General features: G+C 65.3%; 57 protein-coding genes, 2 tRNA genes and 1 pseudogene (1 of these 60 running past the window's edge). 30 read left to right on the top strand and 30 right to left on the bottom strand.

What is annotated here, in order from left to right; all coding sequences use genetic code 11:
• Window positions 1–354, bottom strand: the beginning of a protein-coding gene (locus tag M529_RS45310) for a LysR family transcriptional regulator (protein ID WP_021319870.1). Its footprint begins 573 nt before the window's first position; only the first 354 of its 927 coding nucleotides appear in the window; the start codon lies at window positions 352–354; its stop codon lies off the left edge, out of view.
• A 194-nt stretch (window positions 355–548) separates the two neighbouring features.
• Between M529_RS45310 and M529_RS45305 the strand changes: the two genes are divergently transcribed.
• The 3 genes and pseudogenes from M529_RS45305 to M529_RS45300 all read left to right on the top strand — a co-directional run.
• Entirely contained in the window at window positions 549–1,433 is an 885-nt protein-coding gene (locus M529_RS45305) for an SDR family NAD(P)-dependent oxidoreductase (RefSeq protein WP_040601277.1), read from the top strand.
• A 78-nt stretch (window positions 1,434–1,511) separates the two neighbouring features.
• A complete protein-coding gene (locus M529_RS0125185) occupies window positions 1,512–1,829 on the top strand; it encodes a 2Fe-2S iron-sulfur cluster-binding protein (RefSeq protein WP_031295618.1) in 318 nt (105 codons plus the stop codon).
• A gap of 3 nt (window positions 1,830–1,832) precedes the next feature.
• Window positions 1,833–2,961 (top strand): annotated as a pseudogene (locus tag M529_RS45300) (NAD(P)/FAD-dependent oxidoreductase); the annotation flags it as partial.
• 30 nt (window positions 2,962–2,991) lie between these two features.
• On the opposite strand, the gene M529_RS45295 reads toward M529_RS45300, so the two are convergent.
• Window positions 2,992–4,163, bottom strand: a protein-coding gene (locus M529_RS45295) for an IS3 family transposase (protein ID WP_152522521.1) whose coding sequence is annotated in 2 segments (ribosomal slippage) — window positions 2,992–3,911 and window positions 3,911–4,163 — 1,173 coding nt in all. Because the reading frame shifts where the segments join, the coding sequence is not laid out codon by codon here.
• Between the two features lie 79 nt (window positions 4,164–4,242).
• Between M529_RS45295 and M529_RS49495 the strand changes: the two genes are divergently transcribed.
• Window positions 4,243–4,512, top strand: a complete 270-nt coding sequence (locus M529_RS49495) for a DUF6119 family protein (protein ID WP_152522671.1) — start codon at window positions 4,243–4,245, stop codon at window positions 4,510–4,512.
• A 24-nt stretch (window positions 4,513–4,536) separates the two neighbouring features.
• On the opposite strand, the gene M529_RS49490 is transcribed toward M529_RS49495, so the two are convergent.
• Both M529_RS49490 and M529_RS45280 read right to left on the bottom strand, forming a co-directional pair.
• The gene (locus tag M529_RS49490) at window positions 4,537–5,043 is read right to left on the bottom strand and encodes a hypothetical protein (RefSeq protein WP_152522670.1); all 507 of its coding nucleotides are present in this window, start codon (window positions 5,041–5,043) and stop codon (window positions 4,537–4,539) included.
• Window positions 5,044–5,070: 27 nt separating this feature from the next.
• Window positions 5,071–5,886 carry a ParA family protein gene (locus M529_RS45280; RefSeq protein WP_201766363.1) on the bottom strand — a complete coding sequence of 272 codons (816 nt, stop codon included), beginning with the start codon at window positions 5,884–5,886 and terminating at the stop codon, window positions 5,071–5,073.
• A gap of 452 nt (window positions 5,887–6,338) precedes the next feature.
• Here M529_RS45280 and M529_RS0125180 point away from each other — a divergent pair, with 452 nt between their 5' ends.
• The 15 genes from M529_RS0125180 to M529_RS45220 all read left to right on the top strand — a co-directional run bounded on the left by M529_RS0125180 (window position 6,339) and on the right by M529_RS45220 (window position 18,574).
• On the top strand, window positions 6,339–7,682 hold the full coding sequence (locus tag M529_RS0125180) for a tyrosine-type recombinase/integrase (RefSeq protein ID WP_021319863.1): 1,344 nt from the start codon (window positions 6,339–6,341) through the stop codon (window positions 7,680–7,682).
• On the top strand, window positions 7,679–7,993 hold the full coding sequence (locus M529_RS45275) for a hypothetical protein (RefSeq protein WP_152522669.1): 315 nt from the start codon (window positions 7,679–7,681) through the stop codon (window positions 7,991–7,993). The genes M529_RS0125180 and M529_RS45275 overlap by 4 nt, the downstream gene beginning before the upstream one ends.
• Window positions 7,994–8,066: 73 nt before the next feature.
• On the top strand, window positions 8,067–8,264 hold the full coding sequence (locus tag M529_RS45270) for a helix-turn-helix domain-containing protein (RefSeq protein WP_021319861.1): 198 nt from the start codon (window positions 8,067–8,069) through the stop codon (window positions 8,262–8,264).
• 73 nt (window positions 8,265–8,337) lie between these two features.
• Window positions 8,338–8,682: a hypothetical protein gene (locus M529_RS45265; protein WP_021319860.1), complete on the top strand. Its 345-nt coding sequence runs from the start codon at window positions 8,338–8,340 to the stop codon at window positions 8,680–8,682.
• Window positions 8,679–8,933 (top strand): hypothetical protein, encoded by a 255-nt coding sequence (locus M529_RS45260; RefSeq protein WP_021319859.1) that lies wholly within the window; start codon window positions 8,679–8,681, stop codon window positions 8,931–8,933. The genes M529_RS45265 and M529_RS45260 overlap by 4 nt, the downstream gene beginning before the upstream one ends.
• 81 nt (window positions 8,934–9,014) lie before the next feature.
• On the top strand, window positions 9,015–11,000 hold the full coding sequence (locus tag M529_RS45255; protein ID WP_021319858.1) for an AAA family ATPase: 1,986 nt from the start codon (window positions 9,015–9,017) through the stop codon (window positions 10,998–11,000).
• Window positions 11,001–11,551: 551 nt separating this feature from the next.
• Window positions 11,552–11,992, top strand: a complete 441-nt coding sequence (locus tag M529_RS47900) for a hypothetical protein (RefSeq protein WP_021319857.1) — start codon at window positions 11,552–11,554, stop codon at window positions 11,990–11,992.
• Window positions 11,992–12,177, top strand: coding sequence for a hypothetical protein (locus M529_RS45250; protein ID WP_021319856.1), 186 nt, complete (start codon window positions 11,992–11,994; stop codon window positions 12,175–12,177). The genes M529_RS47900 and M529_RS45250 overlap by 1 nt, the downstream gene beginning before the upstream one ends.
• 413 nt (window positions 12,178–12,590) lie before the next feature.
• Window positions 12,591–12,767, top strand: coding sequence for a hypothetical protein (locus M529_RS50035; protein WP_021319855.1), 177 nt, complete (start codon window positions 12,591–12,593; stop codon window positions 12,765–12,767).
• Window positions 12,760–12,957, top strand: a complete 198-nt coding sequence (locus tag M529_RS45245; protein WP_021319854.1) for a hypothetical protein — start codon at window positions 12,760–12,762, stop codon at window positions 12,955–12,957. Before M529_RS50035 ends, M529_RS45245 begins: the two co-directional genes overlap by 8 nt.
• Window positions 12,941–13,561 carry a hypothetical protein gene (locus tag M529_RS45240; RefSeq protein WP_021319853.1) on the top strand — a complete coding sequence of 207 codons (621 nt, stop codon included), beginning with the start codon at window positions 12,941–12,943 and terminating at the stop codon, window positions 13,559–13,561. The genes M529_RS45245 and M529_RS45240 overlap by 17 nt, the downstream gene beginning before the upstream one ends.
• Entirely contained in the window at window positions 13,561–14,184 is a 624-nt protein-coding gene (locus M529_RS45235; protein ID WP_021319852.1) for a hypothetical protein, read from the top strand. Before M529_RS45240 ends, M529_RS45235 begins: the two co-directional genes overlap by 1 nt.
• A 17-nt stretch (window positions 14,185–14,201) precedes the next feature.
• Window positions 14,202–14,396 (top strand): hypothetical protein, encoded by a 195-nt coding sequence (locus tag M529_RS45230; RefSeq protein ID WP_021319851.1) that lies wholly within the window; start codon window positions 14,202–14,204, stop codon window positions 14,394–14,396.
• The gene (locus tag M529_RS45225) at window positions 14,393–14,689 is read left to right on the top strand and encodes a hypothetical protein (protein ID WP_152522668.1); all 297 of its coding nucleotides are present in this window, start codon (window positions 14,393–14,395) and stop codon (window positions 14,687–14,689) included. Before M529_RS45230 ends, M529_RS45225 begins: the two co-directional genes overlap by 4 nt.
• Window positions 14,690–14,698: 9 nt before the next feature.
• A complete protein-coding gene (locus M529_RS45220) occupies window positions 14,699–18,574 on the top strand; it encodes a hypothetical protein (RefSeq protein ID WP_021319849.1) in 3,876 nt (1,291 codons plus the stop codon).
• 2 nt (window positions 18,575–18,576) lie between these two features.
• Here M529_RS45220 and M529_RS45215 read toward each other — a convergent pair whose 3' ends face one another.
• The 8 genes from M529_RS45215 to M529_RS45180 form a co-directional block, all read right to left on the bottom strand.
• Window positions 18,577–18,846: a hypothetical protein gene (locus tag M529_RS45215; RefSeq protein WP_021319848.1), complete on the bottom strand. Its 270-nt coding sequence runs from the start codon at window positions 18,844–18,846 to the stop codon at window positions 18,577–18,579.
• The gene (locus M529_RS45210; protein ID WP_021319847.1) at window positions 18,843–19,898 is read right to left on the bottom strand and encodes a hypothetical protein; all 1,056 of its coding nucleotides are present in this window, start codon (window positions 19,896–19,898) and stop codon (window positions 18,843–18,845) included. The genes M529_RS45215 and M529_RS45210 overlap by 4 nt, the downstream gene beginning before the upstream one ends.
• A gap of 262 nt (window positions 19,899–20,160) precedes the next feature.
• Window positions 20,161–20,236: transfer RNA gene (locus M529_RS45205), tRNA-Lys, on the bottom strand.
• A gap of 122 nt (window positions 20,237–20,358) precedes the next feature.
• Window positions 20,359–21,474, bottom strand: coding sequence for a rod shape-determining protein RodA (gene rodA / locus M529_RS45200; RefSeq protein ID WP_021319846.1), 1,116 nt, complete (start codon window positions 21,472–21,474; stop codon window positions 20,359–20,361).
• Window positions 21,471–23,555: a penicillin-binding protein 2 gene (mrdA, locus tag M529_RS45195; RefSeq protein ID WP_031295613.1), complete on the bottom strand. Its 2,085-nt coding sequence runs from the start codon at window positions 23,553–23,555 to the stop codon at window positions 21,471–21,473. Before mrdA ends, rodA begins: the two co-directional genes overlap by 4 nt.
• Entirely contained in the window at window positions 23,552–24,079 is a 528-nt protein-coding gene (mreD, locus tag M529_RS45190; RefSeq protein WP_021319844.1) for a rod shape-determining protein MreD, read from the bottom strand. Before mreD ends, mrdA begins: the two co-directional genes overlap by 4 nt.
• Complete coding sequence (gene mreC / locus M529_RS45185) at window positions 24,076–24,981, bottom strand: rod shape-determining protein MreC (RefSeq protein ID WP_021319843.1); 906 nt, start codon at window positions 24,979–24,981, stop codon at window positions 24,076–24,078. Before mreC ends, mreD begins: the two co-directional genes overlap by 4 nt.
• Window positions 24,982–24,999: 18 nt before the next feature.
• Window positions 25,000–26,046, bottom strand: coding sequence for a rod shape-determining protein (locus tag M529_RS45180; RefSeq protein ID WP_021319842.1), 1,047 nt, complete (start codon window positions 26,044–26,046; stop codon window positions 25,000–25,002).
• A 150-nt stretch (window positions 26,047–26,196) separates the two neighbouring features.
• Between M529_RS45180 and mutL the strand changes: the two genes are divergently transcribed.
• Window positions 26,197–27,978, top strand: a complete 1,782-nt coding sequence (mutL, locus tag M529_RS45175; RefSeq protein ID WP_021319841.1) for a DNA mismatch repair endonuclease MutL — start codon at window positions 26,197–26,199, stop codon at window positions 27,976–27,978.
• 9 nt (window positions 27,979–27,987) lie between these two features.
• Here mutL and M529_RS45170 read toward each other — a convergent pair whose 3' ends face one another.
• The 5 genes from M529_RS45170 to M529_RS45150 all read right to left on the bottom strand — a co-directional run bounded on the left by M529_RS45170 (window position 27,988) and on the right by M529_RS45150 (window position 32,799).
• Complete coding sequence (locus M529_RS45170) at window positions 27,988–28,614, bottom strand: LysE family translocator (protein WP_021319840.1); 627 nt, start codon at window positions 28,612–28,614, stop codon at window positions 27,988–27,990.
• A gap of 81 nt (window positions 28,615–28,695) precedes the next feature.
• Entirely contained in the window at window positions 28,696–29,166 is a 471-nt protein-coding gene (locus M529_RS45165) for a MaoC family dehydratase (protein ID WP_021319839.1), read from the bottom strand.
• 58 nt (window positions 29,167–29,224) lie between these two features.
• A complete protein-coding gene (locus tag M529_RS45160) occupies window positions 29,225–30,775 on the bottom strand; it encodes an alkaline phosphatase D family protein (RefSeq protein ID WP_021319838.1) in 1,551 nt (516 codons plus the stop codon).
• 93 nt (window positions 30,776–30,868) lie between these two features.
• The gene (locus M529_RS45155) at window positions 30,869–32,011 is read right to left on the bottom strand and encodes a GGDEF domain-containing protein (RefSeq protein ID WP_021319837.1); all 1,143 of its coding nucleotides are present in this window, start codon (window positions 32,009–32,011) and stop codon (window positions 30,869–30,871) included.
• A 119-nt stretch (window positions 32,012–32,130) separates the two neighbouring features.
• Window positions 32,131–32,799, bottom strand: a complete 669-nt coding sequence (locus M529_RS45150) for an HAD family hydrolase (RefSeq protein ID WP_021319836.1) — start codon at window positions 32,797–32,799, stop codon at window positions 32,131–32,133.
• Window positions 32,800–32,946: 147 nt separating this feature from the next.
• Here M529_RS45150 and glmU point away from each other — a divergent pair, with 147 nt between their 5' ends.
• The 3 genes from glmU to glmS all read left to right on the top strand — a co-directional run bounded on the left by glmU (window position 32,947) and on the right by glmS (window position 37,105).
• Window positions 32,947–34,239: a bifunctional UDP-N-acetylglucosamine diphosphorylase/glucosamine-1-phosphate N-acetyltransferase GlmU gene (glmU, locus tag M529_RS45145; RefSeq protein ID WP_408021327.1), complete on the top strand. Its 1,293-nt coding sequence runs from the start codon at window positions 32,947–32,949 to the stop codon at window positions 34,237–34,239.
• Between the two features lie 31 nt (window positions 34,240–34,270).
• Entirely contained in the window at window positions 34,271–35,128 is an 858-nt protein-coding gene (locus tag M529_RS45140) for a metallophosphoesterase (RefSeq protein WP_021319834.1), read from the top strand.
• Between the two features lie 153 nt (window positions 35,129–35,281).
• Window positions 35,282–37,105, top strand: coding sequence for a glutamine--fructose-6-phosphate transaminase (isomerizing) (gene glmS, locus M529_RS45135; protein ID WP_031295612.1), 1,824 nt, complete (start codon window positions 35,282–35,284; stop codon window positions 37,103–37,105).
• A gap of 12 nt (window positions 37,106–37,117) precedes the next feature.
• Here glmS and M529_RS49850 read toward each other — a convergent pair whose 3' ends face one another.
• Together M529_RS49850 and M529_RS45130 are read right to left on the bottom strand one after the other, a co-directional pair.
• Window positions 37,118–37,294: a hypothetical protein gene (locus tag M529_RS49850; RefSeq protein ID WP_021319832.1), complete on the bottom strand. Its 177-nt coding sequence runs from the start codon at window positions 37,292–37,294 to the stop codon at window positions 37,118–37,120.
• 303 nt (window positions 37,295–37,597) lie between these two features.
• Window positions 37,598–37,671 (bottom strand) — tRNA-Cys (locus tag M529_RS45130).
• 185 nt (window positions 37,672–37,856) lie between these two features.
• Here M529_RS45130 and M529_RS45125 point away from each other — a divergent pair.
• From M529_RS45125 to M529_RS45115, 3 genes are read left to right on the top strand one after another with little or no spacing between them, the layout of a single operon-like run.
• A complete protein-coding gene (locus M529_RS45125; protein WP_021319831.1) occupies window positions 37,857–38,489 on the top strand; it encodes a protein-L-isoaspartate O-methyltransferase family protein in 633 nt (210 codons plus the stop codon).
• Between the two features lie 24 nt (window positions 38,490–38,513).
• Window positions 38,514–40,007 (top strand): TolC family outer membrane protein, encoded by a 1,494-nt coding sequence (locus tag M529_RS45120; RefSeq protein ID WP_031295611.1) that lies wholly within the window; start codon window positions 38,514–38,516, stop codon window positions 40,005–40,007.
• A 34-nt stretch (window positions 40,008–40,041) separates the two neighbouring features.
• A complete protein-coding gene (locus tag M529_RS45115; protein WP_021319829.1) occupies window positions 40,042–40,512 on the top strand; it encodes a DUF2497 domain-containing protein in 471 nt (156 codons plus the stop codon).
• A 25-nt stretch (window positions 40,513–40,537) separates the two neighbouring features.
• Here M529_RS45115 and M529_RS45110 read toward each other — a convergent pair whose 3' ends face one another.
• From M529_RS45110 to ychF, 3 genes are all read right to left on the bottom strand, one after another.
• Window positions 40,538–41,818 carry an alkaline phosphatase family protein gene (locus M529_RS45110; protein ID WP_021319828.1) on the bottom strand — a complete coding sequence of 427 codons (1,281 nt, stop codon included), beginning with the start codon at window positions 41,816–41,818 and terminating at the stop codon, window positions 40,538–40,540.
• 70 nt (window positions 41,819–41,888) lie between these two features.
• Window positions 41,889–42,386 (bottom strand): DNA-deoxyinosine glycosylase, encoded by a 498-nt coding sequence (locus tag M529_RS45105; protein ID WP_021319827.1) that lies wholly within the window; start codon window positions 42,384–42,386, stop codon window positions 41,889–41,891.
• Between the two features lie 44 nt (window positions 42,387–42,430).
• Entirely contained in the window at window positions 42,431–43,531 is a 1,101-nt protein-coding gene (gene ychF / locus M529_RS45100; protein ID WP_021319826.1) for a redox-regulated ATPase YchF, read from the bottom strand.
• 174 nt (window positions 43,532–43,705) lie between these two features.
• Between ychF and M529_RS45095 the strand changes: the two genes are divergently transcribed.
• On the top strand, window positions 43,706–44,125 hold the full coding sequence (locus M529_RS45095) for a DUF983 domain-containing protein (protein ID WP_031295610.1): 420 nt from the start codon (window positions 43,706–43,708) through the stop codon (window positions 44,123–44,125).
• Between the two features lie 22 nt (window positions 44,126–44,147).
• On the opposite strand, the gene M529_RS45090 is transcribed toward M529_RS45095, so the two are convergent.
• Together M529_RS45090 and M529_RS45085 are read right to left on the bottom strand one after the other, a co-directional pair.
• On the bottom strand, window positions 44,148–44,834 hold the full coding sequence (locus M529_RS45090; RefSeq protein ID WP_021319824.1) for a DUF2490 domain-containing protein: 687 nt from the start codon (window positions 44,832–44,834) through the stop codon (window positions 44,148–44,150).
• Window positions 44,835–44,926: 92 nt separating this feature from the next.
• Complete coding sequence (locus M529_RS45085; RefSeq protein ID WP_021319823.1) at window positions 44,927–46,555, bottom strand: alpha-D-glucose phosphate-specific phosphoglucomutase; 1,629 nt, start codon at window positions 46,553–46,555, stop codon at window positions 44,927–44,929.
• Between the two features lie 253 nt (window positions 46,556–46,808).
• Here M529_RS45085 and M529_RS45080 point away from each other — a divergent pair, with 253 nt between their 5' ends.
• A complete protein-coding gene (locus M529_RS45080; protein ID WP_021319822.1) occupies window positions 46,809–47,825 on the top strand; it encodes a hypothetical protein in 1,017 nt (338 codons plus the stop codon).
• A gap of 16 nt (window positions 47,826–47,841) precedes the next feature.
• Here the strand turns inward: M529_RS45080 and M529_RS48715 are convergent, their stop codons facing one another.
• The 6 genes from M529_RS48715 to M529_RS45055 all read right to left on the bottom strand — a co-directional run bounded on the left by M529_RS48715 (window position 47,842) and on the right by M529_RS45055 (window position 51,770).
• Window positions 47,842–48,132 (bottom strand): excalibur calcium-binding domain-containing protein, encoded by a 291-nt coding sequence (locus M529_RS48715; RefSeq protein WP_084491326.1) that lies wholly within the window; start codon window positions 48,130–48,132, stop codon window positions 47,842–47,844.
• Between the two features lie 61 nt (window positions 48,133–48,193).
• Window positions 48,194–48,763 (bottom strand): aminoacyl-tRNA hydrolase, encoded by a 570-nt coding sequence (gene pth / locus M529_RS45075; protein ID WP_021319821.1) that lies wholly within the window; start codon window positions 48,761–48,763, stop codon window positions 48,194–48,196.
• A gap of 156 nt (window positions 48,764–48,919) precedes the next feature.
• Window positions 48,920–49,534 (bottom strand): 50S ribosomal protein L25/general stress protein Ctc, encoded by a 615-nt coding sequence (locus tag M529_RS45070; RefSeq protein WP_021319820.1) that lies wholly within the window; start codon window positions 49,532–49,534, stop codon window positions 48,920–48,922.
• A gap of 113 nt (window positions 49,535–49,647) precedes the next feature.
• The gene (locus M529_RS45065) at window positions 49,648–49,893 is read right to left on the bottom strand and encodes a DUF768 domain-containing protein (RefSeq protein ID WP_021319819.1); all 246 of its coding nucleotides are present in this window, start codon (window positions 49,891–49,893) and stop codon (window positions 49,648–49,650) included.
• Between the two features lie 78 nt (window positions 49,894–49,971).
• On the bottom strand, window positions 49,972–50,853 hold the full coding sequence (locus M529_RS45060; protein WP_021319818.1) for a TraB/GumN family protein: 882 nt from the start codon (window positions 50,851–50,853) through the stop codon (window positions 49,972–49,974).
• An 11-nt stretch (window positions 50,854–50,864) separates the two neighbouring features.
• On the bottom strand, window positions 50,865–51,770 hold the full coding sequence (locus tag M529_RS45055; protein WP_021319817.1) for a TraB/GumN family protein: 906 nt from the start codon (window positions 51,768–51,770) through the stop codon (window positions 50,865–50,867).
• A gap of 157 nt (window positions 51,771–51,927) precedes the next feature.
• Between M529_RS45055 and M529_RS45050 the strand changes: the two genes are divergently transcribed.
• Both M529_RS45050 and glyS read left to right on the top strand, forming a co-directional pair.
• Window positions 51,928–52,800 (top strand): glycine--tRNA ligase subunit alpha, encoded by an 873-nt coding sequence (locus tag M529_RS45050; RefSeq protein WP_021319816.1) that lies wholly within the window; start codon window positions 51,928–51,930, stop codon window positions 52,798–52,800.
• Window positions 52,800–54,968: glycine--tRNA ligase subunit beta (glyS, locus tag M529_RS45045; RefSeq protein WP_021319815.1), on the top strand; the 2,169-nt coding region annotated here is incomplete at its 3' end. The genes M529_RS45050 and glyS, both read left to right, overlap by 1 nt.

Genomic DNA, 54,968 nt, shown 5'->3' with positions numbered 1-54,968 from the left:
GCGAACGACCTTCGGCAGGTACACATGCACGCAATAGTCCGACATCGCCACGCGGAACGTCCGCTCGGACGTGGCTGGCTCGAAGACCGCCTTGGTCTCCAGCGCCGCGTTGATGTGCAGCAGAGCGTTCCGGACCGGCTCGATAAGCGCGCGCGCCTTGGGCGTCAGCTCCATCTCCCGTCCGACCCGCAGCAACAGCGGGTCGTCGAAATGCTGACGCAGCCTCTGCAGTGAGCCACTGAGTGCGGGCTGGGTGACGCAGAGACGGTCGGCCGCCCGCGTCACGCTGCGTTCAGACAGGAGCGTGTCGAGCGCAAGGAGGAGATTGAAGTCGAACCGATTGAGATTTGCCATCAGGTGCAGCCTTCATCCTCTCCCCCAGGTCGCGCGCGCCGGGCATATTCTCCGCTCTAGATGCCAGCTCTTCTCGCCAATTGCCCATCTTTTGGACTTATGGCGGCCATAGCGCGAAGCGATTTCCGACAATGCTTCTGCTTCAGTAAGCCGTGGCAGGCAATCAAGAACCAGGACGGGGACCGAATATGGCGATGATCGACCTTGCGGGCAGGACGGCGATCGTGACCGGGGCCGGTGGCGGTCTCGGCCGCGCTCACGCGCTGGCTCTGGCCGCGCATGGCGCCCGGGTCGTGGTGAACGATGTGGGTGGCGGCGCGAGCGCGGTCGCCGAGCAGATCGTCTCCCAGGGTGGTGCTGCCGTCGGCGACGATACCGACATTACCGACTTCGCAGCGGTGCGGGCGCTGGTCGACGAAGCGGAGCAGCAATGGGGTGGCGTCGATATTCTCGTCAACAACGCCGGCATCCTGCGGGACCGAAGCTTCGCGAAGATGGAGCTGAACGATTTCCGCGCCGTGATCGAGGTCCATCTCATGGGTTCGGTTCATTGCGCCAAGGCCGTGTGGGACGGTATGCGCGAGCGACGCCACGGCCGCATCGTCTTCACCACGTCCTCGTCGGGATTGTTCGGGAATTTTGGGCAGGCAAACTATGCAGCTGCCAAGATGGCGCTGGTAGGCTTGATGCAGACCCTGCGTATCGAGGGCGAGAAGTACGGCATCCGCGTCAACTGCCTTTCGCCGTCGGCGGCCACGCGCATGACCGATGGCCTCTACAGCGAGCGTGAACTCTCGAAGCTCGATCCGCGGCTGGTGGCACCAGCGGTCGTCGCGCTGTCCGCGCATGATGCGCCCAACGGCACCATCCTCTGCGCGGGGGCTGGCAGCTTCGAAAGCGCGCAGATATTGCTGACAGAAGGCATCGTACCCGATGAAGATGATGTCGCGGGCGGAATATTGAGCCGCTGGGTGGAAATCGATGATCGCCTCCGTGCCTTTCGGCCTGCACATGGACCTGATCAGTTTGGCCATGAGATAGCGCGCGCTGGGAGCCGTCTCGAACCGCTGGCAGGGTGAATGCCCGCCGTCTTGAGCGGTCGATGCCATTGCCTGGGTAAGCAGACCCCATCCATCACCATCTGGCGAACGTTTCTCATGATCAGTATAACGGTCAAAACCCGCGACGGCGCGCTGCGCACTCTCGATGCGCCTGAAGGTCTGAGCCTCATGGAGGCCATCCGCGCCGGCGGGATCGACGAACTGCTGGCCTTATGCGGTGGTTGCTGCTCCTGTGCGACATGCCACATCTACGTGGAAGAGGCGCCTGAGGCGCTTAAATCGCCGCAAGGGGATGATGAAAACGACCTTCTAGAGAGTTTGGATTTCCGGAAGGCGAACTCTCGCCTTTCCTGCCAGTTGACGCTTTCGCCGGAATTGCAGGACCTCGTAGTCCGCATTGCGCCGGAGGACTGACACATGGTGCAGGCTGCAGATGTCGTCATAGTGGGAGGCGGCCATAGCGGTGCCCAAGCCGCGATCGCCCTACGGCAGCATGGTTTTACAGGGTCGATCCTGATGATTGGCCGCGAGCCGGAACTCCCCTACGAGCGCCCCCCCGCTGTCGAAGGACTATCTGTCGGGCGACAAGCCGTTCGAACGGCTGTTGATCTGGTCGGCGACCTTCTGGCCAGAGCGCAACATTGACTTGCAGCTTGGCAAGGAGGTCGTGCAGGTCGATGCTCAAGCAAAGCGGATCACGTTGAGCGATGGCTCGACGATCGCATACAGAACGTTGATCTGGTCTGCGGGAGGCGATGCAAAGCGACTTTCCTGCGATGGAAGCGAACTTGCCGGCGTTCATGCCGTAAGGACACGCGCGGACGTGGATCAACTCATCGGGGAGTTGAAGGGCGGTGCACGTCGGGTGGCGATCGTCGGCGGTGGATATATCGGACTGGAGGCCGCCGCCGTCCTCACGAAGCTCAGCTGCGATGTCACGCTCATCGAGGCGCTACCGCGGGTCCTCGCCCGCGTGGCCGGTGAGGACCTGTCGGCCTTCTATCAGGAGGAGCACCGCGCTCACGGGGTTGATCTTCGCACCGACGCCAGGATTAACCATCTGGTCGGATCCGAAGGGCGCGCGAACGGTGTCAGCATGACCGACGGCATGGTCTTGGCCACGGACCTCGTGATCGTCGGGATCGGGATCGCGCCCAATGTCGGCCCGCTGATCGATGCTGGCGCGGATGGAACGCGGCAACTCGGCGTCCAGGTCGATGCGCAATGCCGGACCTCGCTCGCGGCCGTCTTTGCCATCGGTGACTGCGCCGCCCATGCCTGTGCTTTTGCCGACGGAAACGTGATCCGTATCGAGAGCGTTCAGAATGCCAACGACATGGCGTCGCTGGTCGCAAGAACCATCTGTGGTCAAGAGGGCGTCTACGCTGCCACCCCGTGGTTCTGGTCGAATCAGTATGATCTCAAGCTGCAGACGATCGGTCTTTCGCCGGGTCACGACCAGGCTGTACTACGTGGCAATCCTTCCGAACGAACCTTCTCTGTCGTCTACCTCAAAGCTGGCAGGGTCATTGCGTTAGATTGGGTGACGTGACCCCTTGGTTTCCACCAGCAGCAATTAGAGCCCGGCGGCTTTGTTGCGCATGAGCGCGGGTTGAGCAATGGCCTGCGCAGCGGAGCCCGTAGGGCGTAGCGAAGCAGGCCATTGCTTATGCAGTTCAGCGGCGAAGGCCGCTGGGGTCTCGTATCCAAGGGCTGAGTGCGGGCGCTCCTGGTTGTAGTCCTCCGCCCATGCGGCGATCACCACACGGGCATGGTCTAGGCTGAGGAACAGCGTCTCGTTTAGCAGTTCGTCCCTCATGCGGCCGTTGAAGCTCTCGACGTAGCCATTCTGCATCGGCTTGCCGGGGGCGATGTAATGCCACTCCACGCCGATCTCCGCGCACCAGGCCAGGACCGCGTTCGACGTCAGCTCGGTGCCGTTATCGCTGACGATCATGCCTGGCTTGCCGCGCTCGGCGATAAGATCGGTTAGCTCGCGCACGACCCTGCGCCCCGAGATCGAGGTGTCCGGTACCGCGCGCAGGCACTCGCGGGTCACGTCATCGACGATGTTGAGCACCCGGAACCGGCGTCCCGACGCCATCTGATCGTGCACGAAGTCAAGGCTCCAGCGCTGGTTGGGCAACGCCAGCACGGGCGCTGGCGCCCGCGCGCCGATGGCACGGCGGCGGTTGCGTCTTCGTCGGACCGCCAGGTTCTCCTCGCGGTAGAGCCGCTGGGTCTTCTTGCGGTTGATCACCACGCCCTCCCGCCGCAGCAGGATGTGCAGCCGGCGATAGCCGAAACGGCGGCGCTGCTGCGCCAGCTCGCGCAGCTTCGACCGAAGGTCGGAATCATCATCCCGCTGCGACCGGTAACGCATGCTCTTCCGGTCAGCGCCGATGACACGGCACGCCCGCCGCTCGCTCATCCCCAGGACCGCCTGGAGACGAGCGACCGCCTCTCGCTTGGCAGCGGGCGTCACCAATTTTTTGCGAGAAGGTCCTTCAGGCCAGCATTGTCGAGCATCGCCTCGGCCAGGAGCCGCTTGAGCTTGGCGTTCTCGTCCTCGAGCGCCCGCAGCCGCTTCGCCTCGGAAACCTCCAGGCCGCCATACCTGGCCTTCCAGTTATAGATCGTCGCTTCAGACACACCGTGCCGCCTCGCCAGATCGCCGGTCTTGGCGCCAGCCTCGGCCTCCTTCAGCACCGCAATGATCTGCTCTTCCGTGAACCTTGTACGCTTCATCGTCCGTCCTTCTATCAGGCCGGACTCTAATCACACTTGGAGGAAAATCAGGGGGTCACGTCAGGAAGCCGCGCTCAGTTTGACAGGCTATCAGTCGCTGGTGGTGGACTCCTCGACGCCCTTCAGCGAAAGCGCGCATCTGATTGTGTATGGAGTAATCTGTTCGGGTGTTGCTGCAGGAACGAATCGCCTTCCGTTCTTCAGCCTTGTGACCTTCCGGCAGGCCGCCAATGAACTGAGGGCGCTTGGCTACAAGTGCGCGTTCGCATGGATCGCCAAGCCAGCATCAACAACGACCAAGGCTAAGCGGAAGCCCAAAGCGTCACCCCCAATTGCGGCAGCAGCGTGACGAAATTCGTCTAGCAGATATCGATCACCGATCAGGATCATGATTTCGTCGCGGTAGCCGCTCCCCCGCCGCTGCGATCGCATCAGATATCGGCCCCAGTTGTGCGGGACCCGCATGGCTCGCCGCGTCGGCAACTTGTTGCAGTCGTTCGGGCGAAAGGCGCAATAATACACGAAGCAAATTGCGGAAGGAGTCTTGTCGATTTTTCATCGTTGGCGGCCTCTCGCCAGCCATGATGATAAATTCGCGGACATCAGCAATGCTTGGAAGAAAGTCTTTATCGTCAAAACGTTTTGCAAGGACTGCAAGTGGGCGCTTGCGTTCATTTTCTAAGTCGAGGCTCTCTACGAGATTGATTGCGGTTGGCCGGGCATTTCGCTCAGATTGCGATTTGGCAGCTCCGTAGCTACGTTGACCGTCGCGTTCTGATTGTAAAACTAGTTTCTCAAGAGCCGCACGAACATCATCAGGCCCCCACTCGTCGAGAAGGGGCCTCAAAAGATTACTGAGAAGTGTTTTACGGCTTTTCATGCTAATCTCATTGTATCGATATTGGCCCTACAGCCCAACGGATGAAAAAAATTCGTTTGCAAAGCGGCTGAACAGTTCTGCGTTTCCGGGGTAGCTATTATCACCGCGCATCATTTTGGGGTATCCGCGAGAATGAAGCATCTGGCGCTGATAAATCGGCCAGCCGTTTTTTGCAGATTCAGTCCTGATCTCGTCCATTGCGCGGGCTTTCTCTGGTCCGCCATCATTTCCGCCGTGATAAAAAGCGTTATTGATCACGACGCCTGCAACTGAAATGTTGTGCCCGCGATTCTGATTGCGGAAGTTGCTAAGCGACTGTTGGAGCAACGGGAAACCGATAGTCGCAAAGAACTCGGGTTTGACGGGGACTAAGACGTTGCTGCTCGCATGGTATGCAGCCGTCGTCAGCACCGACTCCGTGGGAGCGCAGTCAATAATTATCAGGTCTTTGTGATGATAGTTCGCACTCAAGAACCTCGCTAGTGATCGAGGGTCAGGGCGCACGGCTCCCAACAGATTGTCGGAAAAATCAAAGCGAGAGGGTATCAGCTCGAGTGAGCGGCTGCCATTGCTCCCGATGACTTCGAACTGCGTGGCTGCGCTAAGAGGCGTCGGCACCGCACTTGACGAGCTGGGTGGCAGATAGCCGTTAAACACCTCGACGATGGACGGGCGTTGCTGAGACAAGAACGCGGCATATCCGCGATGCATAAGGCCTTGGCTTAAATTGGCTTGGGGATCGATGTCGATCGCCAACACGTCTAGGCTGCGGTTGCTATAGCCATGTCGTGCGAGCAAGGCCGAGATAGTGGACTTTCCTACCCCGCCTTTGAGGTTGATCACGCAAACCGTTACCGGCCCATTTGGTCTCGCCACTTCCATTCCCCCATCGAAGCCCATTGGATAGCTAAACTGGGCCGGAGCGGAAAGGGATCATTCCACTTACGAGGCTTTGGGGGAGCGATGAAATCTCTGATGCCCCATTGGTGTCCCGCCGGAAGGCGTGGCCCGCGAATCACATCTAAGTCATTGAAAAATGGTGGACGCACTAGGGCTCGAACCTAGGACCCGCTGATTAAGAGTCGTGAATCAAGGTCCAGCGGTAACGTCTCAAAGTGTCCAGAATTGTCCTCTAGGTTCCAGCAAATCGACGGCATAACAAGTTATGACGGGTTGACTAGTCAGCGGGTCCCGTCCAGATTCATCCCATCGAAGACAACGCCGAACAGCCCGTTCTAGGTTCCAAACGGAACCTATGCGGGACCTACGGCCAAGACAGCGAGGGACGGCCAGCCATGGCAACTGCACTGACGAAAACCGCGATCGAAGCTCTGATCGCCCGCGCCCGTGGCCAGAAAGGCCCGCAGCTTGAATTGATCGATGATCGGGAGCCGGGCCTACGTATCCGTGCCGGCGAACGCTCCGTATCGTGGTCCCTGTCGGTGCGATTGAAGAACGGCCAGCGAACGCGGATCACGCTCGGGGCATGGCCGGGCATGGGGATCGCCGACGCGCGCAAGGCTGCGCAGGACGCACGGCGGAAGATCGACGAGGGCGGCGATCCCAACGCCGAAAAGCGCGAGGCGGCACGACGGGCAGAGCAAGCGGCAAAGAGCCGCCGCACCCTGGCCGACGTGCTCGATCAATACGAGCGGGAGAAGCTGGCGAACCTCCGGCGCGGGGACGCGGTGCGGCGTGCGCTGGACGGGAAGAAGGGGCTGCTGCGCGAACTCGTGCGACAGGAGCCCGCTTCGATCACGAAGGCCGATATCGCCGACGCCGTGAAGAAGCACGCGAAGACGTCGCCAATCGCGGCGAACCGCGCGCTGGCTTATGCACGCGCCTTCTTCAACTGGTGCCTTCACGAAGACATTGTTTCGGCCAATCCGGCCGGCACCCTGAAGAAGCCTGCCAAAGAAAATAGCCGCAGTCGCCACCATACGATCGACGAGCTTGCGGAGATTTGGGAGGCGGCCGGGACGCTCGGCTATCCGTTCGGCCCCATGTATCGGCTGCTCATGGTGCTGCCGATGCGGCGCGAAGAGATCGCGGGCCTGCCAGTGGCCGAACTGGACCTTGGCGCGGAGCCCGCCGTCTGGACGCTTCCGGCCGAGCGAACGAAGAACGGGCAGGCGCTCCGCGTGCCGCTGTCGCCATTGGCTCGCTCGATCATCGCGGAGGCGCTGGCCGACGAGGCACGGCCGACCGAAGGCGTCGACGACAAGGGGGGCACGAAGCCGAACCCCTACCTCTTCAGCACGACCGGCTTTAGCCCTGTAAGCGGCTTCGCGAAGGGCAAGCGGCGGCTGGACGCCGCTATCGCCGAAGCTCGCGCCAAAGCCGCAGAGGCCAGCGGTGGCGAGCCGGAGCCGATGCCTGATTGGGTAATCCACGATCTGCGCACGAGCTTCGTCACTATGGCTTGTCGGACCCTGAAGGTTCCGGCCAACGTGGCGGATCGTTGCCTTAATCACGTCGCCACCGCGACCACGAGCAAGATCGCCCGCATTTACAATCAGGATGATCTATTCGACGAGCGCCGCGCCGCAATGGACGCTTGGGCCAATTTCATCGAAACGACCGTGCTTGGCGACAAGCCCGAAAACGTCGTGCCGTTTGCGCGGGCAGAGGTGGCATGAGCGGCAAACGTGGCCGCCCCTCAAACGAAGCTCACGCCACCGTGATGCTTATTGCGGAGGGCCTAATGACGAGCGGTGGCCTCACCCCGCATGAAGCGGTTCGGCGGGCGATAGACGCAGCCGTCGACATGCAGTTGGACGCCGGGCAGTTGGTTCGGCGATCATCACAGCGGCATTCCGACGCCACGCTCACCGAAGGCACTGACGCAGACGCGCCGCCGCCCTGGCCGGTTGGTTCGCTTGACGCGCGGGACACGGTTGTTGAGCAAATCGCGACGAAGTTGCGCAAACGGATCGCGGCAAAGCGATAATTTTCACTGTCGCTGCCAAGATTGAACGACCGCAAAGTCCATCCGTGTCCAATGCTAACACGGAGGTCCAATAATGGCTCAACAGCACATTTCGATCGAGCCCGGCGCGCTTAGCGTTGCGGCATTCTGCCAATGGGCGGGCGTCAGCCGCGCATGGACATACGAAAAGCTCCGCGACGGCAGCATTCGCAGCGTCAAGCGCGGGGGCCGTCGCCTGATCCCGCTGGAGGCGGCGCGCGAATGGCTCGCAGGCGAACGAGAAGCGGCTTGATCCCAAAAGAAAAAGCCGGCCCGCCACCACGCGGAACCGGCTTTGATACGCACCCCGACAAAAGGAAACGCCCATGCTTCTTAGCAGAATCGAGAGTCGCGGGCAATTTCGCGATTGGTATGCGCACGGCGACCCTGTGCCCGGCGTCCATCTCTCCCGCTTCCCGATCGCCGACCACGACGACGCGGCGCGGCTCGGCACGTTCACCCGGCCAGCCTGCCACGACGAGGCCGCCGGCGCGCCGTTGCGGCCGCTGGAGCACCCCGTCGTCGTCGTGGCTCCCACGGCCTGCCCGAAGACGGTGAAGCGCTACCTGGCCGCGTCACGGCCGAAAGACGCTCCGTGGCCAAAGGAGCCCGCCGAAGACTTCCACCGCGCGCTCGACCGCAAGCTCGCGCAGCGCTGGAGACGGGCATGAACGGCCGGGGCGCTATTGCGCTGGCCTTCGACGTCCGCGTGACGTTCCGCCGGCTCCGGCCACACGAACGCCGCACCGTGGTGCCCGGCCGCCGCGTCGTCGTCGCGATTGCGCACACGCCGCACGGCCCGGAGGAACAGCCCTGGCTCGTGCCGGCGCGGGACGCGAAGCGCGCCTTCAATCCACGTCGCCGCGATCTGTCGCGAGCGCTGGAGGCGGGTAACACGCCGCCCGGCTGGCTCCGCCTCTGATCCGAATATCCTGATCCCTCGCGCCGCAGGGCGCGCCCGGTGCCCGCAAGGATAACGCCGGTGGCTGCAAGAGACACAACAATGGCCACCTCTGTTATCGACGTTCTCCGCTCCAAAGCCGAACCCGCCGACATGCGCGAAGCCGCGCTCGCGTGGGCGGCCAGGGGCTTCAAGGTTTTCCCGATCGCGGCCGGCACGAAGAAGCCGCTCGTCGCCGACTTCCCCGCCGTGGCCACGGGCAATCCCGACGAGGTGCGCGCCCTTTGGACCGACCCCGTTCTGGACGGGTGGGCGCTGCCCCATAACGTCGGCGTGCTGACGGGCGGCGATCTGCTCGTGCTGGACGTCGACACGAAGCGGGGCAAGCCGGGGCTGGCCTCTCTTGCCGCTTTGGAGCTTGGCGAACCGACGCTCACCGTGCGTACGCCTTCGGGCGGACAGCACCTCTATTTCCGCACCGAGCGGGAGGTGGCCAATTCGGCCGATCATCCCGGCCCCGGCTTGGACGTGCGCGGCCACCACGGCTACGTGCTCGCGCCCGGCTCCGCGACTGACGTCGGCCGCTATGAGATCGAGCGCGACGCCGCCGTGGCCGCTGCTCCGCCGCACCTGCTTGCCCAACTGGCCGCTCCGCGCGAGCGGGCCGACACGGCCGCACCGGCCACCGATCTGGACATGCCGGAGGCGATCGAGCGGGCGCGGGAGTTCCTGCGGACGCGCGAGCCGGCCGTCGAAGGCCAGGGCGGCGACGACTGGACCTATCGAACGGCCGCGATCGTGAAGGACATGGGCCTTTCGGCCGTCATGGCGCTGGACGTCATGTCTGATTGGAACGAGCGGTGCGCGCCGCCGTGGAGCGTCGACGAACTGGAGGCCAAGGTGGAGAACGCCTTCGCCTATGGCCTGTCAGCCGCAGGATCGCAGTCCGTCGCCCTGGCCTTCGCGGGTATCGGCGAAATACCTCCGCCGCGCTACATCCAGCCGCAGCGCGCGCCGCTGCAATGGTCCGACGATCCGGGCGGCGATCAGCCTATCCGGTGGCTGCTGAAGGGCATTCTGCCCCGCAACGGCGTCGGGATCATCTATGGCGCGCCGAAGAGCGGGAAGAGCTTCGTCGCCTTCGATCTGTCGGCCCGGCTGGCCGCCGGCCTGCCATGGTTTAACGTGCGCACGCCGAAGGAACCGATCGGGGCGCTGCTCTTGCTCGGGGAAGGGGCCGGGACGGTGCGCACGCGCCTCCAAGCCTTCAGGCTGGCGGCCGGCACGGACTTTCCGCCCCTCGCGTGGGCCTCGGTGGCGAACCTCTCCACGGCCGCCGGGCTGGCCGCAGCGCGGGAGATCATCGCGGACGCGGTGGCCGGCATGGCGTCGCGGGGCCTGCGGCTCGGCATGATCGTCGTCGACACGCTCGCCAGCGCTCTAGGGCTCGAAGACGAGAACAGCGCCCCGGAGGTGACGGCGGCCCTGAAGGCGCTGGAGGCCCTTGCGGCGGAGTTCGACGTCGCGGTGCTCGGCATTCACCACGCCGGCAAGAACGGCCAGGATCGAGGCTCCAGCGCCTTTCGCGCCGCGTGCGACGTGATGCTCGCCGTGGAGCGCAGCGAGCCCGTCGCGGGGCAGGCGAACAATCACCGGCAAATCTCCGTCGTGCTCAACCGCAACGGCGAAGGGGACTGGAGCGCGAACTTCACGCTCGATCGCGTCGTGCTGGGCGTCGACGAAGACGGCGACGAGATCACGTCGTGCACGGTTCGGCCAGCGGGTGCTTCCCCTGCGGAGCTAGACCGGCGCGAGATCGTCATGGCGCAATTCGACCCGTGCACGATCCATATCGAGGGCCACCGGCTTCCCGGCGATCGGTGGGGGCTGACGCGCACCATGCTGTCGCGCCGCTGCAAAGAGGTGTGGGACGTGAAGGACGAGGCGGCGAAGTCGGCCGTCAAGCGGGCGGTAGCAGAATTGCTACGTTCCGGCCGGTTGGAGGAAATCACCGTCACGGGCGACAAGTATCTCGTGGCGATCGACCAGCGGATAGGAGGCGACATTGCAGCGGCCAGCCTCTTTTGACGGGTCACGCTTCGGGTCACGCCGGGTCATCGCCGCTTCGCGGTCGTCGCAATCCACCGGAAAACCGCAGATTTCCGTGCTTTTTGGCCGGGTCACATTCCGGGTCACGCCGGGTCAAATGCCCGATCGGCCCTCCAAGCCTGCCCCCTTTGCGCCGCCCTTGGGCGCAAGGGGCGGGTCACCGGGTCATATACTAGGGGGTGCAGATTTGACCCGCTGCAAAGCACTGAAAAACGGTGGTTATTTTGAGGGTCTGAAATGCAGTGACCCGGCATTTGACCCGAAGGCCGAAGAGGGGAAGCACCCATGAAACTGAATGCCGATTACGTGGTCTATCTGGACGCCGAACAGGCGAAGGTGACGGTGGAAGGACAACTGAAATGAGCGCGATTCCCGATCCGCGATCGAGCTTCGAGGCCGCAGATAGCAAAAATGCCAGAGGTGAAGAGGCGACTAGCAGAAATGCTACAGAGGGACGCGATCCCGTTACGGGTGTTTTTCTGACGGGCAACAAAAGGTCCCGTGGAAGGCCCAAAGGCTCGCGTGCGAGGTTGAGCGAAAAGTTCTTCGCCGCTCTGCACGACGACTTCATGGAGAACGGCGTCGCGGCAATCGCCCGCGTCCGCTTTCACGATCCGAGCACCTATATCAGCGTCATTGCCAAGCTCATGCCGCAGAAGCTGGAGATCACGACGCCCACGGACGGGCTCTCCGACGAGCGGCTGGCCGAAATGCTCGAATTTGCGGAACGCATGGCGGGGCTTCATGCGGAACAGGCCAAGGTGATCGACGTCACCCCTACCGCGCTCCCGGCTCCGGCCGTCACGATCGAGACACTGGCCACGCCGCCGTCGCGCAGTCCCGGCCGTGACGCCGCCGCAGCGGCCAAGCGTGCCGATCTGGAGGATCAGGCGGCCGCAGCACGTCATGGCGAGCCGGCGCGTCCCTCTGCGGCCGTCGTCGACGAGATCAACCCGGAGGACCTATTCTAATGACCGAAGAGCAATTGCTGATCGCCCTGGCCGCCGACAATCCCCGCCTCCGCAAGCTCGTGGCAGAGTATGGCGAAGAGGGGCGCGCGGCGATCGACCGCCTCTTGCGCGACGAGCCCGTGGAAGCCGTGACGCTATTGGCCGCCATGGTGGAGGCCATGCGCAGTGGACCCGCTGATACTTGATCGAGGTGCGCGGCGTGCAAACCGTAGGCAATCTGAGGCATTGCCCCGTTGTCGCACGCTTCCGTCGCGCATAGGTCCCATATAGGTTCCGCAGCGGTCATACTTGCCCGCTCCAGCCTAGCCGGTGGCCGCCCTGGCCGCCCCGCTCTCGTCGCATTCGGCCGCCCACGAAAATCGCCCTCCGCGCATTCGCCCAAAGGGGTGGGGTGGGGGGCCGGATCGCGGCGGGTCCCATTGGGGGATAAAATACCGCATCCACTATTGCGGCCACGTAGCCGGAGCGGCGGCCCGTCCGAAGCGGCATAACGGGTTAAGCCATAGCAAATGTGCCAGCACATTCGCGCCGATTTTCACTGTCGCTGCCGTCTTCATTTCGAGGTCAAACGACGTCGAACCGACACGGAGACGTCACCATGGCGAACACGATCGCGATAACTGTCCGAATGCCCCCTGACTTGCACGACGCCCTGTCGCGGGCGGCGGCCGACGAGCTTTTGAGCGGCGCGGCGTTTCTTCGTCGCCTCGCCCAAACGGAGCTTCGGCGGAAGGGCTATGTCGCTCCGCGCGTGGCGGAGCCCGTCAATGGCTGACGCGGCCGAAGAGCTTCGCCGGCTTTACCTCCAGCGGGAGCAAGTCTGCCTAGCTGGCCGGGTGGCCGACGAAGCCGTGGTGCGCGGCGACGCCAGCGCCCGGATCGAGGCGGAACGCCTCTTCGCGGAGCTTCACCGAATTGACCTTGCCATCAACCGACTGGAGGCCGGAAATGACACAAAGCACTAACCCCGCCGATCTTGAAGCGATCATCGCCGACGAGACGGCGGCGATCGAGGCGTGCCGTGCGCGGCGCGGCGAAGCCCTGGCCGCCGGCCGGATCGACGAGGCCGACGATTGGTCGCGGGAGATCGCGCAGCGGCGCGCGCGGATCGAAGGGCTTGAAGACGCTTTGCGCACCGAACGCGAAGCGCAGGCCGACGCCGCCACGGCCGAAGAGGTGAAGCAGGCGCAGAAGGACCGCGCTCGGCTCCAGAACCTTGCCCGCAAGGTCCGCAAGCTGGCCGCTGCGGAAGACGAGGCCCTTTCGGCTGTCGTGGCGGCGCGCCGCGCTCTGCTCGAAGGGATCGCGGAGCTATGGCTTGCGGCGGACGGCCCGACGCAGAGCCGGGAGCTTGGCGACCTTCCGACCACGAAGAACAATCTGCCCCTGATCGCGCTCGAACGTCTCGCGCACGGCGACGTCATGGCCAGCCGCTCGCCCATGCTCGATCGCTCGGCTCCGGCCCCAAGCGTGCGCGAGCATCTCGACAAGGTGCTCGATTTGATCGCGCCCGGTCCCGGCCGCCCGCCGAAGGCCGGTGGCGAAGACGCGCAGCGGGAGGCGGCATAATGTCCGACTTCGCCTCTCCAGCCATCCCGGCTCCGGCCGCAGCGCCCGCCGCTCCCGCGACGGATATCGGCGCGCTCGTGCAACAGGCCAGCAATCCCGATCTGACGCCGCAGGCTCGCGCCAAGCTCGTCGACGAGATCGAGCGCTATCACCAGAACGGCGCGGCGGCCGCTCCGGGTGGCCAGGGGGCCAGCGCCGAAGTGCCCGAAGGCTTTGAGCCTCCGTCGTCCCCGCTGGCCTACACGCTCGAAAACGCGCTCCCGCCGGGTGCCGATATCGTCGATCAGGCCGGGCTTGGCGCGCTGAAGAGCGGCCTTCACGCCATGGGCGTGCCGGCGGAGATCGCGGCCGCTGGCTTCGCGGAGATCGCGCACCTCCACGCGCAAGGCACCTTCGCAAGCGAAGCGGCCTACGATCAGCAGGTGCACCTTTGCCGCAACGCCATGCACAAGGTGCACGGGGAGAACGCGCCCGCCATGATCCGCGATGGCCTGGCCGCCGTCGACGCTGCGGTGCGCGCCGGCCACCTTACCGAATCTGCCGCTGAAGCGATCATCGCCAGCCCCATGGCGCTGTCCAAGGCCGCAGAGTTCCGCCGCTTCGGCGCGAAGTCCCGAAAGTAGCAGAAAGGAAACAGAGAATGGCCAAGCAATACGATTATGTGCGCGGCAACGATAAGGTTGCCGTCGTAAAATCCACCGTAGGGGCGATTGGAGGCGGCATTGGCGCTCGGGTCATCATCGACGACACGGTGGTTTCGTCGAAGGATCAAGCGGCGATCGGGCTCGAAATCGCCATGCAGAAGATCATGGAAGACACGTGGCCGCCGGCATGACGATTGGCGTCACCCTCTATAGCTGGAACGGCCGTCCCGCGTTGGAAAGCCGGGACGGCCGGGTCCGCTACATCGCGTCGCCCGGCACCGGCTGGATAGGCGCGACCGACGAGACGGCCGCCTCCGTCGCCACCCTTCGGGCTCAAGCAATCACGATCGGCCGCGACGAGTTCGATGCGCGGTTCGGCGGAGCCCCGTGGAACGTGCCCGATCTGGACGGCTGGTTTCAGCGTCGCGATCCGGCCCGCCCCTTCGACAGCTACGCCAAAGCCCGCGCGTGGGCGAATAGATAGGACCCCTCCATGCCTCTCCGTCCCGAAGCCTCCGTCCTGCCTTCGCTCTTGTCGCCGCTTGGCGCTATCGCGTTGCCGGAGGATCAGCCTGATCCGCAGGGCGGCGACACGCCGGGGTGGCTGGCCGCGATCAAGTCGGCGTTTCGCACCGAAAACCTGATCGGCTCCGCGCTTGTGTCGGAGACGAACGGCGTCAGCAACGCCGTGGAGGCGGGCTATAATCCGTGGGCGGAGATCGTGGGGACGCCTTATGAGGATCATTGGAAGAGCTTCGTCGCGAGCAACAATCCGCGCTACACTGAAGCGCTGAAGCGGAAAATCGACCGCGAAGAAGACGACCGCCGCACGCTGGCCGCAGCGGGCACGCCCGGCGTCCTGGCCAATATCGCCGCGTCGGTGCTTGATCCCACGATCCTGATCCCGATCGGCGGCGAAGTCGCCACCGTGGGCAAGGGCGGATATGCCGTTGCCCGCTCCGCCGTGCGCGTCGGCGTTGCCGGGGGCGCGTCGACGGCCCTTCAGGAAGCCGGGCTCCAAGCCACGCAGGAAACGCGCACCGCAGAGGAAAGCGCGCTCAATATCGGCGCGTCCGTCGTGCTTGGCGGCTTGCTCGGGGGCGGAGCGAACCTGCTCTCCCGCGCCGAGTACGACACGGCTTCGGCGGCGCTGCACAATATCGTGACCACGCGGCCGGGCAGTGTTGGTGCTGCGGCCGTGGAGCGCGCCAGCGTGGCCGATCTGACGGTGGCCGGAGCTGCGACGGAGCGGCTGGCCGGGGCGACACGGGCGATCAGTCCGAACCTTCGAGCGAACTTCCGCGCCAGCCCGGCCGCGCGGCAATTCAGCCAGGAACTTGCCGAAAACACGCTCTATCAGGCCATGCACGACGAGGGCCGCACGCTCGGGGCGGCCGTGGAGACGCTGGCGCGGTCGACCTATAACGGCCGCATGGCCGACGCGGTGGGCGCGCACAACGCGATCTATGCCGAAATGAAGAAGGCCGGCGTCACCATGTCCCGGCAACAGTTTGAAGAAGCGATCGGCGACGCCATGCGCAACGGCGACGTCGGTGCAAATGACTTCGTGAGCCGCGCCGCGAAGTCGTGGCGCGAGCGGGTCTTCGAGCCCTTCAAGAACGAAGCGATCGACATGGGGCTTTTGCCCGAAGACGTCGGCGTCGACACGGCGGCCAGCTACTTCAGCCGCGTGTGGAACCCGGAAGCGCTCAATGCGCGGGAGCCGGAGTTCAAGGATATCGTCTCCCGCTACTACGGCCAGCGGATCGCGGAGGATTACGCCGGCAGCGCAGAGGTCCTGAAGGGCCGCCTGGCCGCGCTCGATCAGGAATTGGCCGATCTGCGGCTTTCGCCCGAAGAGCGCACCGGTCTGCTCCAGAATATCGACGAGGCAGCGGCGCGGCTGGACGAGGCCAACCCGGAACAGATTGACCGTGTGATACGGATCAGCGCTCTTCGCCGACAGGCGCGGGAAGCCGAAAAGGCGGGCAACCGGAGCGCAGCGGCCGATGCACGCGCAGAGATCGCCCGGCTGGCCGACGAGGGCGGCGACGGGCTTCGCTCCTATCTGAAGCAGCGCGGCGCGCTCCGTGGCCGTCGCCAGCGCGTCGATTTGAACTATGCCGGGCTTGCCGATCGCGCCGACACGGCGTTGAACGCCCTGGCCGATATCGAAGAGGCCAACGCCCGGAGCCTGAACCGGCTGATCCAGCGCGGCCGCGTCTTCGAGCGCGAAGCGCAGCGGCTCGATCCCGGCAAGCTCGCGGCGAAGCTCTCCGATCTGCGCACGGCGTTCTATGACGTCGCCACGCGCGCCGACAAGGCGGCCGACCGGGCGGCCAAGGCGATCGAGCGGCTTGGGCCGGACGCCGACGCGGTGAAGGCCCGGCTGGAGAAGGAAGCGACCGCGCAGCGCGTGCGGGCCGATCGGCTCAATAGCTTGTCGCGCCGGCTGGAGGCGGCCGAAGCGCTCGATTCCGACGCCGCCATGGCCGAACTGCGCGACGCCATGGACGCAGCGGCGCGGGAAGTTTCGGACACCACGCTTGCGCGCGGGGAGCGGGCGCAACGGCTGCTCGATCGGCTGAAGCGGCTCGATCCGAAGCGTGTCGACGCGCGGGTGCAGGCAATCGCCGATCTGCGCGCCAAGCTGACACGGGACTTCTATGATCGGTGGGAGATCAAGCACGGCGGCCAGGGCGTCGACCTCGCCAGCGCGGCCGCTCCCGACTTCAGCACGGCGGCCCGCGACATTGCGGACACCGTATTCGACAAGCTCACCGGCCGATCGGTCGACGGCGGCTCTGCATTGCCGGAGTATCTGACGCCGATCACGCGGGGGCCGATGAAGGATCGCACCTTCAATATCCCCGACGCGCTCGTGAAGCAGTTTCTCGACAGCAACGTCCTGGCGGTTGCGGAGCGCTACGGCCGCACCATGGCAGCGGAGACGGAACTGACGCGGCGCTTCGGCCGCGCCGACATGCGCGAGCAAATCGACCTGATCCGGCGCGACTATGCCGAACTGCGCAAGGCGGCCGGCTCCGACGAAGCCAAGCTGAAGGCCCTGGCCGCCGACGAGAAGGGTGCGATCGACGATCTGGCCGCCATGCGCGATCTGATCCGGGGCACCTACAAGGCCGCAGAGAACGGGAGCGACTTCGGCCGGATCGTGCGGGGCCTTACCGCCTTCAACTATATCCGCAGCATGGGCCGCGTCGTGATTTCCAACCTCTCCGACTTGTATCGGGGAGCGACCGCGCAGGGCGTCGGCCGGTTCATGTCGCAGGGCGTGCCGGCGCTGCTATCGAATCTCGAAGGCGTGAAGCTCTCCGTCAAAGAGGCGCAGCTTGCCGGGCAGGTGACGGAGCGCGTGCTTCAGAGCCGCCTCGCCACACTCGGGGAGATCGGCGATCCCTATCGCGCCGGGACGGCCGTGGAGCGGCTGCTTCAGAACGGGACCCGCGTGGCGTCGACGTGGAACGGCATGTCGCTCTTCACCGACATGTCGAAGGCCATTGCGTCCATCATGTCGCAGAACCGCATTCTGGAGGCGGCCGCCGGCCAGGCGAGCGATGCCCGGTTCCTCGCCTATCTCGGGATCGACGGCGACATGGCCGGGCGGATCGGGAAAGAGTTCGCCGCGCATGGCGAGACGATCGACGGCGTGCGCGTGGCCAATACGGGGCAATGGGCCGACGCCGAAGCGGTGCGCGCCTATCGGGCCGCCGTGTCGAAAGAGGTGGATAGCGTCGTGGTGACGCGCAGCGTCGGCGACGTGCCGCTCTTCGCGAATACGCCGCTCGGCAAGGCGCTGCTCCAGTTCCGCACCTACAACCTCGCCAGCCATCAGCGCGTGCTCTTGCGCGGGATGCAGGAAGGCCGGGCGCACTTCACGAGCATGATGGTGGGCATGACGTCTGTCGGACTGCTCTCCGCCTGGCTGCGCGCCTATGCGTCCGGTGGCGAGCGCTTCGAGCGGTTCCGGCAGGCGGCCGAAAATCCCGGCTACGTGCTCGGGGAGGCGCTGGACGCCTCCGGCTTCTTCGCCTTGCCGATCGAGGCGGCCGCCACGGTCGACACCATGACGGGGATTAATCCCGTGAAGGACCCGCTAATGGCCGCTTTTCCCGACGCGCCGCAGGGCGGGAAGGGCATTCGGCGCATTGGCGTCGACCCGGTGGGCAAGCTGCTAGGCCCCACGGCCGGGCTCGTCTCCGACGTGTCGAAGGCCGCCGGGGCTCCGATCGGCGCGGCCACTGGCGACGGGATCACGGACAGCCAAGCCGAAGCCGTGAAGCGGCTCGTGCCGTTCCAATCCTATGTCGGAATGCGGCAGGTGCTCGATCTGCTCACGGCCGACGAGTGACTTCAGGAAATCAGCTTCTCGTATCCGGGCTGATCGAGCGTGCAGTCCACGAGTTCGAGGAAGCTCTTTTTCGGGATGCCAAGCTGCTTCGCCATCTGCCCCAATAGGTTGTCGCCGATGGTCTTGTGCGACGACCCATGGCTCATTCGGGTGCGCTTGCCCGTGCGCTGACCGGCGAGGTTGTGATAGATGTATTGGTGATGGTGCGTCTCGTCCTTCACGAAACCCTTGCGGGTTAGTGCCCTGTCGATATCGCTTCGCTCACGCGTCATTCTTCGATCACCCTGAAGCGCGAAAGCAGCGCCTTCTTCAGCAGCAAGGCATCCGGCGCGAGTTCAGAGGCAGGAGCCATGGCGTAATTGCGCCAAACCACGTCAAGCTCTTCGAGCACCACGTCGCGCAAGGCTTCGTATTGGTCGCTATAGGCATCGATACCGAGGGCGGGATCGCTGAAGATGAAGAGACGCGATTCGTAGTCGAATGTCGCCGGGATAGAGAGCGGCCGATTTGAGCCGACCCTCTGGCCCCCGGAGGTAAACTCCACAATCGGGTCAAGGCGGCTCTCAACTTCACCGATCGAGGTCAACTCGGTAAATGAGGTGATGTCGCCGGCATTGTTGAGCTTCGGCCGACCGTGCAGCCGCAACCGCTCGCGCTTGTTGTGTTCGAGCATCGGCTCAAGCTGGAGCGGATAGTCCATCCGAACTGCGCGGCTCGTGCTCGGCTTTATGACGAGCAGCGTTTGCGTGAAGTTGATGGACTGAACCTTTCCGACGATTTCCTCTTCGTCTGCTTCGGGCACTGGTCCCGCCCTGAAGCGTTCGATCGCATCCCGTGCGCGATCGGCGCTGAACGCGAACCGCCCCATTTTGCCGTCCCGTAGGGTAACGCGAAGGCCACTGCTCGGATCGGGTATAAGGCCCTTCGCCGCGTCCGCTAGAAACCAACGCTCCCGAGCGTCGGGCAGCGCCGCGACGATCTTTTCGTCGTCGCCGCTGTCGAACGCCTTCAACGCGGAAAGCAACTTACCCCTGGCCACGGCAGTCGCCGGGGTGTGCGCCCCGGCTTGTGAGGCAATGTCTATGGGTTGGAGGTGGCTGCCGAACTGCGGTGCACGGCATATGACGGCATATTCCCGCTTCACCTTCGCCGTTGGCTTCAGCCGCTGGCCCAACCCGCGCCCTTCAGCCCGCATCCCGATGATATGGACCATTCGTTGAAGAGCGTTGAGCGAAGAGATCACGGCTTCAGCCGGCGCGCCCCTCAACTTCTTGATGGGCTCACCGTCGAACTTTAGCTGAATATCGTTGCTCTGCTCGTCCATGTCCCGCCCGGCGATCGGTGGTCGCTGATCGCACAATTAGTTTTGCAGGTTGTTAATCAGGAAAAGAGACTTCGCCAACACAAACCATTCGTCGCGCGGCGCAGCGCGTCACGATCCTGCTCCCGCCAAAAATATTTTCGGACGGTAATGGACGCGGCTGGACGGTGTGGCGGGTGCGGAACCTATATGGAACCTATGGGTCACTTCAGGTTCCAACCCCTTGCGCGAGGTCGTACTAAGCTATTGATTTTAGGGGAAGAAATGGTGGACGCACTAGGGCTCGAACCTAGGACCCGCTGATTAAGAGTCAGCTGCTCTACCAACTGAGCTATGCGTCCACACTGCCGCTGGAGTGTCCCGTCGGGACAATCTCCGTGGGTGAGGCGCGCCGTTAGCATGGCTCCGGAGATTCGCAAACAGTAAATTGCCCTTGCACGATTTTTTCCGCGGAGGGCGTGCTTCAGCTCCAGTTGCCGATGCTGCGCGAGCGGCGGCGGGCTTCGCGGTCGATGGCCATGATGATGCCGACGCACAGCATCACGGTCAGCATCGACGATCCGCCATAGGACATGAAGGGCAGGGGAATGCCCACCACGGGCGCCAGGCCCATCACCATCATGAGGTTGATAGCGACATAGAAGAAGATCGTCGTGGTGAGCCCCGCCGCGACCAGGCGCGTGAACTTGTCGGGCGCGCGCAGCGACACGCGGATGCCCCAGCGGAACAGCAGGAGGAACGCGCCGATAAGCAGCACGCCGCCCACGAGGCCCCATTCCTCTGCCATGGTTGCGAAGACGAAGTCGGTATGCCCTTCCGGCAGATAGTCGAGGTGGCTCTGCGTGCCTTTGAGGAAGCCCTTGCCGAAGATGCCGCCTGATCCGATCGCGATCTTGGACTGGCTGATATGATAGCCGGCGCCAAGCGGGTCGCTCTCGGGGTCAAGGAAGATCAGCACCCGCTTCTGCTGATAGTCGTGCAGGAAGCTGAAGGCGATCGGCACCACCGCGGCCAGGGTGAGGCCTGAGCCGATGAAGATCCGGAGCGGCAGTCCCGCCAGGAACATGACTGTGACACCGCCCGCCGCGATCATCGTGGCGGTGCCGAGGTCCGGCTGGACCAGCACCAGCGCCCAAGGCGCGCCGATCAGCACCAGGGCAGGCCAGATCGCGTTCCAACCCCTGATTTCGCCCACCGGCAGGCGCGCGTAGAAGCGGGCCACGGCCAGCACGATCACGGGCTTCATGAACTCCGAGGGTTGCAACTGCATGAAGCCCAGGTTGATCCAGCGCTGCGATCCGCCCGCGACGCCGCCGATGAGTTCCACGAGGACGAGGGCAGCGAGGAGGCCGCCATAGGCAGGGAAGGCGAAGCGGGCGAAGAGCTCGATCGGAATCCGGCTGAGCACCAGTGCCATCACGACGAACACGCAGAAACGCACGCTCTGGTTGATCGCCCAGGGCGTGATGCTGCCCCCCGCCGCGCTGTAGAGCACGATCGTACCGAAGCCGGCGATCGCCGCCAGCAGCGCCAGCACGCGCCAGGGGAATTGGGTGAGGGGCTGGGGGATGATGCTCATGGCGCGGCTGCGTTCGATCCGGGGGGAGGCGGCACGTCGCCAGTATCTTCGGGAGCGGGAGGCGGAGGCGCCGGGCGAGTCGGCTCGGCAGCATTGTCCGCGCCATTGTCCGCAGCGTTGCTCGCGGGTTGGGGAACGACTTCACCCTTCTCGATCGCCTTGGCAAGGCGGAAGGCCGCCATCTGCCGGGCCTGGCGCTCGGCTGGCGGGCCGCCCCAGCCTTTCTCCAGCGTTTCCAGCTTCTCCATCGCCTTTTTCGGGTCGAACAGATAGGACAGCGTGTCACTGGCGATCATCGGCGCGTCCTCGTTGCGGTTGAGGTGGCCGCCATGCTCGATGATGCAGGCCACCGCATAGCGCGGATTGTCGAACGGCGCGAAGCCCTGGAACAGCGCGTGGTCGCGCAGCTTGAAGGGCAGGCCGGCATTGCCGCGTACGCCCCCCGCGCGCTCCGCCATGGTGATGCGGCGGACCTGCGCGGTGCCGGTCTTGCCCGCGATCATGACGCCGGGGATCGAGCTGCGGGCTGCCCCGCCGGTGCCGCCGCCATTGACCACCGCGTTCATCGCGTCGCGGATGGTGGCAAGATGGGCGTCGGACACGCCGGGAATGGGCTGGGCGTCGGGATGCCTCTCTCCCAGGATGAAGTTCGGCATCAGTTCACGGCCCGTGGCAAGCCGCGATGCCATCACCGCCATCTGCAGCGGGTTGATGAGCATGTACCCTTGGCCGATGGTGGCGTTGACCGTGTCGTAGATCTGCCATTCCTTGCCATATTTCTTGAGCTTCCAGTCCGGATCGGGGACCGTGCCATAGCTCTGGCTGGGAAAGGGCAGCGGGAACTTCTGGCCCATGCCGACGCGACGCGCCATGGCGGCGATCCTGTCCATGCCCAGGCGCTGGGCCATCACGTAGAAATAGATGTCGCAGCTCTGCGCGATCGCGCGCTTCATGTTCACGCCGCCATGGCCGCGCCGGCTGTGGCAGTGAAACAGCGTGTTGCCGACGCGCAGCGCCCCGGCACAGTTCACCGTGTCCTCCGGGCTGAAGCCGCCCTCCAGCAGCGCCAGCGCCACCATGGGCTTCACCGTCGATCCGGGAGGGTAGAGCCCCTGCAGCGTCTTGTTGCGCAGCGGGACATGGTCGTCCTTCGACAGCATTTCCCATTCCAGATGGCTGATACCGTCGGAAAAGCTGTTGGGGTCGAAGCTGGGCATCGACGCCATGGCGAGTACGTCGCCATTATGACAGTCGATCACGACCACCGACCCGCTCTGCGTCGCCAGCCGACGCCCGGCATAGTCTTGCAGCCCGGCGTCGATCGTCAGTTGGATGGTGTTCCCCGGCGTATCGGACCGGGTGGTGAGTTCCTGCACGATCTTGCCGCGCGCCGTCACCTCTACCCGCTTGGCGCCCGGCTTGCCGGTCAGACGCTGATCGAAGGACTTTTCCAGGCCATCCTTGCCGACCTTGAAGCCGGGGGTGATCAGCAGCGGGTCACGCCGCTCCTCATAATCCTTGGCCGACGCCGACCCGACATAGCCCAGCAGGTGGCCGACAGAGGCTCCCGCGGGATAATAGCGCGAAAAGCCCTGGCTCGGCGCCACGCCCGGCAAATCAGGCAGGCGGACGCTGACGGCGGCGTATTGGTCGTAGGTCAGCTTGTCGGCGACCTGCACCGGCCGGAAGCCGGCGGACTTGTCCAGCTCGTCGCGGATGCGATCGACCTCGTCAGGGGGGAGCGAGAGCAGTTCGGCGAGATGGCGCACCGTGCCATCTGCATCGGTCATCCGCTGAGGGATCAGGTCGACGCGGAAATCGGTGCGGTTGTTGGCGAGCGGACGGCCGTTCCGGTCGATGATCCAGCCGCGCCGCGGCGGAATCAGCGTCAGATTGACCCGATTGCTCTCCGCCAGCATAGAATATTTCTCGTGCTGGACCACGCTGATCCAGGCCATCCGGCCGGCGAGCAGTGCGCCGATCCCGACCTGAAGGCCGCCGACCACCATCGCGCGGCGGGTGAAGGTCAGGGACTGGGCGGCTTCGGTGACGATCTTCCGCTTGGGCCGGGGAAACTTCATGCCATGACGCGCCAGCGGTCGATCCGCGCGCATTGCCGGACGACGAAGGGGAACAACAGCACGGTCCAGACCATCTGCGGCGCGACCAACAGCAGCCTCACATTAGCTCCGCCGGTGATCCGGGCGAAGAAGACGCCGCCGGCGATGCAGAAGATAATCGCCGCCGCGGCGATTAGCCAGTCCTGCCGGTAGCTGCGCCAGACAAGCCGATGTTCGACGGAGTCGATGCCGATCAGGGTCACCGTCCACAGGAACATGGCGGACCCGATCGGCTGGCCGCTCATCATATCGTCGAACAGGCCGAGCGGCAGGGCGATCCAGGCGCGCCACAGCTCCGGCCGCAGCAGCCGCCAGGACAGCAGCAGCAGGAGGCCGAAGGGCGGCAATATAGGCGACTGGGCGATGATCGGCAGCGCAGTCGCGATCGACCCCAGCATGACTGTGACGACCGGCGTTCCAACGAGGCGAAAGCGCGAAGGATAGCGGCCGAGGCGGGGAACGTGGCGGAGGTGGCGGTCGATCATGGCGCCGTCGGGGGGGCGGCCGGCGCCGGAGTGGGCGCAGCGGTTTCCGGCCGGGTTACGGCATCCTCGAAGGCACGTTCCACCACCACTGCGTCGACGCGGGCGGGATTAGCAAGGGGGACGCCATAGGCGATCTCGCCGGCGATGCGGACCACGACCGCGACGGGGATGTTGGGCTGGTACACGCCGCCGATGCCGGATGTCACCAGCAGGTCGCCCGGCTTGAAAGGGTTGCGCCCGGCCGCGAGCGCTCGGATCTCGATCGATCCGTCGGCAAGGCCGGTGGAGATCGCCGGGACATTGTCGTTCGCCCGGCGAACGGGGACGATGCTGCTGCCGTCGGTCAGCAGCACCACTTCCGCCGTGTTGGGCGTGACGCTGTGCACCCGACCGATCAGCCCTTCGGCCGCGCGGACGGGCATGCCCGGCCGCACGCCCTGCCAGCTGCCGGCGTTGAGCCTGGCGAAACGGCGGGTGCTGGTAGCTGACGAGGCGATCAGACGCGCGGCAACCACTTCGCTGCGGTCCGTATCGACCAGCTTGAGCAGCTTCTTGAGCCGCATATTCTCCTGGACGATGCCCTTCGCCTCGATGATGCGGTTGCGGTCGGCCTCCACCTGGCGGCGGAGCGCGACGTTCTGCGACCCCGCGCGCCAGTAGGCGGCGAGCACCTCGTCGATCGAGGATACCCCACTCACCATGTTCTTGAGCCCTGCCGACACCGGGCGCGTAACCTCCGCCGTAACGGTGCGGATGGCCGCGAAGCCCGTGGGGTCGAAAATCGCGACAACGACCAGCAGGAGCCCCACGGCGGCGCCGGTTACCGCCACGACATAGCTGGCGAACAGGCTATATTGCGCCTTCCGGTTGTGGCCGGGGCGTCGGCTGGGTGGCCGCGCCATCGTCTATGTCTCCCCCGTTCAGGCGGTCTGCAGCACGCCCCGGAAGATCGGATCCTCCATCGCCCGGCCGGTGCCGATGGCGACGCAGGTCAGCGGATCCTCGGCGATGGTGACTGGCAGGCCGGTTTCGTCGCGCAGTTCGTCATCCAGGCCCTTCAGCAGCGCGCCGCCGCCGGTGAGCACGATGCCCTGGTCTACGATGTCGGCGGCCAGTTCCGGCGCGGTATTTTCCAGCGCGATCCGCACGCCTTCGACGATAGTGCTGATCGGCTCGGCGAGCGCGTCGGCGATCTGGCCCTGGTTGATGCTGATTTCCTTGGGCACGCCGTTCACCAGGTCGCGGCCCTTGATGTGGATCGTCTCGCCCACGCCATCCTCAGGCGGCTGGGCGACACCGAACTGCTTCTTGATGCGTTCGGCGGTGGCTTCGCCGATCAGCAGGTTGTGGTGGCGGCGAACGAAGGACACGATCGCCTCGTCCATCTTGTCGCCGCCGACGCGGACGGAGGTGGTGTAGGCAAGGCCGCGCAGCGAAAGAACGGCGACCTCTGTCGTGCCGCCGCCGATGTCGACCACCATCGATCCGATCGGCTCCGTCACGGGCATGTCGGCGCCGATCGCGGCGGCCATCGGCTCCTCGATCAGGAAGACCTGCGACGCGCCGGCATTGCTGGCGGCGTCGCGGATGGCGCGGCGCTCGACGCTGGTGGAGCCCGACGGCACACAGATCACGATCTCCGGCGCGCGCCACGGGCTGTGCTTGCCGCCATGCACCTTGGTGATGAAATGCTTGATCATCTGTTCGGCGACGTCGATGTCGGCGATGACGCCGTCGCGCAGCGGACGGATCGCTTCGATCGAATCGGGGGTCTTCCCCATCATCAGCTTGGCGTCCTCGCCCACGGCCTTGACCCGCTTCACGCCGTTCAGCGTCTCCACGGCGACGACCGACGGCTCGTTCAGGACGATGCCGCGCCCGCGCACATAGACCACCGTATTGGCGGTGCCGAGGTCGATGGCCATATCCTGTGAGGAAAATTTGAAGAGACGCGAAAAGATCGACATGCCCAATCCTGTATAAACCGAACCCTGTGCAGTCCGCCGTCGCAGCGGTGTTCGGAATCCGAATTCGCAACCCGTCCGCCCAACGCTTAGACGTAATTTTTCTGGGCGCGCGGCTCGCGGAAAGCGCTCGCTTGGGCTAGTCCCTTTTCAATGTCAATACGCCGTCTGCCCGAACATCTGGTCAACCGTATCGCTGCCGGTGAAGTGGTCGAAAGGCCCGCCAGCGCGCTCAAGGAAATCGTTGAAAATGCCCTGGATGCGGGCGCTTCCCGCATCGCGGTGCGCCTGTCGGGCGGGGGCCTCGATCGGATCGAGGTGAGCGACGACGGTTGCGGCATGGAATCGGGCGAGATCGCCTTGGCGCTGGAGCGGCACGCGACCTCCAAACTTCCCGACGACGCGATCGAGAATGTGGCGACTCTGGGTTTCCGGGGGGAGGCGCTGCCTTCCATCGCCAGCGTCGCACAGCTTTCGATCGACAGCCGGCCGGCGGGCCGGGACGGCTGGAACCGGACGGTCGACAACGGGCTGCTGGTGGCGGAGGGGCCGGCCGCCCTGCCGCCGGGCACCCGCGTCACGGTGGAGCAGCTATTCGCCCGCGTGCCCGCGCGCCGTAAGTTCCTGCGCTCGGCCAAGGCCGAATATGCTGCCTGCCTCGACGTGTTGCGTCGTCTCGCCATGGCCCATCCGTCCGTCGCCTTCTCGGTCGAGCATGACGGACGGCGCGTGCTGTCCGTGCAGGGCGGGGAAGCGCGGGAGGACCGGGTGGCGGCGCTGACCGACCGCGCGCTGGCGGAGAATCATGTGATCGTCACCCTGGAGCGCGAAGGCGTGCGATTGTCCGGCGTGGCGTCAATCCCGACCTATCATCGTGGCGTCGGCGACCACCAGTTCCTGTTCGTCAATGGCCGGCCGGTGCGCGATCGCCTGCTGGTGGGCGCGGTGCGCGGGGCCTATGCCGACATGCTGGCGCGCGACCGGCATCCGGTGGTCGCCTTGTTTCTCGATGTCCCGCCGCTGGAGGTCGACGTCAACGTCCATCCCGCCAAGACCGAGGTGCGCTTCCGTGATCCGGCGCTGATTCGCGGCATGATCGTGTCCGGTCTGCGCCGGGCGCTCGATGCGGAGGGATTTCGCGCGGTCCAGCATGCCGATCCCGCGGCGCTGGCGGCCTGGCGCAGCGAGCCGGTGTCGCCGACGCCGATCGGTGCGATGCCGATCTTCGAGGCGGCGGCTGCGGCGGAGATGCCCCTGTCCTATCGTCCGTCGCTGGCGGATCGGCGGTCCTCCTTCCTCACGCCGCCCCAGGCTCGCGCCGAGCCAGCCGCCGCGCCAGCGCCCGAGCGGCAGAGTTTCCCGCTGGGCGTGGCGCGCGGGCAGGTGGCGCGCACCTATATCGTCGCCGAGGCGGAGGACGGGCTGGTCATCGTCGACCAGCATGCCGCGCATGAGCGGCTCACCCTGGAACGGATGCGCCGCGCGATGGAGGGACAGGGGGTGGCGAGCCAGGCGCTGCTGCTTCCCGAGGTGGTGGAACTGGACGAGCCCGCCTGCGACCGGCTGGAAGCGCGGGCGGAGGAACTGCGCGACTTCGGGCTGGAACTGGAGCGCTTCGGCCCGGCGGCGATGCTCGTCCGCGCGGTCCCGGCGATGCTGGGGCAGTCCGACGTGCAGGGCCTCGTCACCGACCTTGCCGACGATCTCGCCGCCTATGACAGCGCCCTGTCGCTGAAGGACCGGCTCGATCTGGTCGCGGCGACCATGGCCTGCCACGGCTCGGTCCGGGCGGGGCGGGTGCTCAGCGTTGCGGAGATGAATGCCCTGCTGCGTGAGATGGAGGTGACTCCCCGCAGCGGCCAGTGCAACCATGGGCGACCCACCTGGGTGAAGCTCGGCCATGGGGACATCGAGAAGCTGTTCGGACGGAAGTAGCCGGCGTCCTTATCGCTCCAGCGCCATCCGCACCGCCAGCCCGCCCAGCACCGTGCCCATGAACCAGCGCTGGGCGCGCAGCCAGAGGGGCTTGGCGGCGAGGAAGCCGGCGATGGAGCCGGCGAGGCAGGCGATGATCGCGTTGACCGACAGGCTGATGGCGACCTGCGTCGCGCCGAGCACCAGCGACTGGCCCAGGATGTTGCCGCGGGCCGGCTCGATGAACTGGGGCAGCAGCGACAGGTAGATCATCGCCACCTTGGGATTGAGCAGGTTGGTGATCAGGCCCATCGCGAACAGCCTGCGCGGCCCGTCGCGGGGCAGGTCGCGGACATGGAAAGGGGATCGGCCGCCCGGTCGCACTGCCTGCCAGGCGAGCCAGAGCAGGTAAAGGGCGCCGCCGATCCGCAGCGCGTCATAGGCGAAGGGCACCGCCATCAGCAGCGCCGTGATGCCGAACGCCGCGCAGACCATGTAGAAGAGGAAGCCGCAGGCGACCCCGAGCAGCGAGATCATCCCCGCGGCCCGACCCTGCGAGATGGACCGGGACACGAGATAAATCATGTTCGGGCCGGGGGTGAGCACCATGCCGAAGGCAATGAGGGCAAAGGCGGCGAGATGAGTCAGGCTTGGCAAGGCGATGGTCCCCCTGGGGCGGGGATGCCCGACTAGGAGATACGAACGACGGGCCAAAGGGCCGCCGGCATGGGACTGGCTTCACCCCTGAGCGGGTCGCGTCCGCCACATGGCGATGGGGACCATCGTCATCACCGCCTCGTCCTTCTGGTTGAAGATCGTCACCCTGTTCTTGACGATCCCCATTTCCGGCCGGCTTCTCGATGCTTTCAGGTCGATTACCTCCGATATGCCGCGCAGCGTATCGCCCGGGCGCACGGGGCGCAGCCAGCGCAATTCGTCCACGCCCATCGCGCCCAGGCTCGCGGCTTGGCGCGCCGGTTCGCGCTGCATTTCGGCGACGAACATCTTCATGAACAGCGCTGTCGTGTGCCAGCCGCTGGCCGACAGGCTGCCGAAATGAGTCGCCGCCGCCGCCTCGTCGGACAGGTGGAAGGGCTGCGGGTCGAATTCCGCGGCAAAGGCGATCACTTCATCCCGCGTCACCGTCAGCGGCCCGAAGGCGAAGCTGTCGCCGACCGCGATATCCTCGAAATAGACAGGCTCGACCATGATCCGTTTCCCCTTGCAACGGACAAGGCCTATCGATGTCTTACGTTTACGTCAACTGTCAGGCGATCGACAGCCCGGGCTGGCCGCGCGGCACGGTGATCGTTGCCCGCTTCGCGATCGCGCCGCCCGGGGTCGAGACGCGGTCCATCACCATGAAGCGCGACTGCCAGGCGTCGGGCGTCACCTCGCAGACCAGGTAGCCGCGCTGGTCGTTCAGGAATTTGAGCTGCGGATTGTTCTGGAACATCCGGTCGCTGCCCGCCCGCAGGTCCGATCCATCGCCGCCTGACGAGATGGAGGTTGAGACGAACTCCACCGCGACGGTCCGGTCGCCATCGTCGAGCAGTCCGGCGAAATTCTGGTGCTCGTCACCAGTCAGCACGACGACATTGTCCAGGCCTTTCATCCGCGCCAGCAGCCGGCTGCGCTGCGCCTCATAGCCGGCCCAGCTGTCGAGATTGTAGATCTTTTCCTTCTCGTCGGCATAGCGGCGGCGGTCGAGCGACATCATCATCACCTGCTGCGCGACGCAGTTCCACTTCGCCTGCTTGCGCGACAGGTTGCGCAGAAGCCAGGCTTCCTCCTGGGCGGATATCACCTGCCCCTTGGGATCGTCGATCCCGGCGCAATGCGTCTTGAACCCGTCGCCGCATGGCTGGTCGGTGCGGAAGGAGCGGGTGTCGAGGAAGTCGATCGAGAGGAGGTCGCCATAGCGCGCCTCGCGATATATGTCGGTGATGAGGCCGTCCCTGGGCAGCATCGCCGCGCGCACCGGCATATATTCGTACCAGACCTGGAGCGCCGCCTGGCGCCGGAGCCGGAAGACATCGGCGGGCGCACCCTTGGGGTCGATGTCGCCGACCCAGTTGTTCGCGACCTCATGGTCGTCGAAAGTCGGGAACCATGTATGGCGCGCGCGGGCGGCCTGCAGGTCGTAGTCGGACAGATATTGGGCATAGCGCAGCCGATAGTCGGCGATGTCGAAACAGTCCTGCCCGATATGCTGGCGCACCTGCGCCACGGGCAGGCCGTCCTTGTCGTAATCCGGCCCGCGCTCGGCATATTCGTAGATGAAGTCGCCATAATGATAGACGAAGGCGAGATCGTCCTCGCGGGCGAGGTGGCGGAAGGCGGTGAAATAGCCGTCCTGATAGTTCTGGCATCCGGCAACGCCGAACTTCAGCGACTGGGGCGAGGCTGAGGGCGGCGGCAGGGTGCGCGCGCGGCCTCGGGTGGACAGGTCGCTGCCCAGGGCGAAGCGGTACCAATAGGGACGATCGGGCTGGAGCCCGGAAACCTCGACATGGACCGAATGGCCGAGTTCCGGCCGGGCGGTGGCTTCACCGGACGCGACGATGGTCCGGAAGCGATCGTCGCTCGCCACTTCCCATTTCACCGGCAGCGGCACCATCGGCATGCCGCCATGGGGATCGAACGGGCGGGGCGCCAGCTTCGTCCAGATGACGAAGCCGTCCGGCGACGGATCGCCGGAGGTGACGCCGAGCGCGAAGGGGTAGCTGGCGAACCAGCTCTGGGCCTTGAGGATGGCGGGGGCGCCGAGAAGCGGCGCGGCGGCGGCGATGGACAGAAGTTGGCGGCGATCGAGCATGGCGGGCGCCTTATAACGGATTTGTGACAATTCCGCGGTGACATGGATGCTGGCCGATGTCGCGGCTCGACCGCTCACCCGTCCCCGTTTTCCTCAGGCGCGCCGCGCGACGAGGGATGTCGGCGCGGCGAGGGCGCGGCGGACGCACAGCCGGTTTCGGCCCTGCGCCTTGGCGTCATACAGGGCGAGGTCCGCACGGGCGATCGCATCGTGGATGGACCGGTCGCTGATCTGCACAGTGGACAACCCCAGGCTGGCGGTCAGGTCGTGATCGATGCCGAGGTCGGCCGCCGCCTCGGTCGCGAAGCGTTCCCGCACGATATTGCCTATGGCGGCGGCGCGGGCGGCATCCATGGCAGGCAGGAACAGCACGAATTCCTCTCCGCCGAAGCGGGCGGCGACTGAACGGGGAGGCGCTTCCTCCCGGATCATCTGCGCCAGCATGGCGATCACTTGGTCGCCGACCGCGTGGCCCAGTCTGTCGTTGACTGTCTTGAAATGGTCGATGTCGCACACGACCACGCTGCCGTCGGGGGATGCGCTGGCCATCGCGTCTTCAAAGCCGCGCCGGTTGAGCAGGCCGGAGAGGGGATCGACATGCGCGTCATGACGGTACTGTGCCAACAGATCGAGGATGAGGGCGGACAGCGCCGAGAGGGCCATGAACAGCCCGAACAGGGAGGCGAGCGCCTGCATCAGGAAGGCATATTCGCTGGCGAAGAAGTCGCCATTGCCCCGTGTGAGCTGTATCGTGACGCCGCGAAACAGGTTGTCCATCGCCACCAGCGAGACGGCCGCGAAAAGAGTCCGGTCGGACCAGCGTGCGAGATGTCGGCGGCCCGCGATCAGTGGAATCGCGATCAGCAGGAAACAGCCGAAATCAGACGCCATAAGCTCGAGCGGACCGTGATCGAGCAGGTTGCCGGTGATACTGAGCAGGATTGATATCCCCCAGACGGCAATACGCAGGGACAAGAGCCAGTCGGTCCGCCAGCGCGCGAGCAGCGCTTGGCTGAAGAACAGGAATCCGCTGGCGAATACGATGTTGGCGGGAATGCCCCAGCGGTCGCTGGGCAGCAGCGCATAGGCAGCCGGCACCGCAAATCCAGCCGCGACGCTGAAGAAGCCGCAGCTCCACCATTCCGCGCCGCGCGCGCCCCATGCCCACGCGAACAGGAAGGCGAAGCCGAAGCTCGCCATCATGATCGGCAGGAAGAAGGCGAAATTCGCGCCCACCCGGTGCGCCCCCTTTTCATATGCTTATTGACGGCAGGATGGCATCATTCCGCCGGCCGGCAAGCGCTATCCGCGGCTGGTTAACAAATTGATGCCGACGCGGTGGGTTGATCGGGCGATCAGGCAGGCCAGCCTTTCAGCAGCGGCACCAGATCGTCGAAATGGTGGATCACGGCGTCCGCCTCGAGTGCCTCCACCGGCCCGTCCAGAAAGCCGAAGCTGACGGCGATGTTCGCGATTCCCGCGTTGCGTGCGCCAGCGATGTCGTTGATCGTGTCGCCCAGGAAGATGGCGCGCCCGCCGCCTGCCCGCGCGATCATCTCCCGGATGGGCGCCGGGTCGGGCTTGGCGACGCCCACGGTGTCGCCGCCGACGATCGCGGCGAACCGGTCCGCCAGGCCGATCTGGCGCATCAGCGGCAGGGTGAAGCGCTCGGCCTTGTTGGTGCAGATGGCGAGCTTCACCCCGGCCGCGCTGAGCGACTCCATCGCCTCCACCAGGCCGGGATAGGGAACCGAATGAACGGCGAGGTTCTGCTGATAGTAATCCAGCAGGACCGGCAGCGTTTCCTCCAGCTGCTGCGCGGCATATCCGCCCGATGCGGCCAGAGCCCGTTCTAGCATCACCCGCGCGCCCTTGCCGACGAAGGGCTTGATGTCCTCGACGGGGAAGGGCGCTCGTCCCAGCGTGCCGATGGCATAGTTGACCGCCGCCGCCAGATCCCCGCTGGTGTCGATCAGGGTACCGTCGAGGTCGAATCCGACGATGTCGAAGGGAATGGTGGCCATGGCCGCCCCTTGCCGCCGGAGCGGTGGCAAAGGCAAGTCAAACATGGCAGAGAGCGGCGCAGATTCATGCCTTCGATCCAGGACGATATTCTCATGACCACGCGACCGCTTGCCGTCATCATCCTTGCCGCCGGCCAGGGCACGCGCATGAAGTCGGCGCGCCACAAGGTGCTGCATCCGATAGCGGGACGGCCGATGTTGCTTCACCTGCTGGCAAGCGTCGCGGAACTGGCGCCGGAGCGGAAGGTCGTGGTGGTCGGCGCTGGACGGGATCAGGTCGAGGCGGCGGTCGCCGGGCTGGGCGTCTCCATCGCGGTGCAGGAGCAGCAGCTGGGGACCGGCCATGCCGTGGCGCAGGCGCACGACGCGCTGGCCGGCTTCGCGGGCGATGTGCTGATCCTCTATGGCGACGTGCCGCTGGTGCGGACGGAAACGATGCGGGCGATGCTGGACCGGCTGTCGCGCGGGGACGAGCCGCGCGCGGTCGTGCTGGGCTTCCGTCCCGACGACGCCGCCGCCTATGGGCGCATCATCGCCGACGGGCAGGGCGTCATCGAAAAGATGGTCGAACATAAGGATGCAACGCCTGAAGAGCGGGCGGTAACGCTCTGTAATTCTGGGCTAATGGCGGTACGATCGACCGACCTGTTCGTGCTGCTCGATCGGATCGGCAACGACAATGCGGCGGGCGAATATTATCTGCCCGACATCGTGATGCTGCCCGGCGCGCAAAGTGCGGTGATCGAGACAGAGGCCTGGGAAGTGGCCGGGGTCAACAGCCGCGTCGAACTGGCCGGCGTGGAATCGCTCTGGCAGCAGCGACGCCGTGCCGAGGCGATGCGCGATGGCGTGACGCTGACGGCGCCAGAGACGGTGTTCTTTTCCCATGATACAGTGCTGGGCCGCGATGTGGTGGTGGAGCCGCACGTCGTCTTCGGCCCCGGCGTCAGCGTGGCGGACGATGTGACGATCCACGCCTTCTCCCATCTGGAGGGCGCGACGGTGGAGCGCGCCGCCGAGATCGGTCCCTACGCCCGGCTGCGGCCGGGCGCGCGGATCGGGGTCAAGGCCAAGGTGGGCAACTTCGTCGAGATCAAGAAGGCAGAGCTGGGCGAAGGCGCCAAGGCGAACCACCTGTCCTATATTGGCGACGCAAGCGTTGGCGCGGGTGCCAATATCGGCGCGGGCACCATCACCTGCAATTATGACGGCTTTTTCAAATATCGGACGCAGATCGGCGCAGGCGCTTTCATCGGCTCCAACAGCGCGCTTGTGGCGCCGGTCACGGTGGGCGAAGGTGCGATCGTCGGTGCGGGCAGCGTGGTGACGAAGGATGTGGAGGCCGACGCGCTCTGCCTCGTGCGCCCGCCGCAGGAAGGAAAGCCCGGCTGGGCCGCTCGCTTCCGCACGAAGATGAAGGCGCGCAAGGACGCGAAGTGATTGCCCCGAGCCCAAACGGGATGGGACGTTCATGCCTCTGATGCGACGCATCCTCCTGTTGGGCCTCGTCCTGGCTATCCTGGCGGGCGGCTTCGCTCTCTGGCTGATCGCCAATGCCCGGGCGATGCCGGTGGTGCGCCGGATCGAGATAGCGTTGCCTTTTCCCGCCGGTGCGCCGCGCCGCCCGGTGCGGGTGGCTCTTATCACCGACACCCACCTTTCGGGCCCCGACAACAGCCCGGACCGGATGGCGCGGATCGTCGCGCAGGTGAACGGCCTTCGACCCGACCTCATCCTGCTGGCGGGCGACTATATCGGCGACAACAAGGGCGGGGCCACCTATGACGCGCGGGCCAGCATCGCGCCCTTCGCGGGGCTGCGCGCTCCGCTCGGCGTGGTCGCGGTGCTGGGCAACCACGACAATCGCAGCCGGAAGAACCGCGTGGCGCTGTCGCGGCCGGACTGGCGCGCGGCCTTTTCCCGCATTGGCGTGACTCTGCTCGACAACCAGGCGGTGCGCCGCGGGCCGCTGGCGATTGGTGGGCTGCGCGACATCTATACCGGCAGGCCCGACATTCCCGGGACGCTGACGGCTATGCGGGCGACAGACGGCGCGCCGGTGATCCTGTCGCACGGGCCGGATGTTTTCCCCTCGCTTCCGGATACGCCTTCGCTGACGCTGGTCGGGCATACTCATTGCGGGCAGGTGGCGCTGCCCTTCGTAGGCATCGTCTATGTGCCGTCGAAATTCGGGACGCGCTACGCTTGCGGCATCTATCGTCAGGGCGCGAAGACGATGGTCGTGTCCGCCGGCATCGGCACCAGCGGCCTGCCGATCCGGATGCTGGCGCCGCCCGATGTCTGGCTGATTACCGCTCGTCCATATTGACCGCGACGAGGCGCCGATCTGGGTCCCCGCGGTTAAATCTTCTCCATCCGTCGCTTGAGCCCCTGTTGCGCCGCCTTCATTAATGGCATGGCGATCTTCGCGTCCTATAGGGGCGTGGAATCAACGGTTTTCGGTTCTACGGGGCTATCCTTCATGTGCGGCATCATCGGTATCATCGGCAAGGACGAGGTGGCGGAGCGGCTGGTCGACGGCCTGAAGCGCCTCGAATATCGCGGCTACGACAGCGCGGGCGTCGCCACCGTCCATGACGGTGCGATCGAGCGGCGCCGGGCCGAGGGCAAGCTGTCCAACCTGGTGACCGAACTGCGCGACGAGCCGCTGCCCGGCACGATCGGTATCGCCCACACCCGCTGGGCGACGCACGGCGCCCCCACGACCAGCAACGCCCACCCACATGCAACGCGCGAGGTCGCGCTGGTCCACAACGGCATCATCGAGAATTTCAAGCCGCTGCGCGAGGAACTGATCGCGCGTGGCCGCGTGTTCGACAGCCAGACCGACACCGAGGTCGTCGCCCATCTGGTGAGCGAGCTGGTCGAGAAGGGGGCGGCCCCTCAGGAGGCGGTGGCGCAGGTGCTGCCCCGGCTGCACGGCGCCTTCGCGCTCGCCATCCTGTTCCGCAGCCATCCCGACATTCTGATCGGCGCGCGGCTCGGGTCGCCGCTGGTGGTAGGCTATGGCGAGGGCGAGACCTTCCTGGGTTCCGACGCGCTGGCGCTGGCGCCGCTGACGCAGAGGATCAGCTATCTGGAGGAGGGCGACTGGGTCGTCATCACGAAGGACGGCGCGGAAATCTTCGACAAGGACAACAATCCCGTCGAGCGCCCTATCACCATTTCCGGCGTGACCGGCGAACTGATCTCCAAGGGCAATCACCGTCACTACATGCTCAAGGAAATCTACGAGCAGCCCGTAGTCGTGGCGCAGACGCTGCGGTCCTACCTGCGCCGCATGGAAGACCAGGTGTCGCTGCCGATCCCGGATTTCGACCTGGGCGGGATCCGCCGCGTCACCATCGTCGCCTGTGGTACCAGCTTTTATGCCGGCATGGTCGCGAAATACTGGTTCGAACAGTTCGCCCGCGTGCCCGTGGACATCGACGTGGCGAGCGAATTCCGTTACCGCGCGCCCGTGATGGAGGAGGGCGGTCTGATGATCGTCATCAGCCAGTCGGGCGAGACCGCGGACACGCTGGCGGCGTTGCGCCATGCGCGGGCGGAGGGGCAGAAGATCGCCGCCGTCGTCAACGTGCCCACCAGCACCATGGCGCGGGAGGCGGATCTGCTGCTGCCGACCCATGCCGGTCCGGAGATCGGCGTCGCGTCGACCAAGGCGTTCACCTGCCAGCTCGCCGTGCTCGCCGCCTTCGCCGCCAATCTGGCGCGAGCCAAGGGGCGGCTGGACGCGAAGGCGGAGAAGGAACTGGTGCGGCACCTCGCGGAAGCGCCGGCCGCGCTCAACGCGGCGCTCGCCTATGACGAATCGATCGAGGGGATGGCGCATCTGGTCGCGTCGGCGCGCGACGTGCTGTATCTCGGACGCGGCCCGGACTATCCTCTGGCGCTGGAAGGGGCGCTGAAGCTCAAGGAAATCAGCTACATCCATGCCGAGGGCTATGCTGCGGGCGAGATGAAGCATGGCCCCATCGCACTGATCGACGACCAGGTGCCGGTGATCGTGCTGGCGCCGAGCGGCCCGCTGTTCGAGAAGACCGTCAGCAACATGCAGGAAGTGCAGGCCCGCGGCGGCAAGGTGGTGCTGGTGTCCGACTATGACGGCGTGCAGGCGGCGGGCGAGGGGTGCATGGCGACCATCACCATGCCCAAAGTCCACCCGCTGATCGCGCCGATGGTCTATGCGGTGCCCGTCCAGCTGCTCGCCTATCATGTAGCCGTGGCGAAGGGCACCGACGTCGACCAGCCGAGGAACCTGGCCAAGTCCGTCACGGTGGAGTGACGCGCGTCCGCATCAATCCGCCGTCGCGGTCGCCAGCGGCGCCTTGCTCGTGGTAAACGGGGGCGCAGCATCGTTCGTGTCCATGCGGTTGAACCGCGTGTTCACGACATAGAGATGCTGCCCGGCAAGGGCAGCCGTAGCCGGCGCGGCCAGGCCGCTGAGTGCGTTGCTCTTGACCAGTCTGCCCATTTCAGGTCGGCGGCGAAAGCGATGGTCACCACCTCCGCCCGAGCCGTCGCGATCGCTGAGTTTGTAAGGCTTGTCCTTGGGCTTTGCGCGCGACACCCATGCCGCTGTAAGCCCGGATTTCTGCCGCTTTCCGCTCGATATGATGGTATGTCCCCATCGTGATCTCGGGGCCTACCATCAAATCGTCCATCATTTGGGTGAGAGTTGATGAAACGGCCCTGAACTGACGGAGCCACTGTAGCAGAAAAATCACTGAAAAACAGCCACTTACGGGACGCCCTCAGACGCTCCGAGAGGCCGTAATGGAGGCCCGAGCCGGAATCGAACCGGCGTATACGGATTTGCAGTCCGCTGCGTCACCACTCCGCCATCGGGCCTCGGCAAGTGGGACGCCGCAGATGTGAGGCTTTCGCGGCAAAGTCAAGCCGGCGCGCCGCGGCGCGTCAAGAATCTTCGTGCGCCATGGAAAGCCGCTTGGCGATCGGGGTTTGCTGATTTAGAGGTCGATGATCCTTCAACTGTATTGCATTACCAATACAGTTGTGCCAAGCGAGGAACTGTCGTGACCGAGCAGAATTTTTCTTCGATGCGGGCCGCCATGGTCGAGAGCCAGCTTCGCACCAGCGATGTGGACGACCAGCGCGTCATCGCCGTGATGGCCAGGGTGCCGCGCGAGGCTTTCGTGCCTGCGGAGCGCCGCGCCATGACCTATGTCGACCGGCCGATTCCGCTGTCCGGCGGACGCGCACTCAATCCGCCGCTCGTCACCGGGCGGTTGCTCAAGGAAGCGCAGGTCGAGCCGGGGGAGAAGGTGCTGCTGGTGGGCGCTGCCACCGGATACAGCGCCGCCTTGCTTGCGGAATTGGGTGTGCAGGTGACTGCGGTCGAGGAAGAGGGCGGTCCAGAGATCGCCGTGCCCGGCGTTACTGTGTCGCGCGGGCCGCTCAACGCGGGCGCTCCCGAGGGTGCTCCCTATGACGTGTTGTTCATCGACGGCGCCGTGGAGGAAGTACCTGCCGCGCTCGTTCAGCAGCTTGCCGATGGGGCCCGGGTCGTGACCGGGATTGTCGAGCGCGGGGTCACGCGGCTGTGCAGCGGCCGGGTGGTGGGCGGTATCCTGGGGCTCGCGAGCCTGACGGATATCGAGATGGTGGTGTTGCCGGGCTTCAAGGCGCCCGAACGGTTCATATTCTAGACTAGAGGATCAGGGCGGGGGTTCATGACAGCAAAGCAAATGTCCTTGAGGCTGACTGCCGCCACGGCGCTGCTGTCGATGAGTACGGCCATGGCCGTTCCGGCGCTGGCGGAAACCCTGCAGGGAGCGCTTGCCAAAGCCTATCGCGCCAACCCGACGCTGACCGGCGCCCGGGCGGGGCAGCGCGCGACCGACGAGAATGTGGCGATCCAGAAGGCTGCAGGACGGCCCGCGCTCGACGCCAACGGCAGCTATACCGAAAGCATTCTGAAGCCGACGATCAGCTTCACCTCGCCCCAGCGTACCATCAATACGCAGGCACAGCTCAGCGTGCCCGTCTATTCGGGTGGTACGGTTCGCAACGGCATCAAGGCGGCCAAGACGCGGGTCGAGGCCGGGCAGGCCAGCCTGCGCGGGACGGAAGCGAGCATCTTCTCGCAGACTGTCGCCGCCTATATGGACGTGATCCGCGACATGGCGATCGTCTCGCTGAACCGGGCCAATGTGAACGTGCTGGAGGTCAACCTTCAGGCGACCAATGACCGGTTCGAAGTGGGTGACGTGACGCGCACCGACGTTGCGCAGTCGGAATCGCGCCTCGCGCTGGCCCGATCCGACCTGCAGACCGCCGAAGCGAACCTGATCAGCAGCCGGGAGAACTATATCGCTCTGGTGGGCGAGGCGCCGGACAATCTGGAGCCCCCGACCGAACTACCAGGCCTTCCCGCGTCGCCCGACGTCGCGGTGCAGGTAGCGCTGAACGACAATCCGGACATTCTGGCCGCGAAGAAGGAGCGCGAGGCGCGCGGTTATGATGTCAAGGCAGCAAAGGGCACGGTGATGCCGACCGTCTCGGCCTTCACCCAGGCCGGCTACACCAACTACCTCCACTCGCTCAACAGCAGCGCTCAGGACGCCAACGGCAACATCGTCGAGGGACCGCAGATCAACAAGCAGGCGGCGGCCGGCGTGCAGATTTCGATCCCCCTCTACCAGGGCGGGCGGCCCGCCGCGCAGGTGCGGCAGAGCCAGGCGCTGGAATCGCAGGCAATTGAAGCGGAGATCGAAACCGAGCGTAGCGTGATCGCGCAGGCCCGTGCCGCCTATGCCAGCTGGCAGGCGTCGTTGCAGACGATCCAGTCCAGCCAGAAGGCGGTGGATGCCGCCGCCCTGTCGCTGGAAGGCGTGCGGGCGGAAAATTCGGTCGGCAGCCGTACCATCCTTGACATCCTGAACGCCGAGCAGGAATCGCTGATCGCCAAGGTGGAACTGGTCTCCGCGCGGCGCAACGCCTATGTCGCGGGCTTCAGCGTGCTGGCCGCCATGGGCCATGCGGAAGCGAAGGATCTGGGGCTGGAGAGCGGTCCACTCTACGACCCGATGGTCAATTACGAGCGCGTTCGGGGCAAGTGGTTCGACTGGGACTTCGACCCGAAGCCTACGCCCCAGGCGACGCGTACCGTTGACACGACCGCACAAAACGCCAATGTGAACCCTGCACAGGTTCAGGAGCCCTAGATTTTTCGACGGGCCTGATTGTCAGGAAAGACCCATGGGCGACATGAGCAAGGAACCCTCCATGGAGGAGATCCTCTCCTCCATAAAGCGGATCATCGCGGAGGAGGGCGAGGTGGCGGTCCATGCGCCCCGGCGCGGTAAGGCGCCGGCGGAACTGGGCGTTCCCGCTCGGCAGATCGAGCCCGCGGTCGAGGAAGTGCTGGAACTGACGGACGAAGTGACGGCGGAGGAACCCATGGCTGTTCCCAGGACGACGCGCCCGACCCAAACAGCAGAAACGGAGGCCGGGAGCATCCTTTCGGTGGAAAGTGAGATTGCGGCGCGCCATTCGCTCTCCGCGCTGTCCTCCATGCTCGTGACCCCGCGCGAGGGTGAGGACAATACACTCGACGGACTGGTGCGATCGCTCCTGAAGCCGATGCTCAAGGAATGGCTGGACATGCACCTGCCCGGGTTGGTGCAGGAAATGGTGGCGAAGGAAATCGCGCGGATTACTGCGCGCTGAAGTCCCTATAGGCTTTGCCCGATCGTCAGGGCTTGATGATGCCCGTCAGCACTGCCGGATTGCCGTCGCTTGCCAGCGGCTTCACGCCGATCAGCTGGGCGAGCAAGGGATAGACGTCGACATTGGCGAAATCCGCCGGGGGATGGAAACCGGTATCGAACGCCGGGCCGTTGGCGATGAAGAGCGCCTGCATTTCCGGCGCGCGGTTGTCCCAGCCATGGTCGCCGCCGCTGATGGGCTTGGTGGGCGCGCTTTTCTGATACACCCAGCCGGTTTCTGCCAGGCAGAAATAGGGTGGGACGCGGCGGTGCGTGCCATAGTGGAAGCGCGCCGGAAGCTCCGCCTTGCGCCAGCACTGGCCGTGGGGCTGCGGCTTCAGCAGCGCCGCTTCCAGCTTCGCCTCATGGCCCGGCTGGGCGGCGAGGCTGGCATAGGGGCCGGTCTCGACGATCCGATAGTCGGCCGGATCGGCCAGCTTGTCGAGCGCGATGACCCGGTCATTTGCCTTGGCCGCCATGCCATGGTCGGACACGATCACGAGGTTCACGGGCTGGCCCAGCGCCTTCAGGCCATCCAGCAGCATTCCGATATAACCGTCAACTTCGCTCACCGCCTTGCGGGTTTCTGGTGCGTCGGGGCCATATTGATGGCCTGCCGTGTCGACGATGTCGAAATAGAGCGTCAGGAAGCGGGGGCGGATGTCCGCGGGGCGGCGCAACACGTCCAGCACGCTGTTGACCCGCTGGATGCCGGAAATCTCCTGGTTGAACTGCGCCCAGTCGCTCGGCCGGGTGCCGCCGGTCAGGGTGTAGGGCCAATCCGGCGCCTTGGTCGCGCCCCAGGAAACGTTCGAGCCGGGCCAGAACAGCGTCGCCGTGCGCACGCCCGCCTTCTCCGCCGTCACCCAGATCGGCTCGGCTTCCTTCCACCAATAGGGATCGTCGGTCGCCATCGTGAACTTGTCGTCCGGGCGGCTCGCATCCTCCATATTGTTGGCGACGATGCCGCTGCGGTCGGGCCGGTCGCCAGTGACGATCGCCCAATGATTGGGAAAGGTCTTGGTCGGGAAGGATGGGCGCATCGCTGCCTCGACTCCGCCCGCCGCCAGCGCGGACAGATGCGGGGTGACGCCGCGCGCCAGATAGTCGGGACGGAAGCCGTCGATCGACACCAGGATGGTGACGGGCTGCCGCTGCTCCACCGGCGCCGCCGCGGTCGCGGCCGGGCGATGGGCAGCGGGCGCACAGGCGCCCAGCGCAAGGGTGAGCGAGAGAAGCAGCGCGACTGCGGGACGACGGGGAAGCATGGCGACTCTTATGTTCGTTGGGATGGGGGAGGCTTAGCAGGCAGACGGGGTCGGTAAAGTGACGATTGGTTCACCCGGAGACATGCGCCGCGAGCACGGCCCAGGCGCGGCGCTTCGCCTCGCGCGGGAGGCTGGCATAGGCGCCGCTGGAGGAGGGGAGGTCGATCAGCGCAAGGTCGGGCCTGGACCCGATCTGGCGGCGGCCATGCAGCGCGGCGGTCCGGCCGTTGAAGGCGACAGCCTCCAGCGAGGGCAAGCGGGCGATGAAGGCGCCGAGGTCGCGCAGTTCGGCGCCCCGGATCGCGCTGTCGAGGCTGCCTTCGCGATCTGCGCTTTCGATCACGTCCCAAAGGCCGACATGGCGTGCGCGCAGACGCTTCAGGCGCAGCGCATAGGGAAGGGCGCGCAGATCCTCGCCCAGCACATCGCCGATCAGCGACCAGAAGGCATTGCCGCGATGCGCATAATATTCGCCTTGCCGGATGGAGGCATCGCCGGGCAGGCTGCCCAGGATCAGCAAGCGGGTATGTTCATCGACGCTGGGCGGGAAGGCGGATTTGCGCTGCATGATCTATCCGCCGTTCGCCCTGAGTCCGAACGGGCCTGGTAAGGCTATACGTTGAACCGGAACAGCATGATGTCGCCGTCTTGCGTCACATAGTCCTTGCCTTCCGAACGCCACTTGCCCGCTTCCTTCGCGCCCGCCTCGCCGTTGAACTGGATATAGTCGGCATAGGCCATGGTTTCGGCGCGGATGAAGCCCTTTTCGAAATCGGAATGGATTGCGCCGGCCGCCTGGGGCGCCTTCGACCCCTTGTGCACTGTCCAGGCGCGCGCTTCCTTCGGGCCGACGGTGAAGAAGGTGATGAGGCCGAGCAGTTCGTAGCCCGCACGGATGATGCGGGCGAGGCCGGCTTCCTCCAGCCCCAGCGCCTCCAGATATTCCTGCCGCTCCTCGACCGGCATGGTCACCAGTTCGGCCTCGATCGCGGCGGAGACGATCACGGCCTTGGCACCTTCGGCCGCCGCCTTGTCGAACACGCGGGCGGAGTGGGCGTTGCCGGTAGCGGCGCTTTCCTCCTCGACATTGCAGACATAGAGGACGGGCTTGGCGGTCAGGAGCTGCGCCTGGCGGAAGATGCGGGCTTCCTCCTCGTCCTTCGGATCGGTGAGGCGGGCGGGCTTGCCGTCGCGCAGCAGGTCGAGCGCCTGGCCGAGCACCGCTGCGGCGGCCTTCGCCTCCTTGTCGCCCTGCGCCGCCTTCTTGGCGAAGGAGGGCACGCGCTTCTCCAGGGATTCGAGGTCCGCGAGCATCAGCTCGGTCTCGACCGTCTCGGCATCGGCGATGGGATCGACCTTGCCCTCGACATGGGTGATGTCGTCATCTTCGAAGCAGCGCAGGACGTGGACGATGGCGTCCACCTCGCGAATATTGGCGAGGAACTGGTTGCCGAGCCCTTCGCCCTTGGACGCGCCGCGCACCAGCCCGGCGATGTCGACGAAGGCGAGCTGCGTCTCGATGATCTTGGCCGATCCGCCGATCTTCGCGATGGCCTGCAGCCGCTCGTCGGGCACGGCGACCTGCCCGACATTGGGCTCGATCGTGCAGAAGGGATAGTTGGCCGCCTGCGCTGCCTGCGTTTCCGTCAGCGCGTTGAACAGGGTGGACTTTCCCACATTGGGAAGACCGACGATACCGCAACGAAAACCCATGAAACTGCCTTCGAATTCTGGAATGATGGGCCGGGCCGATACCGCCTTCGCGACCTTTTGACCAGCCTTCGGGCGGGAAGGGGGTGGACAAAGTGCGCAGTTGAAATGCGCCGGCGCGCCCCGACATGGCGGGGAGGATGCGAGGAGGAAGCGATGGACAAGAACGGCACGGCCATGTGGGTCGACAAGACGGGACGGCGCTGGCCCAAGCGCCCGGCCCATGAAACGGGCGTCGCGGGGCGCTGCCCGCGCTGCGGCGAGGGGCATATCTTTAACGGATTCCTGACGGTGCGCGACCATTGCGAGGTGTGCGGGCTGGACTACAGCTTCGCGGACCCCGCCGACGGCCCGGCGGTGTTCGTCCAGCTCTTCGCCTGCGTGCCCGGGGTGATCTTCATCATCATGCTGGAGATCCTGGCCAGCCCGCCGCTCTGGGTGCATCTGGCGCTGGGCGTACCGGTGCTGATCCTGACCACGGTGCTGCCGCTGCGGCCGATCAAAGGATGGCTCGTCGCGGCGCAGTTCACCAATCGCGCGCAGGAGGCGGGGACGGCTGCGCTCTGGGCCAAGCTGCACGGCACCGATCGGCAGTAATCCGCCGCCCGGCGGTGTTCGTTCAATGGCGGAAGAAGATGGTCACCGATGCCACATGGTTGACGCGGCTGTTGCTGCCCGCCTGATTGATGAGCTGGTTCAGATAGCCGAGCTCCGCCGTCGAGGCGCCGGGAAGACCCAGTTCCACGCCGAGGAAGGTACGGAGCTGGTCGAAGCCGCCCCTGGCGCCCCAGTCGGTGTCGTTGAGCGCAACGAACCCCTCCGCATAGACAAGCGCATTCACCGCGTTGCTGTCGGCCCGAAGCGGCTTTTCGTAGCGCAGCATCTCGCGCAGCCGCCAGCCCATGTCGTCGCCATCGGAGCGCCAGCGCTGTTCGAGTCGGGTGCGCGACGACAGTTCGCCACCCCAGGGCTTGCCCAGTGTCCAGCTGAGCTGTTGGAAGCTGCGCTCCTCATTCACATCCCGGCCGCCTTCGACCGGCACGACGATATGGGCATAGCCCTGATAGAGCGTCGCCGCCGGCGACAGCTTCCAGCCGACCGCGCCACGCAGGAGCAACTGGTCCAGCCGCGACACGCCGTCACCGAAGCGCGGCTGAAGCTCCGCGAAATAGACGAGGTCGCCCTTGATCGATCCCATCGCGGTCAGGTTCAGCCAGGCCTGTTCGTCCTCCGCGGTGCGGGCCTGCGCCGCAGTAGAAAGAAGGGCGGGAACGGCAGCGAGGGCGAGACGGAGCGGCAGGCGCATGGCATCCTTTGGAGCTGGACGGAAGGCCGCCTGCCCTAGCGTAACCTCATTGCTGCTCTGTTGCTCGCCGGTAAGCTTTTGCAGGTGCGAAATCAGGTGATGACGCTGGGCTGGTCCATGCCGGTGTGGCCCGCGATGTCCGCCACGTCCTGCGCGGCGGCGATCAGGGGCGCGAGCGCTTCGCCGGTGGGCAGGCCGAGGTCGCCGTCCGGGCCGACATAGCGTTCGATATAGACACGCAGCGTGGCGCCTTCGGTGCCGGTGCCCGAGAGGCGGAAGACGACGCGCGACCCATCGTCGAACAGGATGCGCACGCCCTGGTTGCGGCTGACGGACTGGTCGGTGGGATCGGTATAGGCGAAATCGTCCGCGCTGCTCACCGTGCCGCCGCTGTTGACGGTGCCGGGCAGGCCTTCCAGCCGGTCGCGGAGCGCCGCCATCAGGGCGTCGGCTCGGTCCTTGGCGATCGCCTCATAGTCGTGGCGGGCATAATAGTTGCGGCCATAGGTCGCCCAATGCTCGGCCATGATCTGCGCGACGCTCTGCCGACGGGCGGCGAGGATGTTGAGCCAGAGCAGCACCGCCCAGATCCCGTCTTTCTCGCGCACATGGTCGGAGCCTGTGCCCGCGCTTTCCTCGCCGCAGATCGTCGCCATGCCGGCATCGAGCAGGTTGCCGAAGAATTTCCAGCCGGTCGGCGTCTCGTAGAGCGGGATGCCCAGCTTTTCCGCCACGCGATCGGCCGCGCCACTGGTCGGCATCGAGCGGGCGATGCCCTTCAGGCCGATCGCATAGCCGGGCGCGCAATGCGCGTTCGCCGCCAGCACGGCGAGCGAATCCGATGGGGTCACGTAGCAGTGACGGCCGATGATGAGGTTGCGGTCCCCGTCGCCGTCCGACGCGGCCCCGAAATCGGGCGCGTCGGGCGCCATCATCCGGTCATACAGGTCCTTCGCGTGAACCAGATTCGGATCGGGATGGTGGTGGCCGAAGTCGGGCAGGGGGGTGGCGTTCATCACCGTGCCCGCAGGGGCGCCCAGGCGTCGCTCGAAAATCTCGACCGCATAAGGGCCGGTGACCGCGCTCATGGAATCGAAGGCGAGGGTGAAGCCACCCGCGATCATCGCGCGGATCGCGGTGAAATCGAACAGGCTTTCCATGAGGTCGGCGTAGTCGGCGACAGGATCGATCACCTCCACCGACATGTCGCCCAGTTGCGAAACGCCGATCGTGTCGATGTCGACATCGTCGGCCTCGAATATCCTGTAGCTGTCGATCGACAGGGTACGGGCGTGGATCGCGTCCGTCACCTTTTCCGGCGCGGGGCCACCGTTCGAGACATTATATTTGATGCCGAAATCCTCGTCCGGTCCGCCCGGATTGTGGCTGGCCGAGAGGACGAGCCCGCCGAAGGCGCCGGAGGAGCGGATCAGGTGCGACGCGGCAGGGGTCGAGAGGATGCCGCCCTGGCCCACGAGCACGCGCCCGAAGCCATTGGCCGCCGCCATCTTCAGCGCGATCTGGATCACTTCCCGGTTGAGGAAGCGGCCGTCGCCGCCCAGCACCAGCGTCTCGCCCGCGAACCCGTCCAGACTGTCGAACACCGATTGGATGAAATTTTCGGCATAATGGGGCTGCTCGAAGATCCGGACCTTCTTGCGCAGGCCGGAGGTGCCGGGCTTCTGGTCGTTGAACGGCATCGTCGAAACGGTCTGAATCACGCGATTTCCCCTCGGCTGGCGGAGCCACGGCGCTGCTATGCCCCGGTTATGGAACAGGGGCAATCGTCGCCGCGCGCTTCGTCGCGGTGACTGGGCGGATGGGCGCGGCCGCGCCGATTCTCTTCGCGGGCGCACAATAGAGAGGTGTGGGAGTTCCGTTTCATCGCCTGAATGGCGGCACAGGCGTGATTCTTCTCACGCCGCGTCGCGACAGAAACTGCTATGATCCCTTGTCCCTTGAAGGAGACCGATCATGCCAGCCGGAGACAATCTGCCGCCGCCCGAGAGCACGCTGCCGCTCAGCCTGTTCGAGATGCCCGAATGGCTGGTCCGACCGTCGGTGGAGGCGTGCCGGTTGTTCAACACCGCGCTGGACGGCATGTTCTACGACGTGCCGGGCCTCAATGCCGAACTAGGCGCCAAGGACGATGTGGCGGGGGCGATGGGAGAGAAGCTGCCTTCGCGCATCGTCGATTTCAATGCGCTGGCCGATCCCGAAGGATCGCTGCTGCTGATCGACGCCACGACGGCACCCTATGTCCATAAATACAAGGATGTAGGGCTGTTCCTGAACTCATCCTATGAAGAGACGCGGCAGGTGATGATCGCCACCATCACCGGCGTCGGCAGTTCCGCGCTGGGCAGCGCGGCGCTGGCATGGGACATATCGGTGGCACTGGGCAAGCCCGTGCTGGCGATCGTGCCGGGCTATGGCGTGGCGGACGTGATCCTGCAGGGGATGGGCGGCTGGTTCGGCTTTGGCCTGTACGATTATCTCCATGCCAAGAGCATGGTGCAGAACAGCCTCGCGAGTCTCGCGCCGCGGACAGCCTGTATCGGGCGCGCCTTGCCCGCTTCCACGCCCGAAGCGAAGACACTGCATGGCGGGCCGGTGTTCCGCACCGGATCGGGATCATCGGACGTGCTCCATGCGATCATGGAGCATCGCGAGCGGCCGCTCGGGCTGCTGATCGGGCACAGCAAAGGCGCGTTGCAGATCGGCAATGCGATCCAGTCGCTACCGCCCGACCGGGTTCATGGGTTGAACGTCGTGACCCTGGGCTGCCCGATCGCGGAGAATGTCGCGGAGGTCGCCTATCATCAATATCTGGGGCTGTTCGACGCGCTGGGACAGCTCAACATGTGGGGTAACCTGCCCGACAAATGGGTGCCGACCTGGCACAGCACCAACCCCGCCCTGCCGCCGGCGATGAACGCGGGCGCGCTGACAGCGGAGGCGCTGGCGGGGCAGTTAAATAATAACGCTTGAAAGCAGGTTCAGACCATCAAGGGCGGATTTCACAAGCGATCCCATCGCCATCGCGATCCATCTTTTCGCTGTACCCTGGCTCACCGCGATAAATTGGTGCGGTCCCGGCCGCTCGGGCATCGGTGCATGTGCGCCAGGAGTCACCCGGTCGTGGTTCCCGTTTACGTGCATCCCTGCCTTGAACTGCGTTCGGCCTCGAGTTTTCCGTTATTTTCTTCGGCTGATCTTCGCTCGACGCAACGCCAATCGAACTGAAGGCCGTGCCAGCGCACGTGACGATCGCGAGGTAGTAAAGGGTTCTATTCAAGTGAGCTTCGTCAGGCTAACAAACATTCACTTCGCGGCAATGCCCTGTCGGTCATGAGTGATCAATCTGCCAGCCGCAACGCCACCTCGTTCATGAAACGGGCGTCATCGCCCTTCGCCAGCCATTCGGCCTCCGCTGCGATTGCGCCCAGCATGTCGGACAGGGCGTCTGTCTCGCTCTTGTGATAGTTGCCCAGCACATAGTCGTGCACGCGGTCCTTGTGCCCCGGATGGCCGATGCCGATCCGTACCCGGCGGAAATCCGGGCCGATATGGGCGTCGGTCGAGCGTAGGCCGTTATGTCCGGCATTGCCACCGCCGCGCTTCACCTTGACTTTCATCGGCGCGAGGTCGAGCTCGTCATGGAAGACAGTCACGTCCGCCGGCGTCAGCTTGTAGAAGCGCATCGCTTCTCCGATCGAGCGACCGCTTTCGTTCATGAAGGTGGCGGGCTTCAGCAGGACGATCTTGTCGGGGCCGATGCGGCCTTCCTGCACCCAGCCCTGGAACTGCTTCTTCGGCGGGGAGAAACGGTACATGTCGGCGATGACGTCCGCCGCCATGAAGCCGACATTGTGCCGGTGCATCGCATATTGGGGACCGGGATTGCCGAGGCCTGCCCAGATCTGCATCAGCCTTCTCCAGATAAAGCAAAACCCCGTCCGCCCCGAGCCTGCCGAAAGGGCGCCTCTTTCTTCCGGGAAGGCCAGGCCTCATGGAAGAACAGGGCTTCGACAGGCTCAGCCCGAACGGGGTTGAGCAGAACCGCATCAAGCGGGCCGAAGGGCTTACTCGCCCTCGGCCTCGGCAGCGGCTTCGCTTTCCTGGCTCTTCAGAGCCGAGGGGGCGGCAATGGTGGCGATCGTGAAGTCGCGATCCTCGATCGCGGGCTTGGCGCCCTTGGGCAGCTTCACCGCGCTGATGTGGATCGATTCGCCGACGTCGAAACCGGTCAGGTCGACGAGGACATCGTCGGGGATCTCGGCCGCGTCGACGATCAGTTCGACATCGTGACGCACGATATTGAGCACGCCGCCGCGCTTCAGGCCGGGCGAGGCGTCCTCATTCTCGAAGCGCACGGGCACGTTGACGTGCACGGTGGCATGTTCGGAAACGCGCAGGAAGTCGGCGTGCAGCGGACGGTCGGTCACCGGGTGGAAGGCGACATCCTTGGGCAGGGTGCGGACGGCCTTGCCGCCGACCTCGACCATGACGACCGAATTGAAGAAGTGGCCGGTGCCGAGCAGCTTGTTGAGGAGCTTTTCCTCGACGTGGATCGACAGGGGTTCTTCATTGTTACCATAGATGACGGCGGGTACGCGGCCCTCGCGGCGGAGAGCGCGGGAGGCTCCCTTGCCTGCCCGATTGCGTGCCTCGGCCGACAGCGTAAGCTGCTCGCTCATTGCGTGTCTCCAAAAGCAGATTGTGTCCAGTTCCCGCCACGCCTCCAGGGATGACCATCGCGGGAAGGCGCGCCTCTAGCAGAAACATGCCAAAAGGCAAGGGCTGTCGCGCGTCAGTCCTCCTCGTCCACAAGCCGATCCGCATCGCCATCGGCGGCCTCGTCGAAGGCGTCGGCAATCAAATCGGTGAGGTCGCCCAGATCCTCCTCTATCTCTTCCCGCGTGACGCCGGCCTCGGTAGCATCCTCCAGCAGTCGCTCGACCGTCTCCGCGATCACCGCGTCGCCCGGATCATAAGGCTCGGCCCCGATATTCTCGGCAATCCATTCGTTCGCGAACTCAACCCCGCGCTTGCTCATCGACCGCTCCTGCCTTGCGTGAGTCGAAGCATGGATAGCGCCGATATGTGACGCTGGTCGGTCAGGAACGCGAACGGGCTACTGGACGCGGGTGACGGTGAATCCCCGGGCCTGGAGCAAGGCGATCAGATTTTCCCGGCCGGTCAGGTGCCCCGCGCCCACCGCGAGGAAGGGATGGCCGGACAGCGCCTCGATTGCCTTCACCCAGTCGCGGTTGCGGGCGACCAGGATCGCTTCCTCAACCATGGGGTCGGGCTGCTCGCCGCGCTGGTCCTCCTTTGCGATCGCCTCCATGTCGCCCTTGACCCAGGCGTCGAGGATGCGGTCGTAGAGACCCTTCATATCCTTTGCCTCATGCACCGTCTGCACCAGCAGGCGGCGCTGGGCGGCTTCTGGCAGCGTGTCGAAGGCGCCGAACTGGCGCTCCACCGTCTCCAGCCCGCCGATCGGCTTGCCCTTCGCCTTGAAGGCGGCGATCAGCACCGGCTCGACGCCTTCTTCCTGGCTGACGTGCAGCGACTGCTGGGCGGCGGCGGAGAGCAGCATGGCAGCCGCCCAGCTTTCATAGCCGGACAGTTGTTGCGAACTGGTGCCGCCGTCACCGAGCGCCTTGTCGAGCGCGGCCCTTTCGTCGGGCGGCACACGGTTTTCCAACGGCGGCAAGCCGGCGGAGCGCCCCATCTTCTCGAACAGCATCAGCGTCTTCTGTTCGTCTTGCAGGTCGGCCGCCTCCAGCACCAGCCGGTCGGCCTTGCCCATGGCGTCTGTGATGGCGCCTGTCTGCCACGCCACGCCTTTCGGCAGCACATGGATGGTGCCGAACAGCCAGCCGTCGAGACCGCCGCGTTGGACGCGCCAGAGCGCGGGGCCGCCCTGCTCGGGCGGTGCGGGCGCCTTGTCGCTGCAAGCGGCTGCGAGAGATAGCGCGAGAAGGGCCAGCAGCCGCGCCAGCAGGCGCATCGTTCCGCCCCTCATTTCGGCACCCGCCTGGCGCGGAGGCCGATGGCGTCGAGCTGCGCCTGGACGCTGCCGTCGCCCGCGAGATGGCCAGCGCCCACCGCGATAAAGACGGTGCCGGGTTTGTCCATCCGCGCCTTGATCCAGCGTGCCCAGTTGGCATTGCGCTGGAGCAGAAGCACCTTTGCCAGTTCTGGCGTGGCCTTGAGCGACTCGTTCATTTCCGCGGCCAGTTTTTCCGGCTGTCCTGTCCGCCAGGAATCGAGCAGCGAGGCGAACTCGCCTTCGAGATCCGGCAGGCCGTCCACTGTGGCATTAAGGAAAGCGACCTGCTGCGGGATCGGCAGGTTGGCGAAGAAGTCGATCTGCTGCTCTACCGTCTCGAGCGCATCGACCGGCTTGCCCGCTGCCTTCGCTGCCGCCGTCAGCGTCTTTTCCGCGCCCAGGTCATTGCGGTAACCTAGCCGCTCCAGCGGCGCGACCGACAGGATCATGCCCGCCATCCAGGGATCGAACATTTCGAACGTTTCCGCGGGGAGGCCGTTGGCCGCCATCGCGGCGAGATATTTCTCCCGCGCGGTGGGTTCCAGCCGGTCGGACAGCCTGGTCCCGTCGCGGCTGAGCGCCTTGGTGGCCATGGTCTGGCCCATGGCCTGGGGATCGTCCGGCTCCACGATCTCGACCACCAGCTCGTCCGACCGGTCGAAGGCCTGTCGGATGCCGCCACGGAACCAGTCGATGCCGGGCTTCATCACATGGACGGTGCCGAACAGGTAGATGGTGGTGTCGGCATCTTTCACCTGCCACAGCGCCGGTGAGGCGGAAGCAGAGGCAGGGCGGGCAAGGGCCAGGGCATCGGGCGCGAAGGCGCCGATCAGCAGCAGGCCGGCGATCAGCCAGCGCGGAAGGGGGCGGGTCATCGGGCGCGGGCCGGTCGGGTGCTCATGCGCCATCCATGGGGACGCGGAGGCGGCGGGGCAAGGGGATTAACCCTCAAAAAAGCCGCCTTTCCCTTGACCCTTCGCCCGCCCTGCGCCAAGGCGCGGGCCAGAAACATCCCATTGGCAAGGACCGTCCGTGGCCGAAGGCAAGCCGCTTTCCTTTCAGGATCTGATCCTGACCCTGCACGCCTATTGGGGCCGGCAGGGCTGCGTCATCCTGCAACCGCTCGATATGGAAGTCGGGGCGGGCACGTTCCACCCCGCCACCACGCTGCGCAGCCTGGGACCGGACGCCTGGAACGCCGCCTATGTGCAGCCCAGCCGCCGCCCGACCGACGGCCGCTATGGCGAGAACCCCAACCGGTTGCAGCATTATTACCAGTATCAGGTGATCATGAAGCCGAGCCCGGCGAACCTGCAGGATCTGTATCTGGGTTCGTTGAGGGAAATCGGCATCGACCCGCTGGTGCACGACATCCGCTTCGTCGAGGACGACTGGGAAAGCCCGACCCTGGGCGCCTGGGGCCTCGGCTGGGAGGTGTGGTGCGACGGCATGGAAGTCACCCAGTTCACCTATTTCCAGCAGATGGGCGGTTTCGACTGCAAGCCGGTGGCGGGCGAACTGACCTACGGCCTCGAACGGCTGGCCATGTACATCCAGGGCGTCGACAGCGTCTATGACCTGGCGTTCAACGATCACGGCGTGACCTATGGCGATGTCTTCCTCGAGAACGAGAAGCAGATGTCGAAATGGAATTTCGAGGTCGCCGACACCGAAAAGCTGTTCCGCTGGTTCCGCGACTGCCAGGCCGAATGGCAGCAGTGCATCGACAATGACGTGCCGCTGGCCGCGTTCGAACAGGCGATCAAGGCCAGCCACACCTTCAACCTCCTCCAGGCGCGCGGCGTCATCTCGGTGCAGGAGCGCGCCAGCTATATGGGGCAGGTGCGCGACATGGCGCGGGGCAGCTGCGAAGCCTGGATGGAGCATAACAAGTGGGCCGAGTGATGACCGATTTCCTGCTCGAACTGCGCTGCGAGGAAATCCCGGCGCGCATGCAGCTGAAGGCGTCCGATGATCTGGCGCGCCTGTTCACCGAGGAACTGGCGAAGGCGGGCCTGACGCCGCAGGGCATCGACAGCTTCGTGACGCCCCGCCGCCTGGCGCTGATCGCGCGCGGCCTGCCGCTGGAGACGGCGGCGGTGAGCGAGGAGTTTAAGGGACCGCGCACCTCCGCGCCGGCGCAGGCGCTGGAGGGCTTCCTGCGCAAGACCGGGCTGACGCAGGATCAGCTGGAGGATCGCGACGGCGTGTGGTTCGCCGTGGTGAATAAGCCCGGCCGCGCCACCGCGCAGGTGCTGGCGGAGGCCGTTCCCGCCGTCGTCCGCGCCTTCCCCTGGCCCAAGTCGATGCGCTGGGGCGCGGCGTCGCAGACGACCGAAAGCCTGCGCTGGGTGCGGCCGCTGCAGGGCATCGTTGCGATCCTGGGCGAGGATCTGGTCGATCTGGAGATCGAGGGTATCCGGTCGGGCTATACGACCCTGGGCCATCGCTTCCATCATGCGGGCGAAATCACCATCGGCGGCGCGCACGACTATGCCGAAAAGCTGCGCGCCTGCCATGTCATCGTCAGCCATCAGGAGCGGCAGGCGATCATCGAGACGAAAGCCGCCGAGGCGGCCGCGGCGCATGGCTATACCGTCATCGAGGACAAGGGGCTGGTCGCGGAGAATGCGGGACTCACCGAATGGCCGGTGCCGCTGCTGGGCGATTTCGATCCGGCCTTCCTTGAGGTGCCGCCTGAGGTCATCCAGCTAACCCTGCGGATCAACCAGAAATATTTCGTGCTGCGCGACGCGGCGGGGAAGCTGGCGCCCGCCTTCATCTGCACCGCGAACATCGACGCGAAGGACGGCGGCGCGGCGATCGTCGCGGGCAACCGCAAGGTGCTGGCCGCGCGGCTTTCCGACGCCCGCTTCTTCTGGGAGCAGGACAAGAAGACCAGGCTGGAGGACCACGCGAAGAAGCTGTCGCGCATCACCTTTCACGAGAAGCTCGGCACCGTCGCCGACAAGGTGGAGCGCGTGGCGAAGCTGGCACGGTGGCTGGTGGAGGAGGGGATCGTTTCTCCCGTCACCCCAGTGAAAGCGGGGGTCTCGCTTTCTTCTTCCGGCGCTGAAGGCAATGAGATGCCAGCTTCCGCTGGCATGACGAAAGAGGAATTGGCTGACCTCGCTGAACAGGCCGCTCGCCTCGCCAAGGCCGACCTCGTCACCGAAATGGTCGGCGAGTTCCCCGAATTGCAGGGCGTGATGGGCGGCTACTATGCCCGCGCCGAGGCTCTGCCCGACGTCGTCGCTGACGCGATCCGCGACCATTACAAGCCGGTCGGGCAGGGCGACGAAACGCCCACCGCGCCGGTGACGGTGGCGGTGAGCTTGGCGGACAAGCTGGATACGTTGTTCGGCTTTTTCTCATGGGATCTTAAGCCGACCGGCTCAAAAGATCCGTTCGCGCTTCGGCGCGCCGCCATAGCAATCTATGCCTTGGCTTCGGAAAACTTATTGAGGTTTTCGATTGCTAAAGTCGCTTACGAAGCAGCTTGGAGTTTCATTTATTGGCGGACTTTTGAAGACCACGAGTTCGGACAAGATTTGATTGATCGCTATTTTGACTCCGAAACTCAGGAGTCGGAAGGTTTTGGAGAGTGGTTCGAAAAGTCAGAGAACGGACTTTGGAAATACACTCGGACGGACACGGCGCGCTTAGCTAACGATGTTTCGGAGTTCCTGACTGACCGCCTCAAGGTCCAGCAGAAGGAAGCCGGAGTCCGTCACGACCTGATCGACGCGGTGTTCGCGCTGGGCGGGGAGGACGATCTCGTCCGCCTGCTTGCGCGGGTGAAGGCGCTTCAATCTTTCGTCGCGACCGATGACGGGGTTAATCTGCTCGCGGGGTACAAGCGGGCGGCGAATATCCTGAAGAAGGAAATGCCGGGTCTTTCCTCCGTTCGCCCTGAGCCTGTCGAAGGGCACAGCCGAGCGGAGGCGAGGCCAACCGGTGGCGCGGGCTTCGCTGACGCTCAGCCGGGTGCTTCGACTTCGCTCAGCACGAACGGGGTGGACGCACTTTCCTACACCCCCGAACCCGCCGAGGCGGCGCTGATCGCGGTGCTC

Source organism: Sphingobium ummariense RL-3 (assembly GCF_000447205.1).
GTDB classification, from domain to species: domain Bacteria; phylum Pseudomonadota; class Alphaproteobacteria; order Sphingomonadales; family Sphingomonadaceae; genus Sphingobium; species Sphingobium ummariense.
This window is presented reverse-complemented; position numbering and strand designations above follow the sequence as displayed.

What these genes read in the sequence shown, in the direction of transcription:
- M529_RS45305 (WP_040601277.1), top strand. Translation starts at nt 549, where the DNA reads ATGATCGACCTTGCGGGCAGGACGGCGATCGTGACCGGGGCCGGTGGC.
- M529_RS0125185 (WP_031295618.1), top strand. Translation starts at nt 1,512, where the DNA reads ATGATCAGTATAACGGTCAAAACCCGCGACGGCGCGCTGCGCACTCTC.
- M529_RS49490 (WP_152522670.1), bottom strand. Translation starts at nt 5,043, where the DNA reads ATGAAAAGCCGTAAAACACTTCTCAGTAATCTTTTGAGGCCCCTTCTC.
- M529_RS0125180 (WP_021319863.1), top strand. Translation starts at nt 6,339, where the DNA reads ATGGCAACTGCACTGACGAAAACCGCGATCGAAGCTCTGATCGCCCGC.
- M529_RS45275 (WP_152522669.1), top strand. Translation starts at nt 7,679, where the DNA reads ATGAGCGGCAAACGTGGCCGCCCCTCAAACGAAGCTCACGCCACCGTG.
- M529_RS45270 (WP_021319861.1), top strand. Translation starts at nt 8,067, where the DNA reads ATGGCTCAACAGCACATTTCGATCGAGCCCGGCGCGCTTAGCGTTGCG.
- M529_RS45265 (WP_021319860.1), top strand. Translation starts at nt 8,338, where the DNA reads ATGCTTCTTAGCAGAATCGAGAGTCGCGGGCAATTTCGCGATTGGTAT.
- M529_RS45260 (WP_021319859.1), top strand. Translation starts at nt 8,679, where the DNA reads ATGAACGGCCGGGGCGCTATTGCGCTGGCCTTCGACGTCCGCGTGACG.
- M529_RS45255 (WP_021319858.1), top strand. Translation starts at nt 9,015, where the DNA reads ATGGCCACCTCTGTTATCGACGTTCTCCGCTCCAAAGCCGAACCCGCC.
- M529_RS45250 (WP_021319856.1), top strand. Translation starts at nt 11,992, where the DNA reads ATGACCGAAGAGCAATTGCTGATCGCCCTGGCCGCCGACAATCCCCGC.
- M529_RS50035 (WP_021319855.1), top strand. Translation starts at nt 12,591, where the DNA reads ATGGCGAACACGATCGCGATAACTGTCCGAATGCCCCCTGACTTGCAC.
- M529_RS45245 (WP_021319854.1), top strand. Translation starts at nt 12,760, where the DNA reads ATGGCTGACGCGGCCGAAGAGCTTCGCCGGCTTTACCTCCAGCGGGAG.
- M529_RS45240 (WP_021319853.1), top strand. Translation starts at nt 12,941, where the DNA reads ATGACACAAAGCACTAACCCCGCCGATCTTGAAGCGATCATCGCCGAC.
- M529_RS45235 (WP_021319852.1), top strand. Translation starts at nt 13,561, where the DNA reads ATGTCCGACTTCGCCTCTCCAGCCATCCCGGCTCCGGCCGCAGCGCCC.
- M529_RS45230 (WP_021319851.1), top strand. Translation starts at nt 14,202, where the DNA reads ATGGCCAAGCAATACGATTATGTGCGCGGCAACGATAAGGTTGCCGTC.
- M529_RS45225 (WP_152522668.1), top strand. Translation starts at nt 14,393, where the DNA reads ATGACGATTGGCGTCACCCTCTATAGCTGGAACGGCCGTCCCGCGTTG.
- M529_RS45220 (WP_021319849.1), top strand. Translation starts at nt 14,699, where the DNA reads ATGCCTCTCCGTCCCGAAGCCTCCGTCCTGCCTTCGCTCTTGTCGCCG.
- M529_RS45215 (WP_021319848.1), bottom strand. Translation starts at nt 18,846, where the DNA reads ATGACGCGTGAGCGAAGCGATATCGACAGGGCACTAACCCGCAAGGGT.
- M529_RS45210 (WP_021319847.1), bottom strand. Translation starts at nt 19,898, where the DNA reads ATGGACGAGCAGAGCAACGATATTCAGCTAAAGTTCGACGGTGAGCCC.
- rodA (WP_021319846.1), bottom strand. Translation starts at nt 21,474, where the DNA reads ATGAGCATCATCCCCCAGCCCCTCACCCAATTCCCCTGGCGCGTGCTG.
- mrdA (WP_031295613.1), bottom strand. Translation starts at nt 23,555, where the DNA reads ATGAAGTTTCCCCGGCCCAAGCGGAAGATCGTCACCGAAGCCGCCCAG.
- mreD (WP_021319844.1), bottom strand. Translation starts at nt 24,079, where the DNA reads ATGATCGACCGCCACCTCCGCCACGTTCCCCGCCTCGGCCGCTATCCT.
- mreC (WP_021319843.1), bottom strand. Translation starts at nt 24,981, where the DNA reads ATGGCGCGGCCACCCAGCCGACGCCCCGGCCACAACCGGAAGGCGCAA.
- M529_RS45180 (WP_021319842.1), bottom strand. Translation starts at nt 26,046, where the DNA reads ATGTCGATCTTTTCGCGTCTCTTCAAATTTTCCTCACAGGATATGGCC.
- mutL (WP_021319841.1), top strand. Translation starts at nt 26,197, where the DNA reads ATGTCAATACGCCGTCTGCCCGAACATCTGGTCAACCGTATCGCTGCC.
- M529_RS45165 (WP_021319839.1), bottom strand. Translation starts at nt 29,166, where the DNA reads ATGGTCGAGCCTGTCTATTTCGAGGATATCGCGGTCGGCGACAGCTTC.
- M529_RS45160 (WP_021319838.1), bottom strand. Translation starts at nt 30,775, where the DNA reads ATGCTCGATCGCCGCCAACTTCTGTCCATCGCCGCCGCCGCGCCGCTT.
- M529_RS45150 (WP_021319836.1), bottom strand. Translation starts at nt 32,799, where the DNA reads ATGGCCACCATTCCCTTCGACATCGTCGGATTCGACCTCGACGGTACC.
- glmU (WP_408021327.1), top strand. Translation starts at nt 32,947, where the DNA reads ATGAAGTCGGCGCGCCACAAGGTGCTGCATCCGATAGCGGGACGGCCG.
- M529_RS45140 (WP_021319834.1), top strand. Translation starts at nt 34,271, where the DNA reads ATGCCTCTGATGCGACGCATCCTCCTGTTGGGCCTCGTCCTGGCTATC.
- glmS (WP_031295612.1), top strand. Translation starts at nt 35,282, where the DNA reads ATGTGCGGCATCATCGGTATCATCGGCAAGGACGAGGTGGCGGAGCGG.
- M529_RS49850 (WP_021319832.1), bottom strand. Translation starts at nt 37,294, where the DNA reads ATGGGCAGACTGGTCAAGAGCAACGCACTCAGCGGCCTGGCCGCGCCG.
- M529_RS45120 (WP_031295611.1), top strand. Translation starts at nt 38,514, where the DNA reads ATGACAGCAAAGCAAATGTCCTTGAGGCTGACTGCCGCCACGGCGCTG.
- M529_RS45115 (WP_021319829.1), top strand. Translation starts at nt 40,042, where the DNA reads ATGGGCGACATGAGCAAGGAACCCTCCATGGAGGAGATCCTCTCCTCC.
- M529_RS45110 (WP_021319828.1), bottom strand. Translation starts at nt 41,818, where the DNA reads ATGCTTCCCCGTCGTCCCGCAGTCGCGCTGCTTCTCTCGCTCACCCTT.
- M529_RS45105 (WP_021319827.1), bottom strand. Translation starts at nt 42,386, where the DNA reads ATGCAGCGCAAATCCGCCTTCCCGCCCAGCGTCGATGAACATACCCGC.
- ychF (WP_021319826.1), bottom strand. Translation starts at nt 43,531, where the DNA reads ATGGGTTTTCGTTGCGGTATCGTCGGTCTTCCCAATGTGGGAAAGTCC.
- M529_RS45095 (WP_031295610.1), top strand. Translation starts at nt 43,706, where the DNA reads ATGTGGGTCGACAAGACGGGACGGCGCTGGCCCAAGCGCCCGGCCCAT.
- M529_RS45090 (WP_021319824.1), bottom strand. Translation starts at nt 44,834, where the DNA reads ATGCGCCTGCCGCTCCGTCTCGCCCTCGCTGCCGTTCCCGCCCTTCTT.
- M529_RS45080 (WP_021319822.1), top strand. Translation starts at nt 46,809, where the DNA reads ATGCCAGCCGGAGACAATCTGCCGCCGCCCGAGAGCACGCTGCCGCTC.
- pth (WP_021319821.1), bottom strand. Translation starts at nt 48,763, where the DNA reads ATGCAGATCTGGGCAGGCCTCGGCAATCCCGGTCCCCAATATGCGATG.
- M529_RS45070 (WP_021319820.1), bottom strand. Translation starts at nt 49,534, where the DNA reads ATGAGCGAGCAGCTTACGCTGTCGGCCGAGGCACGCAATCGGGCAGGC.
- M529_RS45065 (WP_021319819.1), bottom strand. Translation starts at nt 49,893, where the DNA reads ATGAGCAAGCGCGGGGTTGAGTTCGCGAACGAATGGATTGCCGAGAAT.
- M529_RS45060 (WP_021319818.1), bottom strand. Translation starts at nt 50,853, where the DNA reads ATGCGCCTGCTGGCGCGGCTGCTGGCCCTTCTCGCGCTATCTCTCGCA.
- M529_RS45055 (WP_021319817.1), bottom strand. Translation starts at nt 51,770, where the DNA reads ATGACCCGCCCCCTTCCGCGCTGGCTGATCGCCGGCCTGCTGCTGATC.